The organism is Flavobacterium gelatinilyticum, assembly GCF_027111295.1.
Taxonomy (GTDB): Bacteria; Bacteroidota; Bacteroidia; order Flavobacteriales; family Flavobacteriaceae; genus Flavobacterium; species Flavobacterium gelatinilyticum.
In genome coordinates, this window is the sequence record NZ_CP114287.1 from 3,229,603 (window position 1) to 3,287,273 (window position 57,671).

At 35.2% G+C, this 57,671-nt stretch carries 42 protein-coding genes and 2 tRNA genes (2 of these 44 only partly in view); 28 read left to right on the forward strand and 16 right to left on the reverse strand.

Going from position 1 to position 57,671, the window contains the following annotated elements; translation table 11 throughout:
- The 6 genes from OZP11_RS13720 to OZP11_RS13745 all read left to right on the forward strand — a co-directional run.
- Positions 1-588: the 3' end of a FecR family protein gene (locus OZP11_RS13720; RefSeq protein WP_281231124.1), read on the forward strand. It extends 609 nt beyond the left edge of the window; 588 of the gene's 1,197 nt are visible here — the last part of the coding sequence; its start codon lies off the left edge, out of view; the stop codon is at positions 586-588.
- Between the two features lie 130 nt (positions 589-718).
- On the forward strand, positions 719-3,982 hold the full coding sequence (locus tag OZP11_RS13725) for a TonB-dependent receptor (RefSeq protein ID WP_281231125.1): 3,264 nt from the start codon (positions 719-721) through the stop codon (positions 3,980-3,982).
- Positions 3,983-3,991: 9 nt separating this feature from the next.
- A complete protein-coding gene (locus OZP11_RS13730; RefSeq protein WP_281231126.1) occupies positions 3,992-5,509 on the forward strand; it encodes a RagB/SusD family nutrient uptake outer membrane protein in 1,518 nt (505 codons plus the stop codon).
- 12 nt (positions 5,510-5,521) lie between these two features.
- Complete coding sequence (locus OZP11_RS13735; protein WP_281231127.1) at positions 5,522-6,604, forward strand: SusE domain-containing protein; 1,083 nt, start codon at positions 5,522-5,524, stop codon at positions 6,602-6,604.
- A 90-nt stretch (positions 6,605-6,694) separates the two neighbouring features.
- The gene (locus OZP11_RS13740; RefSeq protein ID WP_281231128.1) at positions 6,695-8,080 is read left to right on the forward strand and encodes an alpha-amylase family glycosyl hydrolase; all 1,386 of its coding nucleotides are present in this window, start codon (positions 6,695-6,697) and stop codon (positions 8,078-8,080) included.
- An 80-nt stretch (positions 8,081-8,160) separates the two neighbouring features.
- Positions 8,161-10,305, forward strand: coding sequence for a glycoside hydrolase family 97 protein (locus tag OZP11_RS13745; RefSeq protein ID WP_281235529.1), 2,145 nt, complete (start codon positions 8,161-8,163; stop codon positions 10,303-10,305).
- 127 nt (positions 10,306-10,432) lie between these two features.
- On the opposite strand, the gene mfd is transcribed toward OZP11_RS13745, so the two are convergent.
- On the reverse strand, positions 10,433-13,798 hold the full coding sequence (mfd, locus tag OZP11_RS13750; protein ID WP_281231129.1) for a transcription-repair coupling factor: 3,366 nt from the start codon (positions 13,796-13,798) through the stop codon (positions 10,433-10,435).
- The gene (locus OZP11_RS13755; protein WP_281231130.1) at positions 13,791-14,399 is read right to left on the reverse strand and encodes a hypothetical protein; all 609 of its coding nucleotides are present in this window, start codon (positions 14,397-14,399) and stop codon (positions 13,791-13,793) included. Before OZP11_RS13755 ends, mfd begins: the two co-directional genes overlap by 8 nt.
- A 294-nt stretch (positions 14,400-14,693) precedes the next feature.
- Here OZP11_RS13755 and OZP11_RS13760 point away from each other — a divergent pair, with 294 nt between their 5' ends.
- Positions 14,694-15,632, forward strand: a complete 939-nt coding sequence (locus OZP11_RS13760) for an L-threonine 3-dehydrogenase (protein ID WP_281231131.1) — start codon at positions 14,694-14,696, stop codon at positions 15,630-15,632.
- A 59-nt stretch (positions 15,633-15,691) separates the two neighbouring features.
- On the opposite strand, the gene OZP11_RS13765 is transcribed toward OZP11_RS13760, so the two are convergent.
- From OZP11_RS13765 to OZP11_RS13780, 4 genes are all read right to left on the reverse strand, one after another.
- A complete protein-coding gene (locus OZP11_RS13765) occupies positions 15,692-18,487 on the reverse strand; it encodes a DUF2135 domain-containing protein (RefSeq protein WP_281231132.1) in 2,796 nt (931 codons plus the stop codon).
- Positions 18,488-18,553: 66 nt separating this feature from the next.
- On the reverse strand, positions 18,554-19,699 hold the full coding sequence (locus OZP11_RS13770; RefSeq protein ID WP_281231133.1) for a S1 family peptidase: 1,146 nt from the start codon (positions 19,697-19,699) through the stop codon (positions 18,554-18,556).
- A 305-nt stretch (positions 19,700-20,004) separates the two neighbouring features.
- Positions 20,005-21,882 (reverse strand): M1 family metallopeptidase, encoded by a 1,878-nt coding sequence (locus OZP11_RS13775; protein WP_281231134.1) that lies wholly within the window; start codon positions 21,880-21,882, stop codon positions 20,005-20,007.
- Between the two features lie 63 nt (positions 21,883-21,945).
- Positions 21,946-23,580, reverse strand: coding sequence for a S8 family peptidase (locus OZP11_RS13780; protein ID WP_281231135.1), 1,635 nt, complete (start codon positions 23,578-23,580; stop codon positions 21,946-21,948).
- 491 nt (positions 23,581-24,071) lie between these two features.
- Between OZP11_RS13780 and OZP11_RS13785 the strand changes: the two genes are divergently transcribed.
- Complete coding sequence (locus OZP11_RS13785) at positions 24,072-25,772, forward strand: T9SS type A sorting domain-containing protein (RefSeq protein ID WP_281231136.1); 1,701 nt, start codon at positions 24,072-24,074, stop codon at positions 25,770-25,772.
- A gap of 182 nt (positions 25,773-25,954) precedes the next feature.
- On the forward strand, positions 25,955-29,707 hold the full coding sequence (locus OZP11_RS13790) for a T9SS type A sorting domain-containing protein (protein WP_281231137.1): 3,753 nt from the start codon (positions 25,955-25,957) through the stop codon (positions 29,705-29,707).
- A gap of 77 nt (positions 29,708-29,784) precedes the next feature.
- Here OZP11_RS13790 and OZP11_RS13795 read toward each other — a convergent pair whose 3' ends face one another.
- Positions 29,785-30,642, reverse strand: a complete 858-nt coding sequence (locus OZP11_RS13795; protein ID WP_281231138.1) for an MBL fold metallo-hydrolase — start codon at positions 30,640-30,642, stop codon at positions 29,785-29,787.
- 372 nt (positions 30,643-31,014) lie between these two features.
- Between OZP11_RS13795 and OZP11_RS13800 the strand changes: the two genes are divergently transcribed.
- The 6 genes from OZP11_RS13800 to sufD all read left to right on the forward strand — a co-directional run bounded on the left by OZP11_RS13800 (position 31,015) and on the right by sufD (position 36,030).
- Positions 31,015-31,344, forward strand: coding sequence for a HesB/IscA family protein (locus OZP11_RS13800; protein WP_068841559.1), 330 nt, complete (start codon positions 31,015-31,017; stop codon positions 31,342-31,344).
- Between the two features lie 89 nt (positions 31,345-31,433).
- Positions 31,434-32,882: a Fe-S cluster assembly protein SufB gene (sufB, locus tag OZP11_RS13805; protein ID WP_223706870.1), complete on the forward strand. Its 1,449-nt coding sequence runs from the start codon at positions 31,434-31,436 to the stop codon at positions 32,880-32,882.
- 7 nt (positions 32,883-32,889) lie between these two features.
- A complete protein-coding gene (locus OZP11_RS13810; RefSeq protein ID WP_281231140.1) occupies positions 32,890-33,378 on the forward strand; it encodes a flavodoxin family protein in 489 nt (162 codons plus the stop codon).
- Between the two features lie 11 nt (positions 33,379-33,389).
- Entirely contained in the window at positions 33,390-34,136 is a 747-nt protein-coding gene (gene sufC / locus OZP11_RS13815; RefSeq protein WP_008466070.1) for a Fe-S cluster assembly ATPase SufC, read from the forward strand.
- Between the two features lie 81 nt (positions 34,137-34,217).
- Positions 34,218-34,613, forward strand: a complete 396-nt coding sequence (locus OZP11_RS13820) for a four helix bundle protein (protein WP_281231141.1) — start codon at positions 34,218-34,220, stop codon at positions 34,611-34,613.
- 100 nt (positions 34,614-34,713) lie between these two features.
- Positions 34,714-36,030, forward strand: coding sequence for a Fe-S cluster assembly protein SufD (gene sufD, locus OZP11_RS13825; RefSeq protein ID WP_281231142.1), 1,317 nt, complete (start codon positions 34,714-34,716; stop codon positions 36,028-36,030).
- Between the two features lie 181 nt (positions 36,031-36,211).
- Here sufD and OZP11_RS13830 read toward each other — a convergent pair whose 3' ends face one another.
- Entirely contained in the window at positions 36,212-37,561 is a 1,350-nt protein-coding gene (locus OZP11_RS13830; protein WP_281231143.1) for a serine hydrolase domain-containing protein, read from the reverse strand.
- A 219-nt stretch (positions 37,562-37,780) separates the two neighbouring features.
- Here OZP11_RS13830 and OZP11_RS13835 point away from each other — a divergent pair, with 219 nt between their 5' ends.
- The 7 genes from OZP11_RS13835 to OZP11_RS13865 all read left to right on the forward strand — a co-directional run bounded on the left by OZP11_RS13835 (position 37,781) and on the right by OZP11_RS13865 (position 42,427).
- Positions 37,781-38,995 carry an aminotransferase class V-fold PLP-dependent enzyme gene (locus tag OZP11_RS13835; RefSeq protein ID WP_281231144.1) on the forward strand — a complete coding sequence of 405 codons (1,215 nt, stop codon included), beginning with the start codon at positions 37,781-37,783 and terminating at the stop codon, positions 38,993-38,995.
- An 83-nt stretch (positions 38,996-39,078) separates the two neighbouring features.
- Positions 39,079-39,432 carry a hypothetical protein gene (locus OZP11_RS13840; RefSeq protein ID WP_281231145.1) on the forward strand — a complete coding sequence of 118 codons (354 nt, stop codon included), beginning with the start codon at positions 39,079-39,081 and terminating at the stop codon, positions 39,430-39,432.
- A 2-nt stretch (positions 39,433-39,434) separates the two neighbouring features.
- Positions 39,435-39,860 (forward strand): SufE family protein, encoded by a 426-nt coding sequence (locus OZP11_RS13845; RefSeq protein ID WP_281231146.1) that lies wholly within the window; start codon positions 39,435-39,437, stop codon positions 39,858-39,860.
- A 135-nt stretch (positions 39,861-39,995) separates the two neighbouring features.
- A complete protein-coding gene (locus tag OZP11_RS13850) occupies positions 39,996-40,406 on the forward strand; it encodes a GxxExxY protein (RefSeq protein ID WP_281231147.1) in 411 nt (136 codons plus the stop codon).
- Positions 40,407-40,500: 94 nt separating this feature from the next.
- Positions 40,501-40,824: an SUF system Fe-S cluster assembly protein gene (locus OZP11_RS13855; protein ID WP_012023258.1), complete on the forward strand. Its 324-nt coding sequence runs from the start codon at positions 40,501-40,503 to the stop codon at positions 40,822-40,824.
- A gap of 82 nt (positions 40,825-40,906) precedes the next feature.
- Positions 40,907-41,416 carry a DUF2480 family protein gene (locus OZP11_RS13860; protein ID WP_281235530.1) on the forward strand — a complete coding sequence of 170 codons (510 nt, stop codon included), beginning with the start codon at positions 40,907-40,909 and terminating at the stop codon, positions 41,414-41,416.
- Positions 41,417-41,494: 78 nt separating this feature from the next.
- Positions 41,495-42,427 carry a DUF3078 domain-containing protein gene (locus OZP11_RS13865; RefSeq protein WP_281231148.1) on the forward strand — a complete coding sequence of 311 codons (933 nt, stop codon included), beginning with the start codon at positions 41,495-41,497 and terminating at the stop codon, positions 42,425-42,427.
- Positions 42,428-42,468: 41 nt separating this feature from the next.
- On the opposite strand, the gene hflX is transcribed toward OZP11_RS13865, so the two are convergent.
- The 7 genes from hflX to OZP11_RS13900 form a co-directional block, all read right to left on the reverse strand.
- Positions 42,469-43,698, reverse strand: a complete 1,230-nt coding sequence (gene hflX / locus OZP11_RS13870; RefSeq protein ID WP_281231149.1) for a GTPase HflX — start codon at positions 43,696-43,698, stop codon at positions 42,469-42,471.
- Positions 43,699-43,848: 150 nt separating this feature from the next.
- Positions 43,849-44,706 carry a hypothetical protein gene (locus tag OZP11_RS13875; protein WP_281231150.1) on the reverse strand — a complete coding sequence of 286 codons (858 nt, stop codon included), beginning with the start codon at positions 44,704-44,706 and terminating at the stop codon, positions 43,849-43,851.
- Positions 44,707-44,844: 138 nt separating this feature from the next.
- On the reverse strand, positions 44,845-46,182 hold the full coding sequence (locus OZP11_RS13880; protein ID WP_281231151.1) for a DUF5689 domain-containing protein: 1,338 nt from the start codon (positions 46,180-46,182) through the stop codon (positions 44,845-44,847).
- A gap of 17 nt (positions 46,183-46,199) precedes the next feature.
- Positions 46,200-49,019, reverse strand: coding sequence for a TonB-dependent receptor (locus tag OZP11_RS13885; RefSeq protein ID WP_281231152.1), 2,820 nt, complete (start codon positions 49,017-49,019; stop codon positions 46,200-46,202).
- A 223-nt stretch (positions 49,020-49,242) separates the two neighbouring features.
- Entirely contained in the window at positions 49,243-50,463 is a 1,221-nt protein-coding gene (locus tag OZP11_RS13890; protein WP_281231153.1) for an MFS transporter, read from the reverse strand.
- Between the two features lie 206 nt (positions 50,464-50,669).
- Entirely contained in the window at positions 50,670-51,710 is a 1,041-nt protein-coding gene (locus OZP11_RS13895) for a Gfo/Idh/MocA family oxidoreductase (RefSeq protein ID WP_281231154.1), read from the reverse strand.
- A 74-nt stretch (positions 51,711-51,784) separates the two neighbouring features.
- Positions 51,785-52,855, reverse strand: coding sequence for an NADH:flavin oxidoreductase/NADH oxidase (locus tag OZP11_RS13900; RefSeq protein WP_281231155.1), 1,071 nt, complete (start codon positions 52,853-52,855; stop codon positions 51,785-51,787).
- Positions 52,856-53,054: 199 nt separating this feature from the next.
- Here OZP11_RS13900 and rseP point away from each other — a divergent pair, with 199 nt between their 5' ends.
- The 5 genes from rseP to OZP11_RS13925 all read left to right on the forward strand — a co-directional run bounded on the left by rseP (position 53,055) and on the right by OZP11_RS13925 (position 55,874).
- Complete coding sequence (gene rseP / locus OZP11_RS13905) at positions 53,055-54,398, forward strand: RIP metalloprotease RseP (protein ID WP_281231156.1); 1,344 nt, start codon at positions 53,055-53,057, stop codon at positions 54,396-54,398.
- Positions 54,399-54,480: 82 nt separating this feature from the next.
- Positions 54,481-54,554 (forward strand) — tRNA-Asn (locus OZP11_RS13910).
- Between the two features lie 38 nt (positions 54,555-54,592).
- Positions 54,593-54,666 (forward strand) — tRNA-Asn (locus OZP11_RS13915).
- A 182-nt stretch (positions 54,667-54,848) separates the two neighbouring features.
- The gene (locus tag OZP11_RS13920; RefSeq protein WP_281231157.1) at positions 54,849-55,130 is read left to right on the forward strand and encodes a GIY-YIG nuclease family protein; all 282 of its coding nucleotides are present in this window, start codon (positions 54,849-54,851) and stop codon (positions 55,128-55,130) included.
- A gap of 354 nt (positions 55,131-55,484) precedes the next feature.
- Positions 55,485-55,874 carry a helix-turn-helix domain-containing protein gene (locus OZP11_RS13925; RefSeq protein WP_281231158.1) on the forward strand — a complete coding sequence of 130 codons (390 nt, stop codon included), beginning with the start codon at positions 55,485-55,487 and terminating at the stop codon, positions 55,872-55,874.
- 150 nt (positions 55,875-56,024) lie between these two features.
- Here OZP11_RS13925 and OZP11_RS13930 read toward each other — a convergent pair whose 3' ends face one another.
- Positions 56,025-57,221 carry a C1 family peptidase gene (locus tag OZP11_RS13930; protein ID WP_281231159.1) on the reverse strand — a complete coding sequence of 399 codons (1,197 nt, stop codon included), beginning with the start codon at positions 57,219-57,221 and terminating at the stop codon, positions 56,025-56,027.
- A gap of 245 nt (positions 57,222-57,466) precedes the next feature.
- Between OZP11_RS13930 and OZP11_RS13935 the strand changes: the two genes are divergently transcribed.
- Positions 57,467-57,671: the beginning of an AraC family transcriptional regulator gene (locus OZP11_RS13935; protein ID WP_281231160.1), read on the forward strand. Its footprint extends 593 nt past the window's final position; 205 of the gene's 798 nt are visible here — the first part of the coding sequence; its start codon is at positions 57,467-57,469; the stop codon falls past the right edge of the window.

The window sequence follows — 57,671 nt, forward strand, 5'->3', positions numbered from 1 at the left end:
GTTCACTTAAACTCAGGAACGACTTTAAAATACCCTGTAAAATTTATTGCCGGCGAAAACAGACAGGTTTTTCTTGACGGAGAAGCATTTTTTGATGTGGCCAAAGACAAAAAACATCCTTTTATAGTAAATGCCGACGACTTAAATGTTCGTGTTTTAGGAACGCATTTCAACGTTTCAAGCTATCCTGAAGACGCTTTAACCGATGTTGTTCTGGTGGAAGGTTCTGTTGGGATGTACGAATCAAATCAGGAGTTTGATGCTGCAAAAAACACCATTTTAAAACCGGGATTTAAAGGAAGCTTTAATAAAGAAAATGCTAAAATTTCCACAAAAGCGGTTATTACAGAGATCTACACCTCCTGGATTGACGGCGGTTTGACGTTTAGAAATATGACTTTCAAAAACATTATTACCAAGCTCGAAAGGCGTTATAATGTTACAATTGTAAACAAAAATGAGAAACTGGCCAATGAAAAATTCAATGCCAGCTTTAAAGAAGAATCTATAGAAAATGTCATGAGTTATTTTAACGACATCCACGGCATTAATTACACGATAAAAAACAATCAAATACTAATTAAATAACCACTAAAACCAACAAAATTTATGAGGAGATAACATTACGGGAATAAAAAAATCGGAAAGAGCTGCGAACAATTTCCGATTAACTAAGTGATTGAATATAACGAATTAACTACAATCAATTAACAAAATTATGAAAAAAAAATCTAAGAATAATGGGTTTCTGTACTCATTGTTCCAAAATGACCTAAAATTGAAACTAACTACTCTACTTCTTTTGGTCGCCATGTTTAATATTCGAGGGAATACCTATGCCCAAAAAACAAAAGTTACTCTTGAACTAAACAATTCAACAATCGAAAAGGTTATTGAGACCATTGAACAAAAAACCGACTTCAGGTTTATTTACAAATTGAACGATATCGACTTAGACCGAACGGTTTCAATATCTGTAAAAGACCAGTCTATATATGTTGTTTTAGACAAACTTTTTAAGGGAACTCCAACCGAATTTAAAATTCGAGACACTCAAATCATACTTAAAAAACCGGAACTTAAAACACAGATAATCGAATATCAAAAACAAACTGTTTCAGGTGTTATTACAGACGAGAACGGACTCCCGCTTCCCGGAGCTTCTGTTCTGGAAGAAGGAACAAAAAACGGAATGGTAACTGATTTTGACGGAAAATACAAACTTACTGTCGAAAGCAGCCAGTCGGTTATTATTGTGTCTTTTGTGGGATACAAAGAAAAAAAAGTAACCGCAAACCAAAACGTAATCAATATCCAGATGTTTCCGGATGCTACAGACTTACAGGAAATTGTGGTTGTAGGTTACGGTACAACAGCAAAAAGAGATGTTACAGGCGCTGTTTCTTCAATCTCTTCAAAAGATATGAATCAGGGTGCCATCGTAAATCCGCTGCAATTAATTTCAGGAAAAGCAGCCGGTGTTAATATTACCCAGACAGGCAGTGAACCGGGTTCAGTACCAAGTGTTCGTATCCGCGGTATTTCTTCTTTAATTGGAGGAAGCGATCCGTTGGTGGTTGTTGACGGAATTCAGGGAAATATGGATTTATTAAATCAGGTGCCACCAAGCGAAATTGAAACTTTTGACATCCTGAAAGATGCATCGGCAACCGCAATTTACGGTTCACGTGGTGCGCCGGGTGTCATTATCGTGACTACTAAAAAAAACAAAGCCGGAAGAACTACAATGGAATATATTGGTTCGACAGCTTTAGATTTTATTCCGAAGAAATTAGACATGCTGAGTGCAGATGAATGGTGGACAGCGGCTAAAAGTGTCGGCGTTCCGGCATCGGCAAACCATGGTTCAGATACGGATTGGTACGGACTTTTAACCCGTACAGGAATCACACAGACACATACATTATCTTTTGGAGGCGGAACAGATAAATTCAATTACAGAGCGTCGTTAACCGCTATTATGCAGGATGGAGTTGTAATTAATTCAAGCAGCCAAAAATATATTGGCCGTATTCAGGCAACGCAATTGGCTTTTGATGACAAACTGAAACTGACTTTTAATCTGAATACCGGAGTAAACAATACAACAAACAGTATTCAAAGTATCGGAACGGCTGCTTTTACATCAAACTTAATTACAAATGCGTATTTGATGCGGCCTACAGATCCTGTTTACAATACTGACGGAACGTATTTTTCAGATCCAAATGTATTTCAATACTTAAATCCGTATGCCGCTGCTCAGACTACGACAAGTGAAGATCAAAACGATAATTTATTCGGAAGTTTAAAAGCCGATCTTGATCTCGCAAAAGGTTTAACAGCAAACTGGTTTGGAAGCTGGAGAAAAACAAACACAACCAGAGGTTATTTTCAGCCCGTAGAATCAACCGCGGCGTATGCCATTGACCAGAGAGGATTTGCGAATATCAAAAACGAAAGACAAAATGAAAAACTGACCAACTTCAGTCTAAACTACAAAAGAACATTCGGCATTCACAATATAAACATACTGGGTTTATACGAATGGCAGAATCAGACCTATCAGGGAAATTATGCGCAGGCAAGAGGTTTTATGAATGATAAGACGACTTACAATGCGCTTCAGTTGGGCGATTTGTCTAAAGTGCGTCCGGGCGATATAGAATCGTATAAAAACGACCGTTCATTAGTGTCTTTTTTAGGAAGAGTAAATTATTCTTTACTGGACCGTTATTTACTTACAGCCAGTATCCGACGCGATGGTTCTTCTGTTTTTGGAGTTAATAATAAATGGGGAGATTTCCCGTCAGCTTCTGCTGCCTGGCAGATTAACAAAGAATCTTTCATGCAAAACCAAACCTTGTTTGATGAGTTAAAACTTCGTGCAGGATATGGGGTAACCGGTAACCAGCAGGGACTTCTGCCACATCAGTCAATCTCATTGGTTGGCAATTCAGGTATTGTATATTTTGGAGGCCAGCCTATTACAAACTACAGCGTCAAACAAAATGCCAACGCCGATTTGAAATGGGAAACTAAAAAACAAACCAACTTAGGTCTTGATTTCGCTCTTTTAAATAACAGATTAAGAGGAACTGTAGATGTTTACACCTCAACAACAGAAAATTTATTGTTTAATTATGTAGTACCGCAGCCGCCATTCCCTCACAAGGATATCAGAGCAAATGTGGGAAGTATTTCAAACAAAGGTCTTGAAATTTCTCTTGCCTATGATCTAATCAAAACAGAGAACAGCACGCTTACTTTGGCAGGAAACGTTTCTTTTATGAAAAACGAGGTGCTTAATTTAAGTGGCAGCATAAACGGAATTCCTTTAAATACAGATTACGTAGGCTGGGGAGCTGAAAACTCATATTTAGTAAAAGGAAAACCTGTTGGAGCATTTTACATTCTGGAACATACCGGAAAAAATGGAAACAATGTCGAAACCGTTCTGGATCGCAATGGCGATGGCGTAATCGATCAGGGAACCAGAAGTGCAGACCGTTATTATGCAGGTTCGGCTTTACCAACGTATACATTTTCATTTAACCCAACGTACCGATACAAAAACTTCGATGCATCGATGCTGCTAAGAGGTTCAGGAGGAAATAAAATTTACAATGGTTTACGTTCTAATTTAAGCCGAATGGAAAACATTGGTAAATCGAATATTCTGGCAAGTGCCGTAGAACAGGGAATATACACTTCGCCTTATGGTTCTGATTTATGGCTGGAAGATGGTTCATTTATCCGTTTAGACAATCTTACTGCCGGATACAGTTTCCGTTTTACAGATAAATATATTGATTCTATCAGACTTTCACTTACAGGAAACAACCTATTCCTGATAACCGATTACACAGGTATGGACCCTGAATTGAACGTAAGCGGCAGCGGCGAAAGCTTTGGTGGCGATAAAGGAATTTATCCTCGTACCAGAAGTGTCGCGTTTGGTTTGACTGTAAAATTTAAATAGTAAAAGAAGATGAAAATTAAAAATATAATATTAGCAGGAAGCGTTTGTTTCCTGACACTTTTCGGCTGTACAGATATTGATGAAAATGTATACGACAAATATCCGGCAGATGAATTTTACGGAACTCCGGAAGGAGCAGATATTGCGCTTGCCAATGTATACGCACAGATTCCGGGAGAATTTACAAGAGAAGATGCGCCTGGTGTAGGATACGCCGGAGCAGATAACGGCTGGTACGATATGAATTGCATGTCTTCTGACGAACAGGTTATTCCGCATAGAAATACCGGTGACTGGCAGCAGGATTTTGCCCGTTTGCACAAACACGAATGGCTGCCAACAGATGCCATTATCAATAATACCTGGAACTGGTTATACAAAGCCGTTTTCAATGCCAATTTAGCGGTTAGTTTATTAGAAAAATCAGAAGCTGATACTTCCAAAATTGCCGAAGCCAAAGTATTACGAGCTTTCTTCTACTATTTATTGATTGATGATTACGGTGATGTTCCTTTCTTTACAGACAATAATACTACTGTTGACAAAATACCACAGGCCGGCCGTAAGGAGATTTTCGATTTTATTGTAAAAGAATTAAACGATAATATTGAACTTTTATCAGGTACAAAAGGCGGTAATTACTACGGAAGATTCAATAAATGGGCTGGTTACACTTTATTGGCAAAAGTATACTTAAATGCTCAGGTATATACCGGAACGCCAAAATGGAACGAATGTTTAGAAGCTTGTAACAAAGTAGGCGACGGCGGATTCAAATTGCATTCCGGTGAAGCAGATCCTCTAAATCCGCTTGGAAGTAAATATTATGAATTATTTGGCGATGTGCTTCCGGACGACGAAACTATTCTGCCTATCTACGCTACACTTGATATTGTATCACGTAACGTATATGCCGTTCGCAGTTTATACGGTCTTCATGCCCAAAACTTATTTGGCTTCAGCGGCTGGAACGGTACAATTGTTCCTAAAGATTTTTACTTAAAATACGCTGCAAACGACATCCGCAGAAATCAGTTTTTAGTGGGCGAACAGCCAGGAGGATTCAATTATACGCTTAATGTTTCATCATTAGACAATCCCGGAGCGGGTCCTCAGGAAGGAGTTCGTAACGTGAAATTCTATCCAGCAGCGCCAAGAACAGGAGGCGGTGCATCTAACGATTTCCCAATTTTTAGATATGCCGATGTTCTTTTAATGATTGCCGAATGTCATGCTCGTTTAGGAAATGCCGGTGCTGCAAAACCTTTTATCGACCAGATCAGACAGCGCGCCGGATTAGATGCTTTAGACCACGATCCTACTCTTGAAGACATTTACAACGAAAGAGGATTCGAATTGAACTGGGAAGGACACAGAAGACAAGACATGATTCGTTTTGATAAATTCTTATTGGCAAACGAATTCAGACCTGCTTCTCCTGCTTTTAGAAAATTGTTCCCTATTCCAACTTCAGCTTTAAATGCCAATTTAAGTCTAAAACAAAACGAAGGATATCCTGGACGCTAAAACGAAACTATCATGAAAAAATATATAAATAAATTACTTTTATTAGGCGGTTTGCTTTTTATGGGTGCATCCTGCGAAAGCGGTGCCGAATTAACGACATTGGCTTCTGTTAATTTTCCTTCCCAAATTACTGTTTCATCAAACACACTGGTTCTAAATGAAGATACAGCCGAAGATCAGATTTTACTCGTTTCATGGCCTTCTGTTTCTTTTCCAATTGAAGCTTCGGTTACGTATGCACTTCAGTTTGATGTCGTGGCAGACACAACAGGCAGCACAGCCTGGCAGAAAGCCAAAAGAGTTGAAGTTGGAACAGATGTTCTGAGCAAAACTTTAATTGGCAGAGATTTAAATAAAATAGCAACTGACTTAGGGCTTCAAATTGACAAAGAAGGAAAACTGGTCGTTCGTGTAGAAGCCGCTATGGATCATAAAATCTATTCAAAATCGGTTACGATAAACATTACACCTTACGAAAAAAGCGTAGTTTTTGGCGAAATTTATATGCCGGGAAGTTATCAGGGAGAATGGAATGTTGAAACCGCTGCTGCACTAACCGCGATTCAAAAAGGTGTTTATCAGGGCTACATGACTGTTCCTGCCGGAGCAGGACTTGAGTTCAAATTGAATAACGAAAGAAACTGGGCGCAGTTTTACGGCGCAGGCAGTGCAAACGGCGACATCAAAAACGGAAGTACTAAAGATTTTCTTCTTCCGGGCGCAGGTTCGTACCAGATCAAAGCCAATTTAAACACCTCAAAATGGACTGCAACACCGTATTCATGGGGAATCGTGGGCGATGCAACTGCCGGAAGCTGGGATAACAGCACGCCAATGAATTACGATCATCAAACCAAAACGTGGAAAATTACTGTGAATCTTGTTCCCGGAAATGTGAAGTTCAGACTTAACAACAGCTGGACAATAAACTACGGGCCAAAAAACACGACAGACGGATTGGTTTATCTGGATGATCAGGGTTCTCATTATGTTGGCGAAGGCGGTACTTATGAAATCACACTGCAAATAAATGATGTTGATCCCGCAAGTTCAGGATATCCTGCAACGGCTGTTTATACGGTAACCAAAAAATAGATAAAAATTAAGTTTAGTTTGGTTTGAGTTTACCTGTCTTTTTACTTCGAAAGGCAGGTTACTTCTCAACCATTTAAAAATATAAAAATTATGAAATTTAATATCAAAATCATTTACGCATTCGTATTTGCCTTAGCATTTGTTTCCTGCAGCTCTTCGGATGACGATACAAGCAAGGAACCGGTTTCGCCATACACGCAATATGGTGCTTCATTTGAAAAAATGCCAAAGAAAGAAGATGCCATAATCTATCAGGTAAACATTCGTGCTTTTAGTCAGGCCGGAACATTAAAAGGCGTTCAGGACCGACTTTCTCAAATTCAGGAATTGGGTGCAAATGTCATTTACTTAATGCCCGTTTTTCCTGTTGGAAAAGAAAGAGCAACCGGAGAGCTGGGATCTCCTTACGCTGTAAAAGATTACAAAGCCGTAAATCCCGATTTTGGAACCTTACAAGACCTTCAGACTTTAGTCGAAGAAGCTCACAAGAAAAATATGGCCGTTATTCTGGACTGGGTTGCTAACCACACTGCTTGGGACAACGCCTGGATTACACAGCATCCTGACTGGTATCAAAAAGATGCAGACGGTAAAATTATAATTCCGCCGGGAACCAATTATAATGATGTGGCACAGTTAAACTTCGAAAATACCGAAATGAAAGACGCCATGATCGACGCTATGTCTTACTGGGTTTACAATGCCAATATAGACGGTTTCAGATGCGATTATGCTGATTTTGTTCCGAATAATTTCTGGACAGATGCCATAACAAAACTTCGAAAAATCAAAAAGAACCAGAATATCTTAATGCTGGCCGAAGGTTCAAAATTTAACCACTTTGCATCGGGCTTTGATTATACTTTTGGTTTCAATTTCTTTTCTACGATAGAGAAGCTTTTCAAAGAAAACAAACCAGCCACTACTATTCAGGATTCGAATGCAACAGAATATGCAAACATTTACAATCCGGCAGACAGAGTAGTTCGATACACCACCAATCACGACGTGAACTTCAGCGACGGAACGCCGCTGGAACTTTTTGGAGGTAAAAAAGGCTCTATGGCTATGTTTGTTGTTGCTGCATATTTAAAATCGGTTCCGATGATTTACAACGGACAGGAAATTGGGTTCGACAAAAGACTAAACTATTTCGCCAGAACACCAATTGACTGGTCAACGGCCGATACTGAAATGCTGAGCGAATACAAAAAAATCATCGCTTTCAGAAACACCAGTAAAGCCATTAAAACAGGAGAATTTACAGGTTACAGCAGTGACGCCGTTAGTGCGTTTACGATGGTAAAAGACGGTGAAAAAGTTTTTGTGCTTTCTAACCTTACCAATTCGACTGTAAAACAACTTATTCCGGCGACATTAAAAGGAAACTGGAAAGATGCTTTCAGCGGAGCGGCAGTAGTGGTTGGTGCCGATATAACCCTTGAGCCTTTTCAGTACATTATATTAAAAAATTAATATTCCCATGCAGCTTTAAAGCTTAAATTTGCACAAAACTAAATAACATGAATTTTCAATCCCACAAATCATTGCTTCAAATGCGTTTGAGCAAAAAAACAGCGTTTTTATTTTTTATCCTTGCCACATTTTGGCTTCAGGCACAAGAAATAACTTCGCCGGACAAAAATCTTTCTCTCAAATTTGAATTAAAAGAAGGCGGCATTCCGTCTTACCAGTTATCATACAAACAAAAACCGGTTATTAAACCAAGTACTTTAGGTTTAGAACTTCAAAACAATGCTTCGTTTATGGACGGTTTTACTGTTACAAACACAGCACAATCATCTGTAAATGAAAATTGGAATCCGGTTTTAGGAGAAGAAAAAACAATTCGTAATCATTACAACGAATTGGTTGTCACTTTGGCTCAGGCAAAAAATAACAATAGATTTATCCGTATTCGTTTTCGTTTATTCAACGACGGATTGGGATTTAGATATGAATTTCCGAAACAAAACGACTTAAGTTATTTTGTAATTAAAGAAGAACGAACCGAATTTCAATTGGCTGGAAATCATAAAATTTTCTGGATTCCGGGAGATTACGATACCAACGAATATGCTTATACAACTTCAAAGATTTCAGAAATTCCGTCTCTAATGAAAAAAGCAACGATTGAGATTAATGCACAGCAGCCAATCGCAGCACTTTCTGTACAAACGCCTTCTATGATGAAATCTGATGATGGCTTATACATCAACATTCACGAAGCAGGATTAATCAATTATCCGGCTATGTATCTTGAAGTTGATGCCAAAACCAACAAAATGGTAAGTCATTTGGCTCCGGATGCTGTTGGTGCAAAAGGTTATATGCAGACGGATACCCAAACACCTTGGAGAACTATTGTAGTAAGCGATAAAGCAACCGATATTCTGGCTTCAAAATTGATTTTAAATCTTAACGAACCTACAAGTTATAAAGATGTTTCCTGGATTAAACCTGTAAAATACATCGGGATTTGGTGGGAATATTTTGTAGCGGGAAGAAGTACTTGGGCTTTCGGGAAAGAAAACAACGTAAAAATGACGGATGATTTCAGTAAACTTACTCCAAACGGAAAACACGGCGCTACAACAGAACGTGCAAAAGAATATATTGATTTTGCTTCTAAAAACGGTTTTGATGCGATCCTTATCGAAGGATGGAACATTGGATGGGAAGACTGGATTGGCAACTGGAAAGAAGATGTTTTTGATTACGTAACAGCTTATCCTGATTTTGATGTAAAAGCAGTTCATGCATATGCGGCTTCAAAAGGAGTAAAAATTATGATGCACCACGAAACTTCGGGATCGGCTACTAATTACGAACGTCGTCTGGATCGTGCCTTTCAATTTATGAATGATAATGGTTATGATGCTGTAAAAACTGGTTACGTTGGACAGATTATTCCGCGCGGCGAACATCATGACGGACAATGGATGGTTAATCACTATATTCATGTTGCAAAACGTGCAGCCGATTATAAAATTATGGTGAACAGCCATGAAGCGGTTCGCCCAACTGGATTAAATCGTACTTATCCAAACTGGATTGCTCAGGAATCTGCACGCGGAACGGAGTTTGAATCTATGGGAGGTTTAGCGCCGGATCACACAACCATTTTACCTTTTACAAGATTAATGGGTGGTCCAATGGATTATACACCTGGAATTTTTCAAACTGATCTTTCATATTATGGAACCGGAAGTACACAACGTGTAAACACCACTTTGGTAAAACAATTGGCTTATTATGTAACGATGTATTCTCCACTTCAAATGGCGGCTGATATTCCGGGGAATTATGAGCGCTTTCCAGATGCTTTTCAGTTCATTAAAGACGTAGCTGTAGACTGGGATAATAGTTATATTCTTGAAGCTGAACCGGGAGATTATATTACAATTGCCCGTAAAGCAAAAGGCAAAAACGAATGGTTCATTGGTGGAATTACTGATGAAAATGCAAGAACAGCAAACATTTCATTTGATTATTTACCTGCCGGAAAAAACTTCATTGCAACCATTTATGCTGACGCTAAAGATGCAAACTGGAATCAAAATCCGCAGAAATATACGGTTACAAAAGTTATCGTAAACTCAAAAACTAAATTAAAACAATATTTAGCTTCTGGAGGTGGTGTTGCTATCAGCATCAAAGAAGGAACTCCATCCGAATTAAAAGGATTGAAGAAAATATAGAATTTAGTTGTTTAACTAAGTAGAAATGGCGCAGGAAAATTTCTTGCGCCATTTTTTATTTTTTTTTCATCACAAACTATTTAAAGAATCTGCCTAAAATAAATTCGTGAATTCGCGGCTGTTATTTTTACTCCTCAAACAATTCCATCAACTCCAGCGCTCGTTTTATTGACTTCACATTTTCAAAAGTCAATAACAAACGTAATCCGTTTACGGTTTGTTTTTCTTTCATTTTACAAAGCGTACTTTGTTTTTGAACGAAGTTTAAAACTTTTCTAAACTTAGCAGATTGATAATAATCAGACTGTTGATCCGAAACAAAATAACCAATCATTTTACCTTGTTTCAAGACTAATTTCTCGATTCCGACTCTTGTTGCAATCCATTTAATGCGGATGCTGTTTAATAAAGCAACAGCAGGTTTTGGCAATGGCCCGAAACGGTCAATTAGTTTTTTCTCAAATTCCTGCAAACCGGCTTCGTCTTTTATTGCGCCCAATTCGTTGTATAAAACCAAACGTTCAGAAACGTTATTGATATATTCATCCGGGAATAATAATTCGAAATCAGCATCGATTTGAATGTCTTTTACGTATTCTTTCGTGTCGATATCATTTTCTTCCGGATATAAATCTTTGAATTCATTTTCCTTCAATTCTTCAATTGCCTCGTTCATGATTTTTTGGTAGGTATCAAAACCAATTTCGTTAATGAAACCGCTTTGTTCGCCGCCTAATAAATCTCCTGCACCGCGAATCTCCAAATCTTTCATCGCAATATTAAAACCGCTTCCCAATTCGCTGAATTGCTCCAAAGCCTGAATACGTTTTCTGGCATCTTCGGTCATTGATGAATACGGCGGACAGATGAAATAACAGAATGCTTTCTTGTTGCTTCGCCCTACTCGACCACGCATTTGATGCAAATCTGATAATCCGAAATTATTGGCGTTATTGATAAAAATCGTGTTGGCATTTGGAACGTCCAATCCACTTTCGATAATCGTTGTGGCAACCAAAACATCAAAATCTCCGTTCATGAAACCTAACATCAATTCTTCGAGTTTTGCGCCGTCCATTTGCCCGTGACCAATTCCGACTCTTGCATTTGGAACCAATCGCTGAATCATTCCTGCCACTTCTTTTATATTTTCGATTCGGTTGTTGATAAAGAAAACCTGTCCGTTTCGTTGAATTTCATACGAAATCGCATCTCGGATAATTTCTTCATTAAAACCAACCACATTCGTTTCAATCGGATAACGATTTGGCGGAGGCGTCGTAATTACCGATAAATCTCGAGCCGCCATTAATGAAAACTGCAACGTTCTTGGAATTGGTGTTGCTGTTAACGTCAGCGTGTCAACATTTGCAGCAATAGTTTTCAATTTATCTTTTACGTTTACTCCAAACTTTTGTTCCTCATCGACAATCAATAAACCTAAGTCTTTAAAAACTACATTTTTGTTTACCAATTGATGCGTTCCAATTACAATATCCAGTTTTCCTTCGGCTAAATCTTTTAACGTTTGTGTTTTTTGTTTTGCCGTTCTAAATCTATTTAAATACCCAATTGAAACCGGCATATCTTTTAAACGTTCCGAAAAAGTTCTATAATGCTGATACGCCAAAATCGTTGTTGGAACCAAAACCGCAACTTGTTTACTGTTGTCAACCGCTTTAAAAGCAGCACGAATCGCAACCTCAGTTTTTCCGAAACCAACATCACCACAAACCAAACGATCCATTGGACGATCGCTTTCCATATCGGCTTTTACTTCTGCCGTTGATTTCATTTGGTCTGGCGTATCTTCGTAAATAAACGAACTTTCTAATTCGTTTTGAAGATAACTGTCCGGCGCAAACTGAAAACCTTTTTCCAAACGACGTTTTGCATACAATTGAATCAAATTGAACGCAATATGTTTTACCCTCGCTTTGGTTTTCTGTTTTAAAACTTTCCAAGCGTTCGATCCAAGTTTATAAATTTTCGGCGGAGTTCCGTCTTTTCCGTTGTATTTTGAGATTTTGTGAAGCGAGTGAATGCTCACGTACACAATATCATTGTCGGCATAAACCAATTTTATGGCTTCCTGAGTTTTGCCTTCAACCTGAATTTTCTGCAATCCGCCAAACTTCCCGATTCCGTGATCAATATGTGTTACATAATCACCTACGGAAAGTGCAGTTAATTCTTTTAAAGTGATATTCTGCTTTTTCGAATATCCGTTTTTGATGTTGAATTTATGATAACGTTCAAAAATCTGATGATCGGTATAAGCCGTTATTTGATTTTCTTCATCAATAAATCCCTGATACAGAGGCAACACAATGGTATTATATTGCTTTCTGATATTTTCTGAATTCGCTTCGTCTAAGCTTTCAAAAATATCATGAAAACGTTTTGCCTGTGTTTCATTCGAACAAAACAGATAATTGATATATCCGTTAAAATGATTTTCACTCAAATTATTAAGCAATAAATCAAATTGTTTATTGAATGATGGTTGAGGCTGAATATGAAATTCGAATTTTTTAGTGGTTTTATAAACGGGTCTTGAAGCCAATTCTACAACTGAAAAGTCCAAAGATCTTTTTATAAACGAAGCCTGATTTAAGAACAATTGTTCCGGCGCCGCGTGTTTTATTTCTTTCGAAAGTTTCTCAAAAGCTTCTTCTGCTCTTGCAAATTGTTTGTCCAACTGACTAAAAAGTCCTTCGGTATTTTGAATGAAAAGAACTGTTTTTTCGGCAATATAATCTAAAAAGCTTTCGCGGTTTTCCTGAAAAAGTTTGTTTTCAACATTCGGGATAATCGTGATTTTTTTATGGGTTTCTACCGATAATTGCGTTTCAACATCAAAAGTTCTAATGCTGTCTACTTCATTTCCGAAAAACTCAATTCTGTATGGATGATCATTTGAAAATGAGAATACATCGACAATTCCTCCGCGGACTGAAAATTCTCCAGGTTCTGTAATGAAATCTACTCTTTTGAATTCGTATTCAAATAAAACTTCGTTGATAAAATCAATTGAAATTTTATCGTTTAAAGCGACTTTCAAAGTGTTTTTATCGAGTTCTCTTCTCGTAACTACTTTCTCAAAAAGTGCCTCCGGATACGTAACAATTACGGCTGGTTTTTTTCTTGAATTAATTCGGTTTAAAACCTCAGCGCGAAGCAAAACATTCGCATTATCGGTTTCATCAATCTGGTACGGACGACGAAATGAAGCGGGATAAAACAATACGTCCTGCTCGCCAATCATCTGCTCCAGATCGTTCAGATAATATGCAGCTTCTTCTTTATTGTCTAAAACAATTAAAAAAGGCAATTCGGTTTTTCTGAAAACGGAACGTATAATAAATGAAACAGCAGATCCTAATAATCCGCTGATGTTCATTTTTACTTGATTTCCTTCCAGTAAAGCCGAAGCAATCTGCTGTGCTTTAGGCAGATTATCGTATGTTGTATATAAGGCGTTTTTACTCAACTTTTGGTATATTTGGATCTAATGGCGGCGTAGAATTCGGAATTGCACGCGTTGTATCTAACATTTTTAAGAAATCAGCTTCTCCTTCTTCTTTTGGAATTTTAGCTTTCTCAACAATTTTGTCCATTTGTCTTTCTAATGAAACCAGTTCTTTGTTGATTTCGCCAATTAAAAAAGCCACTTTATCATCCGGAATCTGGCTTAAATGAATAAACAAATCCATCATTTTGATTTTGGTAATCAAAATAGCGATTCGGCTTTTTATTTGCGGCTGATTAAACTGCTCCGGAATATTATTATTTAAAGCGGTTGCTTTTTTGGCAATCGCTGCAGATTTTTTTTGAAAAGCTCCAATTGTTTTCCTTGGCTTATCGCCTATTTCCTTCAAAAAATCACGCCATTCTGTCCATGATCTGGCGTTACTTTCAGAAACTTCATTAATAGGTTCATCGATAAAGATCCAGGCTTTATTGATGTTATTAAAAATCTTTTCTTTCTTTTTGGCTTCTTTTGCATTTTCGGCAAGACGTCTTTCGTTCTCATTCTGACACGATTGAAAAGCAAAAACCAAAAGCAGAAACAGGATTATTCTGTATTTCATTTCTTAAAATGTTAGGGCACAAAGTTACGAAGTAAATTTACAATTACGAATTGGGATTTTAGCCACGAATTCACGAATTTTTCTTTTCTAAAATCTCTATCCGTAAAGCTTTTTAGTTTACTGCTTCTATGCGAATTTGATAATCTGCAGGCTGGTTTTAACTGATTACTGAATCGACCTCCAAAGAGAATAATATAAAAAACAATCTTTATCATTATTAATTTTATAATTTAATGTTTGAAAAAACCAAGATATTTGCGAAAACGTTATATTTGTAGCTCTAAAAAAACACAAATGAATCCTAAAATACTAATAATTGGCGCCTGCGGTCAAATTGGAACTGAGCTGACCCAAAAACTGCGTAAATTATACGGAACCGAAAATGTAATCGCTTCTGATATTCGTAAATTAAATACTGATGTTGTTAATTCAGGCCCTTTTGAAGTTGTAAATGCTCTGGATTTTAACCAAATTGAACACCTGGTTGAAGTGCATAAAATTACAGATGTTTATTTGATGGCGGCACTTTTATCTGCAACTGCAGAAAAGAATCCTGCTTTTGCCTGGGATTTGAATATGAATTCGCTTTTTCACGTTTTGAATCTGGCTAAAGCCAAAAAAATCCAAAAGATTTTCTGGCCTTCGAGTATTGCCGTTTTTGGACCAACTACTCCAAAAGAAAACACACCGCAATACACGATTATGGAGCCTTCGACAGTTTACGGAATCAGCAAGCAATCAGGAGAAAGATGGTGTGAGTACTACCATAATATTTACGGTGTTGATGTACGCAGTATTCGTTATCCGGGTTTAATTAGCTGGTCGACTCCTCCGGGCGGCGGTACAACAGATTATGCCGTTGATATTTTCTATAAGGCTATTGCCGATAAAAAATACGAATGCTTTTTATCATCTGAAACCAAAATGCCAATGATGTATATGGATGATGCGATTGATGCTACAATCAACATCATGAAAGCTCCGGCTGAAGAAATCAAAATTCATTCGTCATACAACCTCGCTGCAATGAGTTTTACGCCGACAGAAATTGCTGCTGAAATTAAAAAACATATTCCGGAATTTGAGATTACGTATAATCCTGATTTCCGTCAGAAAATCGCAGACAGCTGGCCGGCGAGTATTGATGACAGTTCTGCCAGAGAAGACTGGGGATGGAATCATAAATTTGATCTGGAATCTATGACAAAAGATATGATCGAACATTTGAGTTAAAACTCATTAAAATAAAAAAATACCGAAGCCTTAACTTCGGTATTTTTTTTTTGCTTTTTCTAAAACTCAAATTCTCCAATCAGAATTTTACTGTCGTTTTCACGTTTATTTTCTTTCTGACTTTGGAAAACAGCAATTTTACGTTCTTGCCTTCCATCAGAATAATGAAGATAAACTTCGGCCATTATTGTTGTTGGACCAGAAAGCAGATTCTGTCTCTCTCCAAAAAAATTGGTTTTAATTTTATATTTACCCTTTATGGCTTTTTTTAGTAAAAACTGCTCAGGACCAAATCCCTGAGTAAAATCATTACTTAATCTTCCTCCAATTTCTGTAGATTTATGAGAATAAGAACAATCTTCCCCTCTCGGATCTGTAACCCAAAGGTCTATATCTGTATTGTCTTTATTCCAGTTAATTACAACTCGAATGTCTACCGGTAAATCTGCTTTTAGGCGATCATCTATTTTACTTGCATCTGCATTTTTATTTTGGCTTAGGATATTATTAATTTCCATAATCAAAATTTCCTCTATACCGTTGTCTCTTATTGAAATTTCATCGGTATATTCTTGGTAAAGCATAGATTTATAAACATCAAGAGCCTCTTGAGGTTTTTTATTATCAACCAAAGCTAATGCATAATCTCTGTGGCTTTGAGCATCAAAAGGTCTCCATTCCAGTATTTTTTGAGTAATCCATAATTCTTTTTCATAATTACCTCTTTGTTTTAGCAGATAAGATATTGTTTTGTATAACTCTTCATTTTCCAGATCCAGCTCTGCTAATGTACTTAAGACTTTTAAAGAAAGTACTTTATCTCCTTTTCTGAACAGCAATTTAGAAACGTCAAAATAATACGTTACTTGCTTTTCATATTTAGAACGGTTTTCAAGATATTTTTGATAGATTAATTCAGAAGAGTTTAAGTTCTGAAAATCTTTCATATACTCTTCTTTGCTTTCCACCTCTACCAAAGTTATTTTACCTTTAGGTTTTATTAATTCAGATGCATTGTAAATAGCATTGTCTTCTTCTTGTACTTGATCTTTATTTTGTCCTAATGACTGATTAGAAATCTTAGGGTATTGCTTTTTTTCTGCAGGTTTGAACTCACTATTCCACCAGGTTACCAGTTCACGGGTTACATCAAAAGATTTAGATAAAAGATTTTTTCTTCTTTCTAAAATTTCTTTTTTGTTTCTTGAAACGATTTTATTGTATTCAGACAATAATTCCTGAGGCGGTGTAATTCTATAACGCACATAATCATTCACGTCATCCAATACAATAAGACTGGTATTTTTACTCACGACTCCAAACTGTTCACTCAGGTTCATGATTTCATCACGGTTTTGAGTTGAATTAAGTTCAAGGTCATTGATTTTTCTTTGTGCCCAAAATTGTGCAATTGGCCAATTATCTACTTGCACAGCAGTACCGAAATCTACAGGAACTTCATAGGTTTTATTTCCTACTGAAAAAAGCGCGGTTAGTTTACCCAAATTTGGAGATGAAATTCCAAATATATTAACAGGTTCATTTACTACAGTTCCAACATTTGGAAACAGCTCTTGAATAGCCGCATTTTCTTTAAATCCTAAAAATTTAACAGGCTGTTTACTGTATGCTTTTAGTGCAGACTGCGTGTCTAATTCGTTAAGATTGATAAAATTCCCTCCCGATTGTGATGCCAAAAGTTTTAAAAGGTTAAAATCAGAAGTAGGTGTGCTTACGATACTGTTTACAGGTTTTTTGAATTTTAATGTCAAATCACCAAAATTTGAAATTCCATCAGAAAATAAAAGATATTCTTCAATTTCTGAAATCTCTTTTAGTGCACCAAAATCGGTTCCACCATCATATTTTAAGTCAACAATTCTATTTTTTAATGCGTTCCAGTTTCCACCAGAAACAGTAAATTCTTCTGTTTTTTCCAGAATATTATTTAAAAGAACAAAAGATACCGAAACATCTTTGTTACTCAAAAAATAGGCATTAAGAAAGTCAAATTCTTTTTGATGGTTTCTCTTCGATCCGCTAAATGAGTTATCCCAAATAATTGCAATCTTGCGAGATTTTAATTTTTCCTTCGCAGGAAAGTCTGTCGAAACACTCGCTGCAAAATAAAATTGATTCTCAGAAGTCTTCTGCAGCAAAACATTTGAAGACTGATTAGGTTTAGGTATCGCTATTTTAAGATTTTCATTTGGTGTGAAATTTTCTTTGCTAATCTCAGCCACCCATTGATTTCCTTTTTTCTCAAAAGCAAAACTTCCATCTGGATTTTCAGTAATTTTTGGAGTTACAAGACTTTCATTAATTAGTACTTTAAGGTTAAATTTCGGAATACGGGCAGTTTCATTAGCAAAAGTCAAAAGATACTGATAGTCAGAAGCAAAGACTTTTAGTTCTTGATGATACGTAATTTTAATAGTTCTACTGCCTTGAGCCGGGATTGGATAAATTCTTGTTCGGAAATTATTTCCCTCTACTTTTTCAATAATCCCCGGATCTATATTTCTTTTTTCAACACTTTCAAATACTTCTTTAGCTCGTTCTTTAGGAACAGGGACTGCATCTCTTAATTTCCCGTTGATATCTAATGCATAACCGCTTACACTTACTCCTTCTGGTAACGGAATGGTAAGTTTTCCTTCTAAAATTCTACTGCTCGGATTATAAAATGTATAAGTAGCTGTTGTTGTGGCAAGATTTCCCAAAATCCTGGTCTCAATTTTTGCTTCCTGTAGAACGACTGGATGTTTTTTTAGATTTTCTACATCCAGATTTGGAATCTGAGAAAAAACTGCGCTATAAAACACTAATGCACAGATAGTAAAAATTTTATTCATATTAAAAAAATGGTTTCTTATTTAATTACAAAAGAGAAAAGGCAATAAATTTTTAAGTGATTTTAATTAGAAACTGCGAATGTGCTTAGCAACAATTCCAAAATTAATACCCTGTACTTCATCTACTCCACTGAAATTGACTGCGATTAACTGGCCACACTCATTAAATACCGGTGCACCGCTGGCACCATGTGTAGAAGTAATACTGTATTGAATTTTATTTCCGTCTGATTCTTTACTTATTTTACCATCATAAAGCTGCACTTTTAGTCCTGAATTTGTCTTTGCCAAATCCATTCCTAAAGGATAACCAACCATTATGGCTTTTTGTCCAGGATTCAAAGACGTGTCATCATCAACTGTATTGTCAAGATTAACAATATTTGTAACACTTTGTGGAGTAGTATGATCAATAAGCCTCACAGTACCTAAATCAATATTGGTATCTTCTGAAATTTTTTCGATCTCGCAATTAAGCCATTCATCGTCCGAATCATGCAGTGCTACCGCAATATCTACAGTTTTTATATATACCTCAATATCGTCTTTCGATACATATTCTTTAACTGGAATTGCTGCTGCAATATCTGTTGATACATTGGCTGTATCTTCTTCTACATCATTTGAACTAACGAATTCTTCACCTGCTGACTCTTCACTTCTTTCTTCTCCTTCTCCTTCACCTTCATAATCTCCTTCACCTTCATCATAAGCAGATGCAACTTGCCAGTTTCTTTCGATAAAACTTTGATATTCATCTTCTGAAGTATCTGTAGTAAGAATTGAAGCAATTTTTAATCTTAAATTTCTAATAGTAGCATTTACTTTTTCCTGATCTTCATTTGATGAGTTCCATGGTTGTAAAACATGGCTGTTGGTCAATATTTTTCCATCTCTATCTATAAAAAAGCCTGTTCCAAAAACCGTTTCTTCTTTTGCATCTTGATTATTAAGCTTAATTTCTTTTCCTTTAATTTTTGCAAAATAACCATAGCTGTGTTTTATCAGTACAACTGCGTCTTTGTATTCGTCGTAAATTTTTGTATCCGAACCTAAACAAACAGAAGGAGGCGGCGTTGTAAAGTATTTAAAGCCAAAAAAAGCTGCCGTTGAAAGAATGACTGCAATAAAGACGATAATTTTGTAAGGTTTTCTTTTTTTACTGCTAATATCTTCCAAATCATTATTTGGTCCAATTTTTCTAATTTTCATTTTTAAATAGGTGGGTTTTATTAATTTGTTTTTAGATTGTCAAGTCGCAAAATTATTATTATCTGCTTTTTTTTGACGGGGCAAGGTAGTAATTTAATTGTTAAATTTTAACAGTAAAACAACCTGTTTATTTGAATTTTATTTCCCGTACTACAATCCATATAACTAATTATTAATAGAGCAAATATATTAATCTTTTAAAACAAAACATACTATTTAACTTACAAAAAAATATTCGCTGAACAAAAAAATCCAAAGACAGAAACTATCTTTGGATTTTATATCAGGATAAAAAATATCTTTTTTTACTTCACTTCAAAAACATTGTTTGTTTGCTTTACATCAGCCATTAATCCGCTTGGATCTATAGTGATTTTTTTGATTGACGTTTTGTTCTTGTCAATTGTAAAACTATAGTTTTGCTGTGCCCAGGCCCAATCTTCAAGAACTGTTCTCTTTTCGTTTGCGTTTGGGTTTGGTTTAATGAAATTCATCATTCGTAACGGAATGTAGAATGTTTCTGAAGTTCCATCAGTATAATCTACTTTTAAATCGATTGGCATTGGCATTCTTCCAATTCTTTCTAAAGTAACTGTTGTTTTTCCTGCATTATCTGCAACATCTTTGATTCCGTAATCGATCGTATTTGTTGTTTGTGTCCAATCAGTTAAGTACCAATCTAATTCTGCACCAGAAACTCTTTCTGCTGTTCTTTTAATGTCGTTTGGAGTTGGATGTTTGAATTTGAAATCATTATAATATCTTTTCAAAGCAGCATCAACATTTTCTTTTCCAATTACATATTCTAACTGCGAAAGGAAAATACTTCCTTTAATATAAGACGAAATACTGTACGGACGGTTTTCATCGTAACGATCGCCGTGTGTAGTCTGCGGTTGTTCTTTACCTGAATTTACTAAGCTGTAATACGCTTTGTAATTTCCTGCAAAAGGATTTGCTTCTTTTTTTTCTTTTAACTCATTTAAAGCACTGTCTTCGATGTAGGTTGTAAAACCTTCGTCCATCCAAGGATGTTTCGATTCGTTTGAAGCCAGAATATGCTGAAACCATGAGTGTCCTAATTCGTGGGTTGCCGTTCCTAAAATTCCTTCAAGAGTTCCGTTACCCAGCATTAAAGTACACATTGCATACTCCATACCGCCGTCGCCTCCCTGAATAAATGAATATTGTTTGTACGGATACTGCCCAACTCTGTGGTTATAGTAATCCATTACTTTTACCATTAACGGTTCTAACTGTTTCCAGTTGGCAGTCGTTTTTGGATTGTTTTTGTAAAAGAAATGCAAATCGACATCGTTTGGTCCTTTTACAATATCATGCGTGTACTCTTTGTCTGCAGCCCATGTAAAATCGTGAACATTTGGTGCGATAAAGTGCCATGTAAGTGTTTTTGCTTTTTTAGGATACGTAACTGTTACACCTTCATCCTGATAGCCGTGGCCAATTGAATTTTTATCCTGAAGATATCCTGAACCTCCAATGGTATAGTCTTTATCGATTGTAATTTTTACATCAAAATTTCCCCATACACCGTGAAATTCTCTTGCTATATACGGATCTGCGTGCCATCCTTCGAAATCAAATTCGGCTAATTTTGGGTACCATTGCGACATCGAAAGTTCTACGCCTTCGCTGTTGTTTCTTCCTGAACGGCGAACCTGTACCGGAACCTGACCGTCAAAATCTAATGTAAAAGTCGTTTTTGAATTTGGCAGTATTGGTTTTGCCAAAGTAACTTCTAAGATCGTTCCCGAAACTCTTGTTTGGGCTGCGGCACCATCTTGCTTGAAATTCGTAATCTTTAAGAATCCAATCTCGTTTGGTTTCAAAGATTCAATGCGGCTTTGTTTTACTTCTTTTCCATCTGGAGTTTTTACTTTACTAACCATTCTTGCGTCCGGATCTTTAATAAAGTGAAGACGTGCATCCATCTCGCTTCCCGGCTGAAAAGCATTTGGAAACAAATGATAGAAAACTTTTCTCAAAGTGTCAGGAGAATTATTAGTATAAACCAGTTCTTGTTTTCCTTTATACTGATAGTTTTTTACATCCATCGAAACCTCCATTTTATAATCGGCGTGCTGCTGCCAATACGGGGCGTTTTGTGCAAAAGCTGAGTTTAAACCAAAGCTTAGGAAAGAAAGTAAAATAATTTTTCGCATGTTTATATGTAATAGAAATGGAAGGGCGCGAACCCTTCCATTAGATTAATAGTGTATTTATGTTTATTTTTTAGACATCTTTTCTGCCATTAATAAAGCATTGTAAGCGTTTACCATCTTCGCTGTTTTTGATGATTCAGCAGAAGAAACTGCCACAGGTTTTTCATCCGGATTTGGGTTTTCACCCAAAACAACCTTTGCAGGAAGTGCCACTCCAGAGTCCATTAAAATCTTTTTAACCTGGGCGGCTTTTAATTTTGGATAGTACGAACGGATCAATACTGCAACACCTGCCGCATTTGGAGATGCCATTGAAGTTCCCTGTAAATATTTGTATTTATTGTTTGGAACTGTTGCATAGATTTCTTCTCCAGGAGCAAAAACGTCTACGTTAATTTTTCCAAAGTTTGAAAATCCTGCTACCACTGTTTCTCCGTACTCTTTATTGATAGCACCAATTGTGATTACATTATCAGCAAATTCTTTTACGTTATCTTTTGAATCGTTTGGATAGTTGATGTTTTTAGTTTCATCGATGTTGTAACCGTCGTTACCTGCTGCGTGAACGATTAAAACGTCTTTTTTAGCGGCATATTTAATGGCATCATAAACCCACTCTTTTTGAGGAGAGAAGCTTTTTCCAAAACTTCCGTTGATTACTTTTGCTCCATTATCAACTGCGTAGCGAATAGCAAGTGCAATATCTTTGTCATATTCATCTCCATCCGGAACGGCTCTTACAGTAAGAATCTCAACATTGTTTGCTACACCGTCTCCACCTAGATTATTACCACGAACCTGTGCAATAATTCCGGCAACGTGAGTTCCGTGAAGTGCTTTTTCTTTATCCGGACCAAATACTACGTTATTTCCGTAATTGGTATTTTTAATATCATTAGGATTATCTCCTACGATTTTTCTTCCGTCAAATTCTTTGTTTAAGTTGTAATTCAATTGGTCATAAACCTGTTCTCTGTATTCTTCAAAATCAGCTTCAGGGTCAAATGTTGGACCTGCATTTCCAAATATCTGCGTCATGATATTTTTACTCTGCAAGACTTTTGAATCTGTTGATGTAATTGTACTTAAATCTTCTAATTTATAAGTTGTTTTATTCAACTGTTTTTTAATAGTAGCGTGTACATCAAGTAAAAAATCGACTTGTTGTTTATCTTTTAATGCTTTTTCGTATTTCTCATTATATTGCTCTAGTGCAGCCTTATATTGTGCAGAACCGTCATCACCTTTTTTAACAATACGGGTCATTTCAAGATTTTCGCGAACAGCATCTCCAAGGAAATTCCATCCGTTCACATCATCAATATATCCGTTTTTATCATCGTCAATTCCGTTTCCAGGAATTTCTTTAGGATTAGTCCAGATCATTCCTTTTAGATCTTCGTGTTCGATATCAACACCAGAATCTACAATTCCTACAATAACTTTCTGGCCAGTTTTTCCCTGAAGTAATTCGGCATATGCTTTATCAACGCTCATTCCCGGAATTGAGTCTTTTATTAAGTCAAGATGACTCCATCTTTTTAATTCGTTTTCGCTTAGAGGCGCTTTTTTTACCACTGCTGCCGGCGCTGTAATAAAGTTTTTAGCTGTTGAAACTTGTGCCTGTACAGTTGCACTGCAGCCTGCTAAAACAAGTAATGCAAAAGCAGATAATTTAAGAGGTTTTATAGGACTCATGTATCTATATTATAAGTATAAGTTAAAAGATGGGTCTAAATTATGCTTTTTTGTTACAAAAAGCTAACTGTTAACAATGTGTTATGAAATTAAGATTAAAATTTCATTAAAAACAAGAGATTTACATATAATTTTATTAGTCAAAATCTTCTTTTTTAATGAAGAAAAAGTATGATTTTCTGTAAAACTTACAAAAGAAAAATATATAAGTTTTTTAATACGCGTTTTTGCAAAAAAATAGAATTGAAAATTGTATCATTGTTATGCCTAAACCAAATTTGTAAACCAGCCTATGAAACTAAAACTACTTTTACTGTTGTCCTTAACAGTGTCCAATTGCTGCCTATTGGTACCATTATCACTCTAGCTTTTTCTATATTTTACTCACTGCACAGGTATTTATTTTAAAGACTTGCTTTGCTTTGTTATGCCAAAATATTTCCGATAAAGTTTATTCACTTGTACACTCTATTATAAATTTAAATACGCCTATGAAAACAAAACTACTTTTACTGCTTTTATTAGCAAATTTTTCTATTTATGCACAAACTAATCTAGTCCCAAACGGGGGATTTGAAAACTGGACCGGCGGTACGCCTGACAACTGGAACGTTTCGAATACTGTTACTTTAAGCTCAGATGCTGCATCCGGACAGTACAGTGCCAAATTATCTTTTACAACAGTATCTGCAAAGATTATTGCCCAGGTGCCAATGAAAGCCGGGATTACCTATACTGTAAAATACAAGTACAAGTATCTTAGCAGTAATTACAGCAGCCTGCATCCTATCTCGCTAATAATTTCTAAAGATGGAAGTGCAACAAGTACATCACGCAGTACTTTTGCATCCAACAATTCATGGACCCCGAAAGAAACAACTTTTACTCCGGACATGGATCTTTCGTATGATCTGTCAATTTCTATATTTAGTTTTGACAGTGAGACTTTTGATATTTTAATTGATGACGTTCAGGTTTATACCGATGCTGTTACTGAAGAATATACCCAAATTCCTGATCTCGCTTTTGAAAACAAATTAATCGCTCTTGGAATTGACTCAGGTGCACCGGACGGACAAGTATTAACATCTAAAGTTGCTGCTTTAACCCAATTAGATCTTGAAAACAGTAACATCTCTGATTTAACAGGTATACAAGCATTTGTATCATTGGATAATTTGTATTTAAGAAAAAATAATCTAACTACGATTGATCTTTCTAAAAACCCAAAACTAACTTATTTGAATGTTGGTTCTAATAAATTGTCCAGTTTGAATTTGAGTGATAATCCGCTCCTGGAAAGTGTTGACTGCCAAAGAAACAATTTAACCAGTATCGACATTTCGCATAACCCTAAGCTAACCTATTTTAACTGCATGGTTAATCAAATATCTGGTTTAGACGTTTCTGCAAATACATTGCTGGAGGATTTGGCTGTTAGTTCTAACCAGCTGACTTCTTTAAATATTGACAAAAATCTTTCTTTAAAGACTTTAAATTGCGGCAATAATCAAATAACGAGTTTAAATATATCCAAAAATACTGCCCTGACCTCTTTGGCTTGTCATTACAATAAAATTACCAGCTTAAATGTTTCGAATAATACTTTATTAGAAGAATTGATGTGTCATTTTAACGAATTAACAAGTTTAGATGTATCAAACAATCCGGAACTATACATGCTGGACTGCCTTAATAATAAAATCACAAGCCTGGATGTTTCTGCAAACCCTAAGATTATAGAAGTAGCCTGCGAAAACAACAGTTTGACTTACTTAAATTTAAAGAATGGAAACAACGTTAATTTCGATCTCTTCTTCTCTAATTTCGTAAACAATCCGGATCTTAAATGTATTCTGGTTGATGATGCGGCTTATTCAGATCAAAATTGGGCCGATAAAAAGGACGCCGGCGCTGTATATGCTGCAAGTTGTACTTTAGGTGTGAACGAATCTGTTCTCAGCCAAGCTGTATTATATCCAAATCCAGTTAAAGATGTTATAAATATTCAGAATGTAAACTTAGAGAAGGCTGCTGTTTATAATGTTTTAGGACAACTAATAAAATCATTTACTTTAAATTCTACAAATACAGACAATACAATTAATTTATCTGGTTTGCCTAAAGGAGTTTACTACATTTACTTAATTAACGGAGATGCAGCTTCGGCGAAAAAAGTAGTTATAGAATAATCCCATTTATTTAAATTAAAAATCCGATTTTCAATGAAATGAAAATGGGATTTTTTTATTTATTAAAGCTCAATTTATATCATACTTTTTTCTAGCTAAATAAATTCATGCTTTACGGTTTCCCGTAAGGAATATCCTTTTAAATTCTTTATACTTGCCCGGTCTAATTCCAAACCTTTTCTATGAAAACACAACTACTCTTATTGCTTTTATTAGCTAATTTTTCGATTTATGCACAGACCAATTTAGTACCAAATGGGGAATTTGAAAAGTGGACAAGCTCCACAGTATTGTCTGATTGGACAACTCAAAACAATGTTACACAAAACAACACAGAGTATTGGGAAGGATTTAATAGCGTAAAATTATCTTTTACAAACAGTGCTTCGATTCCAAAAATCACAACACAAGTTCCTTTAAAAGCTGGAATTACTTATGTTGTTAAATTCAAATACAAATATTTAAGCAGCAATTATAACAGTTCTCATCCAATTGTCTTAAACATTAGTAAAAACGGAAGTTCTACAACACTTTCTAATAGTATTTTTGCTAAAGATAATAACTGGACAACAGTTGAAACTACTTTTATACCAGATCAAAATTTATCTTATGATTTAAGCATTTCTTTAAATACTCTTGATAACATCGGATTTAACGCAAATATCGATCATTTACAGGTTTATGCTAAAGGAACAGAGCAATATACCCTTATTCCAGATTTGAGTTTTGAAAAAAACTTGATAGCTCTTGGTATCGACTCAGGTACAACAGACGGAAAAGTTTTGACATCTAGTATTTCTACACTAACTTCTTTGAATATAACTGGAAATGGTAATGGCGTAGGTCTTATTAAGGATTTGACTGGAATTCAAGATTTCAGGGCATTAACATTACTAATTTGTCAAGGTCAACAATTGACGACTTTAAATCTAACTACAAATACCGCTTTAGTTATTTTAAATTGCCAGAACAACTTATTGACAAGTTTGGATATTTCTAAAAATCCCGCTTTAACTACTATTATTTGTAACAATAATAGCCTAACCAATCTTGATATTTCTGAAAAATTAGGCTTAAACAATTTACAATGTGGATCTAATAAATTAACAAGTCTTGATATTTCAAAAAACACTGCGTTAATCACTTTAAAGTGTGAAAAAAACCTACTAACAAGTCTTGATATTACAAAACACATTGCTTTAGTCACTTTAGATTGTTCGGGAAATTTACTAACAAGTCTGGATGCTTCAAAAAATATAGCTTTGACATCTTTATATTGTCAAGACAACTCTCTAACCAGTGTAAATATAAAAAATGGAAACAATAAGGCTTTTTACTGGAATTTTATTCATCATTTAAGCTTTTATGGGAATAAAGATTTGAAATGTATCACCGTAGATGATCCGGTCTATTCAAGTAAAAATTGGGCGGGAAACAGAGAATATGAGTCTACATTTGCTTTAGCTTGTGATGGGCAGTACACCGCTATCCCCGATCCAAATTTTGAACAACATATTATAGATCTAGGGCTAGATTCAGGCAAGCTTGATGGAAAAGTACTAACAGCAAACATTTCTACCGTAAAGACTCTGTCTGTATTTTCCAGAAATATCTCAGATCTGACAGGAATTGAGGATTTTACTGCATTAACTTCCTTATCTTGTAATAGTAATAAGTTGTCTTCGTTAGATATTTCAAAAAATATTGCTTTAACAGAATTACGTTGCTCAAATAATCCTCAATTAAGTTTTCTGGATGTTTCTAACAATGTTAATTTAAATTATCTATATTGTGATAATTTAAACCTAAAAACTTTAAACCTAAAAAATAATTTGAAGCTTATTGAACTCAATTGCAGCAACAATTATTTGACCTCTTTAGAAATTCCTCATAATCGTGATTTTACTTATCTCGATTGTTCTTTTAATCGATTATCAAATCTGGATGTTTCTAAAAATTTTAAACTCAATTATCTTGATTGTTCATATAATAAAATAATTGGTCTTGATCTTTCAGAAAATTATTTATTAACTACTCTTAGATGTAGCAAAAACAATCTATTTAACCTGAATTTGAGAAGTGGAAACAACGTAATAATGAAGATCCACAACCTTGGTAGCAATCCTAATTTAAAATGCATCAGCGTCGACAAGGAAACTGTCAATAACTCTCTTTGGGAGACTTCTAAAGATCCAAAAGCTTCTTACTATAATGGAGTTTGTTCTGAAAATATTCCTTATACTCTTATCCCTGATCCTTCTTTTGAAGAAAAATTAATAGCATTAGGAATTGATACCGATGGTAAGAATGGAAAAGTACTAACTGCTAATATCTGTAATGTCGAAACCTTAGATGTTGCTTCTAGCAATATTTCGAGTTTAAAAGGAATCGAAGATTTTACATCTTTAACTTACTTGGATTGCGGTTCAAATAAAATTAACTCACCAGATTTTTCAGAAAATATCCTTTTAACTACTTTATATTACTCAAAGAATTCTGCAAAAACTTTAAATCTGTCTAAGAATGAATTCTTAACTTTTTTAGATTGCAGCACAAATGAATTAACCCGCCTTGATCTTTCTACAAATAGAGCTTTGACATATTTAAATTTGAGTAAAAATTCTTTTGCCAGTCTTGATGTTACCCGCCATACCGCTTTGACAACTTTAAACTGTGCAGATAATAAATTAACAATCCTTGATATAACAAAAAACCTTTCTTTAAGTGCTTTTTATTGCAATGATAATTTATTAGAAACAATAGATATTTCTAAAAACACTGCCGTATCTAAACTTAACTGCCAGAATAACAAATTGATAAGTTTGAATTTAAAAAACGGAAATAATACAAATTTTGATCTGACTGATTCCAATTTTACAAATAATCCCCTACTTACTTGTATTAACGTAGATGATGAAAATTATTCAAATAAAAATTGGTCGGATAAAAAAGATGTAACTGCAAATTTTAATAACGCCTGTAATACAGCCTATACTTTAATTCCAGATATTAACTTTGAAAAGAAGTTAATTGCTTTAAATATTGATTATGGCGTTCCAGACGGAAGAGTTTATACCGTTAAAATTTCTTCTATAACTAACATAAATTTAAGTAATGCCTCTATTTCTAATCTAACAGGAATTCAGGATTTTATCGCATTGAATAGTTTAAATTGCGAATCGAATCAATTAACAACGATAGATCTCTCTAAAAACTCAGCGCTGGTAGATGTGGATCTTGACGACAATAAAATAACAAACATAAATACCACAAATAATATCAATTTAGAAAATTTAAAAATCTCCAATAATGAATTAGAATCCATTAATGTTTCTAATAATAGTAACTTGAAGCAACTATTTTGTATGTCTAATAAATTAACTACTCTTGATGTTTCAAAAAATAAAAAACTAAAGGATTTACGTTGTGCATCAAATCAATTAACAAACCTGGACCTTTCAGCAAATCCTCTTTGGACAATCAATTGTTCTAGAAATAATCTTTCGACATTAAATTTAAAAAATGGATCAAACAGATATATCTCAATTGATATGATTAATCTTAGCTTAACAGAAAACCCACTGTTAAAGTGCATTCAGGTAGATGATGCCGATTATTCGACTAAAAATTGGGCAGAAAGAAAAGATCCTGGAGCATCTTTTTCTACGAATTGTGCTTCTTTAGGCCTTGAAGATTCTGTTTTTGCACACGCTGCGATTTATCCAAACCCAACAAAAGGAGAATTAAGTATTCAAAATGTAAACTTAGAAAAAGCAGATGTTTACAATGTTTTAGGACAGCTTGTTAAATCATTTACTTTAAATTCATCAAATACTGATAATACCATTAGTTTAAATGGATTACCAAAAGGTGTTTATTTTGTCTATCTGATTAATCAGGATGCTGCTACAGCTAAAAAAGTAATTGTAGAATAATCCAATCATTATATAAATTCAAAAATCCCATTTTCAACTTCATGAAAATGGGATTTTTTATGTCCTAACTTTTCTTTTTAAAAAATATCTTCGCAGCTAAAAACATCTTTCAGCCTCACACCTTTTTCGGTATGCTCAACCGTTATAATTTGATTGTGGGCATCGTGTTCCAGAAATAAATAATAGTTATTATCTGCCGCTGTATTTAAAAACTTCGCTTTTTCATCAAGGGTTAAAAGCGGCCTTGTATCATATCCCATTACATACGGAAGCGGAATATGCCCGACTGTAGGCAATATATCCGCACAGAAAACTATCGTTTTATCTTTATACTGAATATGCGGAATCATTTGTTTTTCAGTATGCCCGTCGGCATAGAAAATTCCGAAACCTAATTCTTTTGAAAAACCAAAATCACCTTCAGTTCTTTCGATAAAATTCAGCTGTCCGCTTTCCTGCATCGGAATAATATTTTCGGTCAAAAACGAAGCTTTTTCACGTGGGTTTGGTTTTACTGCCCATTCCCAGTGATTTTCGTTGGTCCAGAATTTTGCATTTTTAAAAGCCGGTTCATAAAATGTTTTATCAGAATTCCACTGAATACTGCCACCGCAATGATCAAAATGAAGATGCGTCATAAAAACATCTGTAATATCATCACGATTAAAACCATATTTTGCCAGTGACTTATCTATAGAATGCGATCCCCAAAGCGAATAATATCCAAAAAACTTATCCGACTGTTTATCGCCCATTCCGGTATCAATTAAAATAAGACGATTTCCATCTTCAATAAGCAGACAGCGCGCTGCAAGATCAATTAAATTGTCAGCATCCGCCGGATTTGTTTTGTTCCAGATTGTTTTTGGCACCACACCAAACATAGCGCCGCCGTCTAATTTAAAATTCCCGGATTCTATAGGGTAAAGTTTCATGATATTTGAATTTCTAATAATAACAAAGCTAGCAAAAACCATTTCTCTTTTGCTAAAATTTCTGTGTAAACTATAATTATACAAGAAAAAACAAAATTAAGAATAGTGCATCAGACAAAAACTTTTAGCTTAAAACCTCTAATTTATTGTAAAATTAAAGCGGTTAAAATGAGTATTATTTAACAAAAATAACTTCTGTCTATTTTAACATTTGTTATAATAATGTGAACCGTTATGGAAAAAGGTTTTTAAGTCGTATCTTTGCAGACAATTTCATTTCAACATTGACAGACAGCACTTTAAAATATAATAATTTGATTACTTTTTAATAAATATTAAAGGAATGTTGAAAAAGATAAATACCATAAAAAAATGATAAAAGTTTCTGATACAGCCAAAAAGAAAATCATCGACCTAATGACTGATGATGGTTTTGACGCCGCAAGCGACTACGTGAGAGTAGGCGTAAAAAGCGGTGGATGCTCTGGTTTGTCTTATGATTTAAAATTTGACAAAACCAAAGGAGATGACGATAAAATCTTCGTAGATAACGACATCCAAATTGCAGTTGAAAAAAAATCATTCCTGTATTTAGCCGGAACAATTTTAGAATTCTCAGGCGGATTAAACGGAAAAGGATTTGTTTTCAATAATCCTAACGCAAGCAGAACTTGCGGATGTGGAGAATCATTTTCTTTATAGTCAAAAGCCGAAAGTCATAAAGTCTAAAAGACTGCTTAGTGACTTTACAACTTTGGACTTTACAACTTTAAGACAACATTAAAAATATAATGAGCAAATACACCGAAGACGATTTAAAAATCGAACTGGAAACTAAAGAATATGAGTACGGATTTTATACCAATATAGAATCTGAAACTTTCCCTATTGGCTTAAACGAAGAGATTGTAAGAGCTATTTCGCTTAAAAAAGAAGAACCTGAATGGATGACCGAATGGCGTATCGAGGCTTTCCGTGCATGGAAAGAAATGATCGAGCCAGAATGGGCAAACGTAAATTACGAAAAACCAGACTTTCAGGCAATTTCTTATTATTCAGCTCCAAAAGCAGTAGATCCTAATAAAACTTTGGATGATGTTGATCCGGAATTATTAGAGATGTACAAAAAGTTAGGAATCTCTGTAGACGAACAGAAAAAAATGAACAATATCGCAATGGATATCGTTGTCGATTCTGTTTCTGTTGCTACAACTTTCAAGAAAACTTTGGCAGAAAAAGGAATTATTTTCTGTCCGATTTCTGAGGCAATTAAAGAACATCCAGAATTAGTAAAAAAATATTTAGGTACAGTTGTTCCACAAAAAGATAACTTCTATGCGGCGCTGAACTCAGCTGTTTTCTCTGACGGAAGTTTCTGTTATATTCCAAAAGGCGTAAAATGTCCGATGGAACTTTCAACTTATTTCAGAATCAACCAGGCGGGAACTGGGCAATTCGAAAGAACTTTGGTTATTGCTGATGAAGGAAGCTACGTTTCTTACCTTGAAGGATGTACAGCACCAAGCCGTGACGAAAACCAACTACACGCTGCTGTGGTTGAATTAATCGCTTTGGATGATGCTGAAATTAAATATTCTACAGTTCAAAACTGGTTCCCAGGAAATAAAGAAGGAAAAGGCGGGGTTTACAACTTCGTAACCAAAAGAGGTTTATGCGAAACCAACGCTAAAATTTCATGGACACAGGTTGAAACAGGTTCCGCTGTAACTTGGAAATATCCTTCTTGTGTATTAAAAGGTGACAATTCAGTAGGAGAATTTTATTCTATTGCTGTTACAAATAATTTCCAACAAGCGGATACTGGAACAAAAATGATTCATTTAGGAAAAAACACTAAATCGACTATTATTTCTAAAGGTATTTCGGCTGGAAAATCACAAAATAGCTACCGTGGTTTAGTGCAAATTTCGCCAAGAGCTGAGAATGCAAGAAACTTTTCTCAATGTGATTCTCTTTTGATGGGTAACAATTGTGGTGCGCATACTTTCCCTTATATCGAAAGTAAGAATCCATCTGCAAAAATCGAGCACGAAGCAACTACAAGTAAAATTGGAGAAGATCAGGTTTTCTATTGCAACCAAAGAGGTATTCCGACAGAAAAAGCGATTGCCTTAATTGTAAACGGTTTCAGTAAAGATGTATTGAACAAACTTCCGATGGAATTTGCTGTTGAAGCTCAAAAATTATTAGAGATTTCTTTAGAAGGTTCTGTAGGATAATTTGAAGATGGAAAATAAAAAAGTCATCATTTTAGGTTCTTCCAGAAAAAACGGAAACACAACAAAAATTGTGGATGAAATTTCGAAAGAACACGACATAGATGTAATTAATTTAAGTGATTATACTATATCCTATTATGATTACGAAAGCAAAAATATAGGCGATGATTTTTTGCCTCTAATAAGAGGAATTATCGAAAAGTACGACACTTTAATTTTTGCAACGCCCATTTATTGGTATAATATGAGCGGAATTATGAAGGTCTTTTTTGACAGGATTTCAGATTTAATCCGAATTGAAAAAGAAACCGGACGAAAACTAAGAGGAAAGAAAATTGGAGTGATTACAAATTCACACGACAATGAAATCGAAGAGAGTTTTTACATTCCGTTTCAAAAAACAGCCGATTATTTAGGCATGGAATATTTAGGACACGCACATTACAATGCAAATATCCTAAACCAAACAACAAAAATAGAATTGACATTTATATAAAATAAAAAACAATGTTATCAATAAAAAACCTTCACGCCGCGATTGGTGATAAAGAAATCCTTAAGGGAATTAATATAGAAGTTAAAGCTGGAGAAGTTCACGCGATAATGGGACCAAACGGTTCTGGAAAAAGTACACTTTCTGCTGTTATTGCAGGAAACGAAAACTACGAAGTTACAGACGGAGAGGTAATTCTTGACGGAGAAGATCTTGCTGATCTTGCTCCTGAAGAAAGAGCACATAAAGGTGTTTTCCTTTCTTTTCAATATCCGGTAGAAATTCCTGGAGTTAGCGTAACTAACTTTATGAAAACGGCTATCAACGAAACTCGTAAAGCAAACGGACAGGAAGAAATGCCTGCAAACGAAATGCTAAAGGTGATTCGTGAGAAATCTGAATTATTAGAAATCGACCGTAAATTTTTATCTCGTTCTTTAAATGAAGGTTTTTCTGGAGGAGAGAAAAAAAGAAACGAGATTTTTCAAATGGCAATGTTAGAGCCAAAATTGGCCATCCTTGACGAAACCGATTCTGGTCTTGATATCGACGCATTAAGAATTGTAGCAAATGGTGTAAACAAATTGAAAAGCGACAAAAACGCAATCATTGTTATCACACACTACCAACGTTTGTTAGATTATATCGTTCCGGACTTCGTTCACGTTCTTTACAACGGAAGAATCGTAAAATCTGGCGGAAAAGAATTGGCTTACGAATTAGAAGAAAAAGGATACGACTGGATTAAAGCAGAGAACTAAATTTTTGTTTCAGGTTTCATGTTTTTTTTAGTTTCAAGTTACAAACTATATTTGTAATTTTTAACTTACATAAAATTTGAAATGGCAACAATTACGAGGTTTGAAGATTTAGAAATCTGGAAAGAGGCAAGACGATTAGCAAAAGAAATACATTTTATTTCGGTTGAAACAGAGTTAAGATCCGATCTCAGATTTAAAAATCAAATAAAAAGTTCTTCGGGTTCAGTGATGGATAACATTGCAGAAGGTTTTGAAAGAGATGGAAATTTAGAATTTCGACAATTTTTATCAATTGCAAAAGGTTCAGCCGGAGAAACAAGATCTCAATTATATCGAGTTTTTGATTTTGAATATATTTCAGAAGAAAAATTCGAAGCTTTAAAAAAGGATTATGAAAATTTAAGTGGTAAAATAAAAAACTTTATCACTTATCTAAATAAAAAAGATTTCAAAGGAAATAAGTTTCAAAAAACCTGAAACATTAACCTGAAACAAAAAAGGATCCAAAGGAAATCAAGTTCCAACAAGCAAACGTGAAACTTGAAACCTGAAACTCCGAAGGAAACAAACAACAGAAATGGATTTAAAAGAAAAATTAGTATCGTCTTTTATGGCTTTTGAAGAGCGTGTTGATGTGCATTCAGATTTGCATGACATCCGTACAAATGCTATAAAAAACTTCGAAAATAAAGGTTTCCCAACCAAAAAGGAAGAAGCTTGGAAATACACATCGCTAAATGCCATCTTAAAAAATGATTTTACGGTTTTTCCAAAACAGGAAAATGCAATCGAATTCAATCAGGTAAAAAAATACTTTTTACACGAAATAGACACTTATAAATTAGTTTTTATTGATGGTGTTTTCAGTTCGCATTTGTCTTCTACAACGCACGACGGAATCGATGTTTGTTTGATGTCATCGGCATTGACCAAACCAAAATATAAAATGATTATTGATACATACTTTAATCAAATTGCAAGTAAAGATGACAGCTTGACTTCATTGAATACTGCTTTTGCAATGGAAGGTGCTTTTATCAATATTCCAAAGAAAAAAGTAGCTGATAAACCAATTGAGGTAATGTTTTTTTCAACCGGTTCAGAATCTGCTTTAATGGTTCAGCCGAGAAATTTGATTATTGTGGGCGAAAATTCACATGTTCAAATTATCGAGCGTCACCAAAGTTTGAATGAAAATCCGGTTTTAACAAATTCTGTTACAGAGATTTTCGCTCAAAAACGTGCCATTGTTGATTATTACAAAATTCAAAACGACAACAGCGAAGCGAATTTAGTTGACAATACTTACGTTTCTCAACAACAAGAAAGCCACGCTTCTGTTCATACTTTCTCATTTGGAGGAAATTTAACTCGTAACAACTTAAACTTTTACCATTTCGGAGAAAGATTGACAAGTACGTTGAACGGAATTTCTATCTTGAATGACAAACAACACGTTGATCATTATACTTTGGTAAACCATGCGCAACCAAACTGCGAAAGTTTCCAAGATTATAAAGGAATTTTCTCTGATCGTTCGACAGGCGTTTTCAACGGAAAAGTTCTGGTTGAGAAAGAAGCCCAGAAAACAAATGCTTTCCAAAAAAGCAACAACATTTTATTGAGTGACAAAGCTACAATCAACGCAAAACCACAATTGGAAATTTTTGCTGATGACGTAAAATGTTCTCACGGATGTACGGTTGGACAGCTTGATGAAACAGCAATGTTCTACATGCAATCTCGTGGAATCCCGAAAAAAGAAGCTAAAGCTTTATTGATGTACGCATTCTCAAATGCCGTTATCGAAAGTATTAAAATACCAGAATTAAAACAAAGAATTACTAAAATCATTGCCATGAAATTAGGCGTTAATTTAGGATTTGATTTGTAATTTTTCTTAACCGCAAAGAGCGCAAAGGTTTACGCAAGGTTCGCAAAGTTTTTATTTAAGCTTTGCGAACTTTGCGTTTTTACTTAATTCCTCCTGCGAGGTTTTCAAAACCTCGTAGGTATTTTATTTTCTATTTGACACCTACAAGGTTTTGAAAACCTTGCAGGAGCTGAAATCTAAATTACTTATTAACAGAAGCAATAACCTCTTTCAAAAATCCATTAAAATCAAATCCAGGTTCCTCTTCTCTTACTCCCATTCTCACAATCACCATATCTTTTGATGGAATAATCGCTACCATCTGACCTTGGTAACCACTACAATAAAACATATCACGAGGAACATCCGGGAATTTTCCGCCTGCGTTTAACCAAAATTGTGCGCCATATTTCCCTTCAGAAGTATTGGTTGGCGTTGCCGTGTATTTTACCCAACTTTCGTCAAGGATTTGTTCGCCGTTCCAGTTTCCTTTATGAAGATATAATAATCCGAATTTTGACCAGTCGCGCGGTGTTGCCCATCCGTAAGATGAGCCAACGAAAGTTCCGCTCATATCTTGTTCTACAATCATCGAGTTCATTCCGATTTTGTCGATTATGGCGCTGTACCAAAAATCAAGATATTCTTGTTGTGTTTTAAATTGTCTTCTTAAAATCAGCGACAATAAATTGGTTGTTCCGGAAGAATAATTCCAATGTGTATTCGGTTTGAATTGTGCTGGTTTATCCAATTGTACTTTCCCCATATCTTCGGCCTGAAAAAGCATTTTTGTAGCATCGCAGATCGTGCTGTAATTCTCTTCCCATTCTAAACCGGAATTCATATGAAGCAAATCGTTTAGCGTAATATTTTTACGTTCGTCATTTTTCCATTCTGCAACCGGAGCAGGTTTGTAAATGTCAATTTTTCCTTGTTTTGCCAAAACGCCAAAAGCCGAACTTGTGATACTTTTTGTCATCGACCAACCCAGAATTTTACTGTCTTTATTGAATCCTGTATCGTATTTTTCAGCTACTAAATGATCTTTATACAAAACTACAACGGCGCGAGTTCTTTTAATTCTTCCTCCGGTTTTATCAAAAGCATTTTCTACTGCTTTTTTCAATTTTGAATAATCAACATTCGAAAATGCCGAATCTTTTGGTTCATTATTTCCGTATGGAAAAGGTAGATTATTTTCTAATTTGGTTCTTTTCGGAAGAAGATAGGGTTTTGAAACATCAAAATCATCATTAATCAAAGTTGCTCCTAATCCTTCGCGGTAAATGGCTTTTCTTTTTTTCAATCCATAAACCGAAGAAATTGCAAACTTTCCCGAATCATCAATTGAATTTTCAGCCAAATCAATCATATCGATATCATTGTCTGTTTTTTGAATTAAATCAAGCGGACGATTATCTATAAAATGTCCAGAAGCGACACTTTTGGCCGAGAAACCAGAAATCAAATCCAACTTCGGATAAGTTGTAAATCCGAAATATAAAAAAGCAAGAACCACTACAAGCAAAAGTACTTTGAGAAATTTTTTCATGATGATTTAAGTTATTTTACTGCAATATAAATAATTTATGGTCACGAATTTAGAACTCAAAATATAATTCTGATTCGGATAATTCAGAAAACCGAATCGATTTTTACAAAATCAGCATTTCAGCTTTACACAATGGCATCATAAAAGGAAATTATAGAATTGCTGTATAAACAAATTTAGTTTTAGTACTTTTGTAAATAGATTTTTTCTAAATAAGACATGCTAGATATTCAAAAAATAAGAGCTGATTTCCCGATACTTTCTCAAACTGTAAACGGAAAGCCATTAGTATATTTCGACAACGGAGCTACTTCGCAAAAACCACAAGTTGTAATTGATGCTGAAGTAAAATATTATCAAGAAATCAATGCCAACATTCACCGTGGCGTTCACACTTTAAGCCAGTTAGCGACTGATGCTTACGAGGTTGCTCGTGGAAAAGTAAAAGACCACATCAATGCAAAACATGCTCACGAAGTGCTTTTCACTTCAGGAACTACGCACGGAATTAACTTAGTTGCAAACGGATTCGCTTCGATTTTAAAATCTGGAGATGAAGTCGTTGTTTCTTCTTTGGAACATCACAGTAACATTGTGCCTTGGCAGATGTTGTGCGAGAAAACAGGAGCGATTTTAAAAGTTATTCCGATTGATCAAAATGGAGAATTGATCATTGAAGAATTTGACAAATTGCTTTCAGATAAAACGAAAATTGTTACTGTAAATCATATTTCGAACGCATTGGGAATTATTAACCCAATTAAATATATTATTGATAAAGCGCACGCTGTTGGCTCTGCTGTTTTAATTGACGGTGCGCAGGCTGTTCCGCATTTAAAACCAGACGTTCAGGAATTAGATTGCGATTTTTATGCTTTTTCTGGTCATAAAATGTGCGGTCCAACGGGAACTGGAATTCTTTATGGAAAAGAAGAATGGCTGAACAAACTTCCTCCTTATCAAGGCGGGGGCGAGATGATTAAAGAAGTGACTTTCGAAAAAACAACTTATGCCGATCTTCCGCATAAATTTGAAGCCGGGACTCCAAATATCGCTGGCGGAATCGTATTAGGAACTGCAATTGATTATTTAAACGAAGTTGGTTTTGATAATATTCAAGCATACGAACACGAACTTTTAGAACACGCTACAAAACGTTTATCTGAAATTGAAGGTATTAGAATCTACGGAACTGGAAAAAATAAAGCTTCTGTAGTTTCGTTTAATATTGATGGAATCCATCCGTATGATGTTGGTTCTATTATCGATAAGTTGGGAATTGCGGTTAGAACCGGACATCATTGTGCGCAGCCAATCATGAATTTCTTCTGTATTCCGGGAACGATTCGTGCTTCTTTTTCTTTCTATAATACTAAAGAAGAAATTGACCAAATGGTTGATGCTGTTAAGAAAGCTCAAACAATGCTAAGCTAAAATCTATTTTTATGAGAATATTATCTTTATTGCTTTTAACAGTATTTATTACTGCTGGTTGCTGCAGTCAAAAAAATGTAGATATGAAATCAACTCAAATTGAATATTCTGCACTTTCAAGGGGGTACTATAAAATGATAATCGTTCAAAATAAAACGGTTTCTGTTACTAAAGAACGTAACGCGCAAGCTGTTGAAAGCAATATCACTGATGCCAAATGGAATAAAATTGTTTCTGCATTTTCAAAAGTGAATTTGGAAAGTCTTTCTGATTTAAAAGCACCAACTGACAAACGCACTTATGATGGGGCAGCAATAGGAAATTTAAAAATAGTAAAAGATGGAAAAACCTACGAAACTCCAGGTTTCGACAATGGTTTTCCTCCAAAAGAAATCGAGGAACTAGTAAATTTATTAGTTGATTTTTCTAAAGAATAATTATGACGATAAAAGAAATACAAGACGAAATAATAGACGAATTTTCAATGTTTGATGACTGGATGCAGCGCTATGAATACATCATCGAACTTGGAAAAAGTCTTCCTTTAATTAAAGAGGAATACAAAACCGACGAGAATTTAATCAAAGGCTGTCAGTCTAAAGTTTGGCTGCAAGGTGAACAACAAGATGATAAAATTGTTTTTACGGCAGACAGCGATGCCATTTTGACAAAAGGAATAATCGCTATTTTAATTCGTGCATTCTCTAATCAAAAAGCAAAAGATATTCTCGAAGCAGATACCGATTTTATTGACGAAATCGGATTAAAAGAACATTTATCTGCAACACGCGCCAACGGTTTGGTTTCGATGGTAAAAAATATCAAAATGTATGCTTTGGCTTTTGATGCAAAAAACAAAAATTAAAGAAAATTAAACCATATAAGGCATATAAGAAAGTTTAAGTTTTGCTTTAAATGAACTTATATGACTTATATCGTTAGAAAAAATTAAAGTAGGTTTTATCTTTCTTTTTTATTTGTATCATTGCTAAAAAAAGTAATGATTACAAAGAAATATTTGACTGATTTAATTTATCAGGTAAACGGAGCGGCGATTGAAGTTCATAGAAAAATTGGAGCAGGACTTTTAGAAAGCATTTATCATCAGTGTATGATTAAAGAACTTTCTTTAAGAGGAATTAATTTTCAATCAGAATTAAAAATTCCTATTGAATATAAAGGTTTAAAATTGGAATCAGATTTAAGATGTGATCTATTTATTGAAAATTGCTTAGTTCTAGAATTAAAAGCAGTTGATCAAATTATTCCAATTCATGTCGCCAAACTAATGTCTTATATGAAACTTCTAGAATCTCCAATCGGACTAATGATAAATTTTAATGTAACAAATATTTATCACGAAGGTCAAAAAACATATGTCAACGATTTATATCGCTGGTTAGAAGAATAAAAATAAATTTATTAAACCATATAGTAATATTAAGAAAATTTAAGTTTTGCTTTAAATGAACTTACATGACTTATATGGTAAAAAAAACAAAAAAATGGAACAAGAAATAGACACAAACGAATTAGGAGAATCAATCGTAAGAGTTTTAAAAGGCATTTACGATCCTGAGATTCCTGTAGATATTTATGAATTAGGATTAATCTACGACGTAATGGTAAACACAGATTACGAAGTAAAAATCTTAATGACACTTACTTCTCCAAACTGTCCGGTTGCCGAAAGTTTACCAAGAGAAGTTGAAGAGAAAGTAAAAACAATCGAAAACATCAAAGATGTTGATGTTGAAATTACTTTTGATCCGCCTTGGAGCAAAGATTTAATGAGCGAAGAAGCGAAATTAGAATTAGGAATGCTTTAATATTTGTTTCAGGTTTAAAGTTTCAAGTTAAAAGTTAAGCAACTTGAAACCTGAAACTTTAAACTTGCAACCAACTTTTCACATGGAAGAAATCATCAATAAAGTTGCCAATAGTGCCTTAGAAGTTTTTGATTTGGAGGATTATTATCCAAAAGGAATACGTATTCAGATTGACATTTCGCAATGGCTTTTGGAAGGATTTTTACTAAAAGAAAAAGACTTTAGAGAACATCTTAAAAATCACGATTGGTCGCAATATCAGAATCAGTATGTGGCTGTACATTGCAGTACAGATGCCATTATACCTGCGTGGGCACTAATCTTGGTCAGCGTTCATTTAGCTCCTTTTGCTAAAAAAATAGTTAACGGAACAATTGAAGATTTAGACGCAAGTCTTTATGAAGAAATTTTAAGCAAAATCGATTATTCTGTTTACAAAAGTAAACCGGTAATTGTAAAAGGCTGTTCAAGAAAACCAGTTCCTATGCGTGCTTACATTTTGGCAACAAACTATTTACAGCCGTTTGCCCGAAGCATCATGTATGGCGAAGCCTGTTCTGCGGTTCCTTTATATAAAGAATCTAAGAAATAACCTGCACTTAGAAGCAATTTATCCCTTACTTTTCCGTTGGTTTTTAGTATATTTGAAAATACACTTAAATTAAAAACCATGAGAAAGCTGGCGTTTTTACTATGCATCGTGGCGAACTTTACTTTTGTTCAGGCACAAAATTCAGAAAAACAGTTAATTCAGAATACCGAAAAAGCGGTTAAAAAAATAAACGATACTATTGAAGGGGAAGGCTGGAAAAGCAAAGGGAATTTTTCCCTGCTGCTCAATCAATCTAGTTTTAACAACTGGATTGCCGGTGGAGAAGATAGTTTTTCTGGAACTTTAGGAATCAATTACGATCTTAATTACAAAAAGGATGATTTAACCTGGGACAACAAAGTTTTGGCTTCCTATGGTTTACTGCAAACTAAAAATGCTGATTTTGAAAAAAAGACAGATGACCGTTTCGAACTTAACTCAATTGTGGGAAAAAGAGCCTTCGGAGAATGGTATTACTCTTATTTCTTAAACTTCAGGACACAATTTACCACAGGTTATATCTATGGTCAGGATGCAAACGGAAAAGAAATCAGGACAGAAAATACCAAGTTTTTATCTCCGGGTTATTTAACAACTGGTCCCGGAATTTACTGGACAAAAGATGACAACCTAAAAGTAAACTTTGCACCGCTAACCTCAAAATTTACATTTGTAGACAGTGCTTATACTTCTGGAATTGATTATGTAGATGGTACTTATTTTGGTGTAGATGCCAACAAAAGCATACGTTACGAACTTGGTTTTTATGCTTCAGTTTATTACAAACTCGCAATTATGACCAATGTGACAGCGGAGAATACCTTAAATCTTTATTCAAATTATCTTGAAGATCCACAAAACGTCGACATGGATTATTCTTTGAACATCATCATGAAAGTAAACAAATATCTATCTGCCAACTTCTCATTTCAGGCAATATATGACGATAATGCATTCCGAGGATTTCAAACCAGACAAGTATTTGGTTTAGGAGTAAATTTCGGCTTTTAAATAAAAAAACGGCTTTTGAATTATCAAAAGCCGTTTCTATTTTATTCTTCTTCCTTTTCAATTGCATCCTTATAATCAGGATAAAGGAATTTATTGTACGGGAATCTGGTTATATGAATTTGGCGTACTGCCTCGTACACCATTTCTCTAAACTCCTCGAAATTTTCTTTTTGGGTTGCCGAAATAAACAAAGCTTTATCCTGTCCAACATTACTCATCCAGGTTTGTTTCCACTCGTCAAGTGTGTAATGTTTTCTTGTTTTTTCGGTAATTAAATCATCTTCATCAATAGTCAAATGTCGGTAAGCATCGATTTTATTAAAAACCATAATCGTTGGCTTATCATTACTTTTAATTTCAAGCAAAGTCTGATTTACAGATTCAATATGATCTTCAAAATCCGGATGCGAAATATCTACAACATGCAACAATAAATCGGCTTCACGAACCTCATCTAATGTACTTTTAAACGAATCAACCAATTGTGTAGGCAGTTTTCGAATAAATCCAACTGTATCAGAAAGTAAAAACGGAAGATTTTTAATAACCACTTTTCGAACCGTTGTATCTAATGTTGCAAACAATTTATTCTCAACAAATACATCGCTTTTTCCGATAGCATTCATCAGTGTCGATTTTCCAACATTGGTATAACCCACCAAAGCCACTCGAACCATAGCGCCGCGATTGCTTCGCTGAATGCTCATTTGTTTATCGATCGTTTTGATTTTTTCTTTCAACAACGAAATTCGGTCACGAACAATACGTCTATCCGTCTCAATTTCAGTTTCTCCGGGACCACGCATACCAATACCTCCTTTTTGACGTTCAAGGTGTGTCCATAAACCAGAAAGTCTTGGTAATAAATATTGGCATTGTGCTAATTCTACCTGAGTTCTTGCATACGAAGTTTCAGCTCTTTGCGCAAAAATATCCAAAATCAAATTGGTTCTGTCGAGGATTTTGCAATCTATAATTCTTGAAATATTTTTTTGTTGAGATGGTGTTAATTCATCATCGAAAATAACCGTAGAAATACCATTTTCTTTAACAAAAAGGTTGATTTCGTCAATTTTTCCTGTACCCACAAAAGTCTTCGGATTTGGGCGCTCCATTTTTTGCGAAAAACGTTTAATAACCTGACCGCCTGCGGTAAAAGTCAAAAACTCTAATTCGTCTAAATATTCGTTAAGTTTTTCCTCACTTTGGTTTTGAGTTACGATACCAACAATGGCCGTTTTCTCAAAATTTATAACTTCTTTCTCTAGCATATCTTAAAATAAGCTGCAAATTTAATCATTTGTAAACTACTTACAATTATAGAATTTCAATTTTACATTCTAATTAAAAAAATAAACCATTTATAAATCAGCTAATAAACTCGATTTATAAATGGTTTAGAAAAATTATCTGGAAACTAATTATTCGTAAATAAAAGTTTTCTCTGTTTTTACAATTCCGTTTTCTTCGATCTGAGAACAAGAAATAGGGAAATTCAGCTTGTTGTATTTATACTTTCTGCTTACCGCAACTAGTGCTGTAGATGACGGACTGAAATTCATTTCGTTATTGTATGAAATAGATTCGAAAGCAAATTCGTCTTCATGGTACGAAATCATTGGAACAATTACTTTGTAATTATCTCCAAAAAGTCCCTGAACAATTAATTGATCAACAGATTTTTTATCATCATAAGTGTATGACTTAGAGATTTTATCTCCAACCAGCCCTTTGTGTCTCGATACATTATCGTTTACATAAACATATTCGATTTTCCCAATGATTTGTTTATTTCTGTCACGAGAAGTACGTCTTACAATAGTTCCGTTTTCAACAATATATTCGATATCCTCTAGCAGATTCTGATGGTTGGTACTCTTTTTAGTCGTTACTTTTACCCTTGCTCCTTCGTATACAAAAGCAACTGTTTTAGTAATATAATTAGGTCCTTCCTGATATTTTTTTACAAATTTGGTAATGTTATTATCGGCATTATAAGTGTAGTTTACTACCTCTTTCCAGTCACTGCCCACTTTATCTTTAACGGTCATATCGAGTAATCCGTTTTTGTTGTAAAAGAAGTGCTGCACCACATCTGAAGTTGTTATGGTTTCGACTTTACCATCTTTAAAAACGAACGTTTTATTAACAATTTCACCGTCTTTAGAGTTCTGATAATTTGTTTTTACAATATTGATCTGCTTTAGTCTAACATTGTCCTGACCGTGCATCAAGAATGGAAACACCATCATTATGATGGCAATAAAGTAGGTTTTCATGCTGTTTTTGTATTTTAATTTGGGATCGCCAAAATACAAAATTCTATTAAATTTTAAGGTTTTAAAGTTCAAAAACCGCTAACTTTTAAACAAAACACTAAAAACCAGCCCTTTAATTCCATTATTACTAATCATCATTTATTTCTCTCCAAATATCTTAATATCATCAACCATAAAAGCACCGTTTAGTGTTTTGTCTTTTCCTGATCCTACATATCTAAAACCGATATTAATTTTTCCTGAAAACTCAGATAAATTGATACCGCCGGAACTCATAAATTCGCGGGTTGGCGAGGAAAGTGTTGGAACTTTTGCTTCTAATTTTGTCCATTTAGCTTTCGTGACATTTCCTTCAAAATTGGATGAAATATAGACTTCTAAAGTATTTAACGGAGAATCTATTTTTAAATCATGCTGTGCGCTTCTAAAAGAAAGAACCGCATTTTTGTAGTTTGTCAAATCAATTTTAGGAGAAACGAGCCATGCAATATTTTCGGCTGCCGTTGTGCTTGTGGTATTAAATTCTGCATACCCATTTCCGGCGTATACCATACTTTTCCAGAGTTTTGATGCTTTCTCAACGATATTACTCCAGCCAGGCAGAGCAAAATTGACATTGTGTTTAACCGATTGAAAATCTTCGGCAAAAAATGGAACATTTCTTTTTCCGTTCATCACAACATCGCTTTCAAAACGAACCATTAATTGATAATCTGTACCGTATTTCGTTAAAATTCCTTTTACTTTTCCGCTTCCTTCCGGAACAAAATGATCGGCGAATTTGGCATAACTGCTGGTCCTGAAAATAATCTGATTTCCGGTTTTATCTCTTAAATTCCAATTGGTAGAACCTCCCACATTATTGGACTCTTCAAAATAATGACGCCCAATAGCCGCTTCGGTAAATTCGACATCGTTTAATTCTATTAAAGTGTTTAATTTACTATCATTTAAAGCCTCATTAATAGAAAGTGATTCAACTAACTCATTTTCACTTATAGTTGTACAGGACGCATTCAAAACGTTCTTAAAATCATTCTGCGAAACCCGTCCAATTGTAGGGTCTCCGGCGTTATTGACATATAAACTTCCAATCCGGAGTCCGCCAAAATATAAATCTGTAAACTGGTTTTTGAGTTTTACGTATACTTTATTTCCAATTCTGTAATCGATATAAGTATTCGAAACGTCAATGGGCACACTAAAACCAATTGCCGGAGAATTTTCGGAAGCTTTTGTTTGAAATGAAATCGTCTTAAAAAAATTACCATCTTCATCGCTCGAAACAACATAAGCTTCTATAATATCATCATATGAATACTGTTTTGCTGTTGTTTCAGAAAGTTCATGCACTTTTTCGACTGTTTTATTTACATGTAAATCAGGCTGTGTACAGGTTAATTTTGGTGTTTCAACTTCGGAACTGCAGCCAAAGTGAAGTAATACTAATGCGAAAAATGAAATGTTTTTTTTCATAACAGATAAATTTTCGGTTATAAACCGATTGTGAGATTTAAAAAGTAAGTTCGTCCGTAACCGTAATAGTATTTGGGTCCAAATGACGGCGTGCCGCTTGAAACATCCTGATTTAGTGCTCTAAAATTGGCATTTCTGGCCTGCTCAAAACCGCCGGTTTTATACACTGCATCCAGAACGTTATTGATACTGGCAAAAAAGCCAATATACTTTTGACCAACTCGCCACGATTTCCCGCCGCTGATGTTTAAAAGTGCTGCAGGATTAAATTTTTCCTGCTTAAGCAATTCATTTCCTCTTTCTGATGTGGCTTCGGGGTACGGAAAGCTATTTGCGGGATTTATATAAAACTGAGAAGTTCTGGAAATAGGAGAAATATCGATATAATTATCAGCAAGATAATTAATGTTTGCTCCCAGCCACCAAAACTTAGGATCCCGATATTCTAATCCCAGGGAATAGGCCTGCTGTGGTGTTCCGGCTTGTTTATAGTTTTTAAGTAGTGCTGTGCCAAAGTTAAAAATAGTTTTAGTGTTGTCTTTTGCCGCATTGGCATCGTTCGTAATGACAACATTTGGATTACTGCTGTAAACGTAATTTCCGTATGCTGCAGATAAAGTAGTTTTTAATGTTGATGAAAGCTGATACTCAAAACTTAATTCTGCTCCGGTATTTTTCTTGTCCAAATTTGTTAAAGTCTGACTTACAAAAGCATCTGTTGCATCGTAACCCGCTCCATTATCAAAAATTCCTTCGGCATAGAAAAAAGAGGTTTTCGAACTGTTTTTTATTGAAGCATAATAAGCCGTCAGACGAAGTTTAAGTTTAGGCGAACGATAAACATAATTCGCCTCTGCGCTGCTTATATTTTCGCTGCCGATTCTGTCAACAACAGAATTATTTAAACGTGAATTCGAAAATGTATTTTTGAGTGAAGGCGCTCTCGTAAGATGTGCTGCATTGAAAAACAATCCCTGCCTTCCGGAAATTTTATACATAAAACCACCTTTGAAACCGAAATTTTCGAAGTTTACTTTTTCGCTTTTCCCTAAAGAATTTGCTGCATAAATGCCGTTCTGATACAGTCCTTCTCTTTGGTAAGCGGCGGTTGAAAAAGACTGAGCCAGATAAAATTCGGTTTTATTATAACTGAATTTAAATTGTGTGAAAGCATCTACCGTATTCGATAAGAAGTTATAATTGTAACCATAAAGATCACCTGCTTTTACCTCACGGTTTGGATTCTGTAAATCCGATTGTGCCAAATCACCTTTGTAGAATGCATCAATATCCAGAAAATAGCTGCCTCCCAAGAGATCTGTAAGCTTTTGAAAATTATGCGATTTTAAATTCTTATATGAAATTCCGCCGTCAAAAGACAAATTTGAACTGATTTGCGTATTTAAAACTGAATTAACCGCAAAAGTTTTATCATCTGTCCTGTCTTCGTACACAACATAATGACTCTGCGCAGGCTCGTAACCATTTGGTCCAGTTTTCTGATTAGCCTGATACATAGCTTTCCAGTCGATTTGCGGATTTGCCAAAAAATTGATTTTGTTTTTGTCTGCATTTTCATAATCCGGAGTAAAATCACCAGAAAATTCACCTTTGTCTTTTGCATAAAGCGAACTGAAATAACTTGGCATTTTGCGGTAATAAACAGGATCAGGACTATCGGCATTTTGATAATCGATATTGCTGTTACCCACTTTGCCAAACTGATACATAACACCCGAATTCAGATTCGTTTTTTCATCAATTTTCAAATAATGATTGAGCATCAATACCGGTTCTTCGACATTTTTCGCTCGTGCATTTCTTTTTTTACCGTTCTGAAATCCCCAGTACGAATTGTATTTTTCTCCCATTAAACTCGTTACTTCTGCCGTATTAGGTGAATTTTTCCCTCGGGAACTGGGTGTGTAAAATGCCGTAAAATTGAGTGCATTTTTATGGTTTAATTTCTTTTCTACACTCATAAAAAAAGAATCTGCATTGAAGTTTGTTCCGTCAAAATAACCATCATCTGCCCATCTTTTCCCGGCCGAAACAACATAAGCCCAGCCGGAAGCATTCATCCCCGAAGCGTATGATCCAATCGCGCGCCAGATATACGTTGTATTACTTCCTGAAAAAGTGAGCTGCGTACCTTTTCTGTATAATGATGCTCTGGTAAATATTTGCTGTGTTCCTAAAATGCCGCCAAATGTGTAATTAGAAAAAGCGGTTCCAACAGAAAATTCCTGATTGCGAAGTACGTTGTTCAAACCGCCCCAATTGCTCCATTGCGGCCGGCCGTCGTAGGTTTTATTCATGGTCATGCCGTTAAGCATCATGGTTCCGTTTTCGCTGTCCAGACCGCGGACTCTAAAGCGGGCCTGCCCCCAATTGAATGCTGCCGCCTGCATAAAAGCATCTTTGGATGACTGCAATAAACCGGATGTCATTTCAGAAGAGCTGTTATCTTCAGAAAAATCACTATCCAGTAAAGTGATTAAAGCTGCTGGAATTTCATCTGAAAATGCATCTTCTAACTGTAATACTCCAAGATTTACAATCTGCCCGGGATTGGATTGTATTTTTAGAAATAAGTCTTTATATCCCTGATTTCGAATTAAAAGTAATTGTTCTTCTTTTGCAGAAGAGTACAATTCGAATTTCCCTTTTTTGGAAGTTAATGCTGTAAGCGAAGAATTCTGAATGCTCACCAGAACATTCTCAAGCGGATTTTGCGTTTTGGAATCAATTACAATTCCGGTAAAAGTGGTCTTCTCTTGTGAAGAAGCAAAACTAAAAGACAATAAAACAAAAAAGATCAGGTACTTTTTTTCCATTCAATAATTCCAATTTATTTTTAAAATAGTTTAGGATAATAATCCTTATTCAAAAGATAAAATTGGTTTTTGGAAAATTGCTTTGTCCTATTGATGATACAAACGACGTAAAGTTCAAATATATATAAAATAATTAATCCGAAACAAATTCTTACAAATTTATTTCGGATTAATTTGAATTTTTATTAAAAATATTGGATAAAATCGATTTTAAACGATCCCGTTAAGCGGTTGTTCTAATTTTGGAAACCATAAAGGCAATCAGAACGCCAAAAATCCCGATAAAAGCAAAAGAAAACTGAAGTCCAAAGTTTTGTGCAATGTGTCCAATTACAGGAGGTCCCATTAAAAAGCCCAAGAAACTAACACTTGAAACTATCGTTAAAGCTTCTCCCGGCGGCACTGTCGGATTTTTTCCAGCCATACTGTAAACTGTTGGAACAATCGTGGCAACACCCAAACCTACAGCCATAAAAGCAATCGTGCACGGAATGATATACGGAAGAAAAACTGCGGTAAACAATCCGGCAGAAATCATAACTCCGCTGATCTGCATAACACGCTCACGTCCAAATTTATTGATTAATCCGTCTCCAAGGAATCTTCCTCCGGCCATCATAATCATAAAAGAGGTATATCCTAAAACCACCAAAGGTCCCGGTGCCTGAACAATATCTTTAAAGTAAACACCGCTCCAGTCAAACATTACGCCCTCACTGGCCATACTGCAAAAACCAATTACACCCAGCCAAAGCAAAGCACTGTCCGGTTTGGTAAATAGTTTCTTCTTTTCGGCATTTTTATGTTTGATTTTTTCTTTGGCTTTAACTAAAAACTGAAAATTGAAAGCCACCATTAATAAAACGATCCCTCCTACAATCAAAAAGTGATGCAAAGGCGATAAATCTAATGCCAGCATTCCTAAACCTACTAAAGCCCCGGTAAATCCGGCAAAACTCCACATACCGTGAAAAGATGACATGATTGTTTTTTTGAATAAAACTTCGGTATAAACTCCTTGCGTATTTACGGCGATATTGGCTAAGTTTCCAAATAATCCAAACAAAAACAAACCTAATGACAATTGCAGACCTGTGGTTGCCAGTCCTAAATTAGCAAGACATAACACATACATTATTAAAGAGAAAATTAAAATGCGGTGGCTTCCAAATTTGGTTACCATTTTACCCGAAAACGGCATTACGATCAATTGTCCCATTGGCAGGGCAAAAAGTATCGAGCCCAAATCGCCTTCGGTTAAATGAAGGGCAGTTTTGATATCCGGGATTCGGCTTGCCCAGGTGGCAAAACTCAGTCCCATTCCGAAATAAAACATTCCCACAGCAAAACGAATTCGTTTTAAATACGACGCTTTGGCTTCCCTAAAAACCTTTTTGATTTTTCCTTTTGTCTGAAAAAGCTGTAATGGATTGAAATTTATCAAAATTGATGCATTTATGAATTATGTTATAAAATTACAAAAAAGCAGGATATGTACTTAAAAGTACAAATTGTTCGCTTATTTACAACGTTATTGTTTATAAATTACCAGGTTATCCTGTAAGCAAACACGGACTCGACTTTCCTGATCTGAATGCATAAAAAAAGACGCACTGATGTGCGTCTCTACAATAATTTTATCTTTTTATTTTATAAATCGATCACTTTTCGCTGCGTAGTACTGGCAATAGCAGCTTCGATTACCTGCATTACTTTTACCCCGTCTTCGGCAGTAACAGGTTCTGTTACATCGCTTGTTATAGAGTTAAAAACGCCGTCAAAAAACGAGAAATAATTTCCTTTTAAGGTTTCGATTTTTTCACGAACCGGTTTTCCGTCAATTTCTGTATGAAGAATTCCCTGAAGGTTTTCCGGTTCTGTTCCCCACGATTCCAGATTCGGTTTTTCACCCTCTTTTAATTTGTCTTCCTGAACATCCCCTCTCGGTTTTAAGAAAGAACCTTTTTTACCATGAATTGTATAGGCAGGATTGGCTTCCCGAACAAAAAATCCGGCTTTTAAACGTACCCTGAAATTTTCGTAAATCAACAATAAATCGATCCAATCATCTACCAGCGAATTTTCTCTTGTGATTCTAATGTCTCCAAAAACAGATTTTGGAGAACCAAACAAACAAATCGCCTGATCTATTAAATGCGGCCCTAAATCTTTCAGGATTCCGGCTCCGTCATTTGCGGTTTCTTTATGAGCTTTCGGACTCAGCAGCGGGTTATATCTGTCAAAATGAAATTCAGCTTCTACCAAATCTCCCAAAACACCGTCTTCAATTACTTTTTGAATCGTTTTAAAATCGCTGTCCCATCTTCTGTTCTGAAAAACGGCCAGTTTTACCCCCTTTTCTTTAGCAATTTCGTTTAGTTCTTTGGCTTCTGCTGCGGTTGTGGTAAAAGCTTTTTCGACAACGGCATGTTTTCCTGCCAAAAGTACTTTCTTCGCATATTCGTAATGTGTACCGACAGGGGTATTGACTATTACGAGATCAACATCGTCTGCCAATACATCTTCGATTGAAGCGTAACTTTTGACATCCGGATAGTCCAGCTGAATTAGTTTTTTAGTTCTTTCCCACGATCCCAGTAATTCAAATCCGGGATGAATGTCCAAAAATGGCGCGTGAAAAACCTTTCCCGACATTCCGTATGATAATAGTGCTGTTTTTATTTGCTGCATTTTGGTTGTTTTTTCCGCCGCAAATTCACGAATTTATTGATTGTAAAAATTCATGAATTTGCGGCTAATAAAATTTATAACTTAGCTCTTTCGTACTGTTTTGGCCACTGAATATCGTCGTTTAATTCTTTGGCGAAATCCAGAGGCAGGTTCGGGTTTCTTAATGATTCTCTGGCGAATAAAATTAAATCTCCCTGATTTTTCTTTAGGATTTCCTCGGCTTGTTCTACTTCGGTTATTAAACCTACGGCCCCTGTTGCAATATTAGCTTCTTTTTTTACTTTTTCTGCAAAAGGAACCTGATATCCCGGTCCAAGTGTGATTTTTTGATGCGATACCAATCCGCCTGACGAAACATCAATTAAATCTACTCCTTTTTCTTTTAATATTTTCGAAAGCTGTACAGATTCTTCTGGATTCCAGCCGCCTTCTGCCCAGTCCGTAGCCGAAATCCTAACGAATAACGGTAAATCCGAAGGCCATTCGGTCTGTACGGCTTCTACAATTTCTAATGTAAAACGAATTCTATTTTCGAAACTGCCGCCGTATTCATCGGTTCTCACGTTTGTTAAAGGCGATAAAAACTGATGCAGTAAATAACCATGTGCTGCGTGGACTTCCAAAACCTGAAAACCGGCTTCTACCACTCTTTTTGTGGCAGATTTAAAATCAGAAATTACTTTTTGGATTCCGTTTTTATCCAAAGCTTCCGGCAGAAAAGGTTCGTTATCGTGATACGGAATCGCACTTGGCGCAACAGTCTGCCATCCGCCCTGAGCGATATCTAACTTTTTATTTCCCAGCCACGGAGCCGAAACACTTGCTTTTCGTCCGGCATGTGCCAGCTGGATTCCCGGAATTGCATTTTGTGAAACAATAAAAGCGTTGATTTGTTTTAGTTTTTCGATATGTTCGTCTTTCCAGATTCCTAAATCCGAAGGTGAAATTCTGGCTTCGGGAGAAACTGCCGTCGCTTCCTGAATAATCAGTCCGGCTCCTCCAGAGGCACGGCTTCCTAAATGAACCAGATGCCAGTCGTTTGCAAATCCGTCCTCGGCAGAATACTGGCACATAGGCGAAATAACGATTCTATTTTTTAAAGTGATGTTTTTTAAGGATAAAGGAGAAAATAATTGTGAAGCCATAATTGTAACTTTTAATGATTTTAGGATACTTATTGAAACTGTACCCTTTTAAAAAGTAAAGTTACAGCATCTGAATAAAAGGAGAAATTGAAATGTTTATTAATTAACAAACATTTAAAACCTTAAGTATTATCTTGCGGTCTTAAATTAAATAAGAAAACGTTACTTTTGTGCGTTAAATACGAACTAAAAATACAAAATGGATATAGTTATCAAACTCTCTCAATTTCTATTGAGTTTATCTTTACTTATTATTCTTCACGAATTAGGACACTTTATTCCTGCCAAATTATTTAAAACAAGAGTCGAAAAATTTTACCTGTTTTTTGATGTTAAATATGCCCTGCTAAAAAAGAAAATCGGCGAAACTGAATATGGAATTGGATGGTTACCGCTTGGAGGTTATGTAAAAATCTCAGGTATGATCGACGAAAGTATGGACAAAGAGCAAATGGCAGAGCCGCCAAAGCCTTGGGAGTTTCGTACTAAACCGGCTTGGCAGCGTTTAATTATTATGCTTGGCGGTGTTACCGTAAACTTTATCCTTGCTTTTATTATATATATAGGAATGGCGTTTGCTTACGGAGATACGTATGTAGCCAATTCTGATTTGAAAGATGGTGTATTTATAGAAAATCCTGCAATGCTTAAAGCAGGTTTTAGAACCGGAGACAAAATTATATCTATCGACGATAAAAAAGTTGAGAATTTCGATAATGACATGAACATGAACGTGATCATGGCGAAACATGTTTTAATTGAAAGAGATGGAAAACAGCAGACTATTACCATGCCTGGTGATTTTGTAGATCAGTTATCGAAATACGAAAAAGGTTTATTAATTGGAATAAGAATGCCTTTTGTTGTGGGTAAAGTAGCCGAAGAATCTGAAAATACTTCTTTAAAACCAAAAGATTTGATTGTAAACCTTAATGGTCAAAAAATTAAATATTTTGATGAAGCAAAAGTTATCTTAGACGCTAACAAAGGAAAAACAATTTCTGCTGTAGTGCTTCGTGATTTAAAAGAAACTCCTCTAACAGTAAAGGTTTCTAAGGAAGGAAAACTGGGTATTGCAGTTGGCGGTCTTGGTATTGAATCCTTAGAAAAACTAGGTTACTATAAAGTAAGTACAAAAGAATATAGTTTCTTTGAATCTATTCCGGTTGGAATTGAAAAAGGAAAAGATCAATTGGTAGGTTACGGAAAACAATTGAAAATGATTTTTAACCCGGAAACCAAAGCTTACAAACAAGTAGGTGGTTTTGCTGCGATTTACAACATTTTTCCAAGTTCTTGGAGCTGGGAAACATTCTGGTCAATCACTGCTTTATTGTCAATTATGCTTGGTGTTATGAATTTATTGCCAATTCCGGCTCTTGACGGCGGACATGTTATGTTTTTATTGTATGAAATGATCAGCGGTAAAAAACCAAGCGATAAATTCCTTGAAAATGCCCAAATGGTTGGTTTCGTATTACTTATAACACTGCTTTTGTTTGCTAACGGAAACGATATTTATAAGGCAATCGTAGGCAGGTAAAAAAAATTAAAAAAAGAGTGAAAATGTTTTTGAGAAACTAAAAATAGTTTTATATTTGCACTCGCTAAAAAGAGCAACAACTTCCTCCTTAGCTCAGTTGGTTAGAGCATCTGACTGTTAATCAGAGGGTCCTTGGTTCGAGCCCAAGAGGGGGAGCAACTTTTTTTAGCAAACATATTTACCTTTAAGGTGATTCCTCCTTAGCTCAGTTGGTTAGAGCATCTGACTGTTAATCAGAGGGTCCTTGGTTCGAGCCCAAGAGGGGGAGCTTAATAAATACCACTTACAGATGTAAGTGGTATTTTTTTTTGATACGAATCTGACTGCTAATCAGAGCCCCGAAAGCTTTCGGGGTTGATCCTACCAATAGCTATTAGGACAAGAGGAGTTTACTAAATACCACTTATAATTATTCTTAGTGTTTTTTTGCCCTTTATTTATTCTATCATCATGCATTTTGTTTACATTCTCTATTCCTCCAAATTGAATCGATTTTATATTGGATTTACATCTAATTTTGATACTCGAATGGAGTTTCATAAAAATGCAGAATCACATAAATTCACAGCAAATGCAGAAGATTGGGAATTATTTCTCAAAATAGAATGCGGAAGTAAATCACAAGGTCTTAATATTGAAAAACATATTAAGAAAATGAAAAGCAAAATCTATATTGAAAATTTAATTAAGTATCCAGATATTATTCTTAGACTTAAAGAGAAATATAAATAAAACCGTTAATCAGAGCCCCGAAAGCTTTCGGGGTTGGTTCTCCCGATAGCCATCGGGACAAGAGGGGGAGCTTAAAAAAAAGACGATCAAAATGATCGTCTTTTTTTTGCCTTTTTTGTCATTTCGACTGGAAGGAGAAATCACACTCGAAACTCCATAAAGAAACACACACTTTTTCTTCTTCTGCTTCTTCTTTAAAATCTTTTATGGTTATCTTTTTTATTTTAATTATCATCTGTGAGAAAAATTGTATTTTTGTTTCTGTTCCAAAAATAAAAAAATGTATCGCACAAATTCTATTTTGTATTTTACTACACAAATACTTTTCTCCGAATTTTTAAATATCTTTGAATTATGAGCACACTTAGCAGACCAAACCATATAGGACGAAAAATAAGCCGTATTCGTGAACTTCGTGACATGAAACAAGAAGCTTTGGCGCAGGCTTTAGGTATGAGCCAGCAGTCTATTTCGATTATTGAAAACAGCGAAACTGTCGACGAAGAAAAACTTAAAGCAATTGCCGAAGTTTTAGGCGTTTCTGCTGAAGGAATTGAAAATTTCTCTGAAGAAGCGGTTTTAAACATTATTGGAAACACATTACAAGACGGAAGTGTTATTAATGGCAATGCATTTAATTGCAACTTTAATCCTCTTGACAAAGTTGTGGAACTTTATGAACGTTTGGTTCAGGCTGAGAAGGATAAGGTCGAGTATTTGGAGAAGTTGATGAAAGGGAAGTAGAGTTTTTATTGATCAAACAATCATTAAAGATTAGAAATCATTTAGTGCAAAAATTGCACACACAATATACTTGTTAAGTTAAAAAGCAAAAAAGCGCCGTAATCCCAAGATTACAGCGCTTTCTCTATTTAATAATAAACCTTTTAAAAATTATACTCCTAATTTCTTAGCGATATCAGAAGGAATTCCGCCTTTGTTTACCAATAAGGCAGTTGTTTTATATTTTACGAAATTTTTGGTTACGAATAAGAAACCTTTGTAGTCATTTGTTTCTCCCCAAGAATTTTTTACGATATAATATTCTTTTCCGGTTTGATCTTTTGCAAGACCTATGATGTGCATTCCGTGGTCGTCTGTTGTTGTGTAGTTGTCAAATGCTTCCTGACGCATTTCCGGAGTAATTTCCGGCTCTGCTTTTGGTCCGTTGAACATATCTGCTTTTTCTTCGGCTGACATGTCATCAAATTTCTTTGTCGGCACGTATGCTACACCATTTTTCCAGCTGAAGCTTTTCTCACTTACGTCTGTTGCCCATGCTACAGTATATCCTTTTTTCAGTGCGTTGTCGATAACATCGGTCATATCGTTTACTTTTACATTGTAAACCTGGTCAAGAGACCAATTGTCCGGTACCATCATAGTTGTTTTTTGGTAGTACGGAGAAGTTGTAAACGACGACATTTCGATGTACTCATCCGGGTTAATCCCTACTACTTCTTTAGCAAAAGACTGAGGTGTATAGTTTTTTCCTTTATACGCGAAGTTTTCAGGCACTTTTCCTAAATATGAATCAATTACTGCTGTATAGGCTTTCTGCCAGTTTGGAGTCAATTGTCCGTTTGGATTTTTAACCACAGCAGCCAGAACACCTTCGATTAAAGCAGCCATTTCGGCAAATTTATTTTTATCTGTTCCGTAGTTTAATCCTGTGTAGACTTCTCTAGGAACGGTTCCGTATTTTTTGTACATATTAATTACGTCGTGAAGCGCACCGCCATCGCCCAATGTAATAGCGCCGTGCATGCGTACATAATTTACGCCTTTATCTACATACACATTTCGGGCAGAAAATACCTGAGATAACTCAACAGGCTGTTTTCCTAAACGAATCATTTCTGACTCTAAAAATGAGTTTGAAGCATAACTCCAGCAAGTTCCGGATGAACCCTGGTTTTTAATAGAGGTGGTTCCTAAGTTAACTACTTCGGTGAATTTAAAAGCTTCTTTACTTTTATCACTCGCATTTAACTTTAATGAATTTACCAAAACGTCTTGTGCAAAACAGCTTCCGGCAGCAACAAAAAATGCTGAAGCGGCAAAAACTGATTTAATTGTATTTTTATACATAATCAAAGGATTTAATAGTTGACTTATAAGTCGCTCTAATTTTATTTTTGTTACAAATCAATTAAATATTAGGTAAAAAAACTATTATTTTTCCGTTAATGTTTACACAATGTTTTTATTAAGCATCCAAAACTTACAAATTCTGTAAAACGAAGGATGTTTTTTAGAATCTCAATCTGCCTTGTTTTTATTATCCAAATAAATAGTAATTTGGTTCCTGTTAAATGCCTCGCCAAAAACAGAAAATGTACGAACTGGAAAAAGAAAAATACCTGGGCAATACCACCAATGTGTTTAATACGCAGCAGGGAATTGCAGTGGTTGAAACCGAGTACCAAAACAAGGTTTACGAAGGCTGGCATTCGCACAATAATGCCCATATAACCCTTTTCCTGAAAGGCGGTACAACCGAAAAACGAAAGAACTACAGCGAAACACTGGGCGCCGGAT

Excerpts from the sequence above, each read along its gene's own strand:
- OZP11_RS13725 (WP_281231125.1), top strand. The coding sequence starts at position 719 with ATGAAAAAAAAATCTAAGAATAATGGGTTTCTGTACTCATTGTTCCAA.
- OZP11_RS13730 (WP_281231126.1), top strand. The coding sequence starts at position 3,992 with ATGAAAATTAAAAATATAATATTAGCAGGAAGCGTTTGTTTCCTGACA.
- OZP11_RS13735 (WP_281231127.1), top strand. The coding sequence starts at position 5,522 with ATGAAAAAATATATAAATAAATTACTTTTATTAGGCGGTTTGCTTTTT.
- OZP11_RS13740 (WP_281231128.1), top strand. The coding sequence starts at position 6,695 with ATGAAATTTAATATCAAAATCATTTACGCATTCGTATTTGCCTTAGCA.
- OZP11_RS13745 (WP_281235529.1), top strand. The coding sequence starts at position 8,161 with ATGCGTTTGAGCAAAAAAACAGCGTTTTTATTTTTTATCCTTGCCACA.
- OZP11_RS13755 (WP_281231130.1), bottom strand. The coding sequence starts at position 14,399 with ATGAAATACAGAATAATCCTGTTTCTGCTTTTGGTTTTTGCTTTTCAA.
- OZP11_RS13760 (WP_281231131.1), top strand. The coding sequence starts at position 14,694 with ATGAATCCTAAAATACTAATAATTGGCGCCTGCGGTCAAATTGGAACT.
- OZP11_RS13765 (WP_281231132.1), bottom strand. The coding sequence starts at position 18,487 with ATGAATAAAATTTTTACTATCTGTGCATTAGTGTTTTATAGCGCAGTT.
- OZP11_RS13770 (WP_281231133.1), bottom strand. The coding sequence starts at position 19,699 with ATGAAAATTAGAAAAATTGGACCAAATAATGATTTGGAAGATATTAGC.
- OZP11_RS13775 (WP_281231134.1), bottom strand. The coding sequence starts at position 21,882 with ATGCGAAAAATTATTTTACTTTCTTTCCTAAGCTTTGGTTTAAACTCA.
- OZP11_RS13780 (WP_281231135.1), bottom strand. The coding sequence starts at position 23,580 with ATGAGTCCTATAAAACCTCTTAAATTATCTGCTTTTGCATTACTTGTT.
- OZP11_RS13785 (WP_281231136.1), top strand. The coding sequence starts at position 24,072 with ATGAAAACAAAACTACTTTTACTGCTTTTATTAGCAAATTTTTCTATT.
- OZP11_RS13790 (WP_281231137.1), top strand. The coding sequence starts at position 25,955 with ATGAAAACACAACTACTCTTATTGCTTTTATTAGCTAATTTTTCGATT.
- OZP11_RS13795 (WP_281231138.1), bottom strand. The coding sequence starts at position 30,642 with ATGAAACTTTACCCTATAGAATCCGGGAATTTTAAATTAGACGGCGGC.
- OZP11_RS13800 (WP_068841559.1), top strand. The coding sequence starts at position 31,015 with ATGATAAAAGTTTCTGATACAGCCAAAAAGAAAATCATCGACCTAATG.
- sufB (WP_223706870.1), top strand. The coding sequence starts at position 31,434 with ATGAGCAAATACACCGAAGACGATTTAAAAATCGAACTGGAAACTAAA.
- OZP11_RS13810 (WP_281231140.1), top strand. The coding sequence starts at position 32,890 with ATGGAAAATAAAAAAGTCATCATTTTAGGTTCTTCCAGAAAAAACGGA.
- sufC (WP_008466070.1), top strand. The coding sequence starts at position 33,390 with ATGTTATCAATAAAAAACCTTCACGCCGCGATTGGTGATAAAGAAATC.
- OZP11_RS13820 (WP_281231141.1), top strand. The coding sequence starts at position 34,218 with ATGGCAACAATTACGAGGTTTGAAGATTTAGAAATCTGGAAAGAGGCA.
- sufD (WP_281231142.1), top strand. The coding sequence starts at position 34,714 with ATGGATTTAAAAGAAAAATTAGTATCGTCTTTTATGGCTTTTGAAGAG.
- OZP11_RS13830 (WP_281231143.1), bottom strand. The coding sequence starts at position 37,561 with ATGAAAAAATTTCTCAAAGTACTTTTGCTTGTAGTGGTTCTTGCTTTT.
- OZP11_RS13835 (WP_281231144.1), top strand. The coding sequence starts at position 37,781 with ATGCTAGATATTCAAAAAATAAGAGCTGATTTCCCGATACTTTCTCAA.
- OZP11_RS13840 (WP_281231145.1), top strand. The coding sequence starts at position 39,079 with ATGAAATCAACTCAAATTGAATATTCTGCACTTTCAAGGGGGTACTAT.
- OZP11_RS13845 (WP_281231146.1), top strand. The coding sequence starts at position 39,435 with ATGACGATAAAAGAAATACAAGACGAAATAATAGACGAATTTTCAATG.
- OZP11_RS13850 (WP_281231147.1), top strand. The coding sequence starts at position 39,996 with ATGATTACAAAGAAATATTTGACTGATTTAATTTATCAGGTAAACGGA.
- OZP11_RS13855 (WP_012023258.1), top strand. The coding sequence starts at position 40,501 with ATGGAACAAGAAATAGACACAAACGAATTAGGAGAATCAATCGTAAGA.
- OZP11_RS13860 (WP_281235530.1), top strand. The coding sequence starts at position 40,907 with ATGGAAGAAATCATCAATAAAGTTGCCAATAGTGCCTTAGAAGTTTTT.
- OZP11_RS13865 (WP_281231148.1), top strand. The coding sequence starts at position 41,495 with ATGAGAAAGCTGGCGTTTTTACTATGCATCGTGGCGAACTTTACTTTT.
- hflX (WP_281231149.1), bottom strand. The coding sequence starts at position 43,698 with ATGCTAGAGAAAGAAGTTATAAATTTTGAGAAAACGGCCATTGTTGGT.
- OZP11_RS13875 (WP_281231150.1), bottom strand. The coding sequence starts at position 44,706 with ATGAAAACCTACTTTATTGCCATCATAATGATGGTGTTTCCATTCTTG.
- OZP11_RS13880 (WP_281231151.1), bottom strand. The coding sequence starts at position 46,182 with ATGAAAAAAAACATTTCATTTTTCGCATTAGTATTACTTCACTTTGGC.
- OZP11_RS13885 (WP_281231152.1), bottom strand. The coding sequence starts at position 49,019 with ATGGAAAAAAAGTACCTGATCTTTTTTGTTTTATTGTCTTTTAGTTTT.
- OZP11_RS13895 (WP_281231154.1), bottom strand. The coding sequence starts at position 51,710 with ATGCAGCAAATAAAAACAGCACTATTATCATACGGAATGTCGGGAAAG.
- OZP11_RS13900 (WP_281231155.1), bottom strand. The coding sequence starts at position 52,855 with ATGGCTTCACAATTATTTTCTCCTTTATCCTTAAAAAACATCACTTTA.
- rseP (WP_281231156.1), top strand. The coding sequence starts at position 53,055 with ATGGATATAGTTATCAAACTCTCTCAATTTCTATTGAGTTTATCTTTA.
- OZP11_RS13920 (WP_281231157.1), top strand. The coding sequence starts at position 54,849 with ATGCATTTTGTTTACATTCTCTATTCCTCCAAATTGAATCGATTTTAT.
- OZP11_RS13925 (WP_281231158.1), top strand. The coding sequence starts at position 55,485 with ATGAGCACACTTAGCAGACCAAACCATATAGGACGAAAAATAAGCCGT.
- OZP11_RS13930 (WP_281231159.1), bottom strand. The coding sequence starts at position 57,221 with ATGTATAAAAATACAATTAAATCAGTTTTTGCCGCTTCAGCATTTTTT.